The 56,638-nt window shown below is 69.2% G+C and carries 53 protein-coding genes and 1 tRNA gene; 19 read left to right on the top strand and 35 right to left on the bottom strand.

Annotated features, from left to right (window positions below; genetic code table 11):
* Positions 1–164 precede the first annotated feature (164 nt).
* Both ACFVTC_RS34495 and bldG read right to left on the bottom strand, forming a co-directional pair.
* Positions 165–602: an ATP-binding protein gene (locus ACFVTC_RS34495; protein WP_390132407.1), complete on the bottom strand. Its 438-nt coding sequence runs from the start codon at positions 600–602 to the stop codon at positions 165–167.
* 114 nt (positions 603–716) lie between these two features.
* Positions 717–1,058 (bottom strand): anti-sigma factor antagonist BldG, encoded by a 342-nt coding sequence (gene bldG, locus ACFVTC_RS34490; protein ID WP_003975386.1) that lies wholly within the window; start codon positions 1,056–1,058, stop codon positions 717–719.
* An 80-nt stretch (positions 1,059–1,138) separates the two neighbouring features.
* Here bldG and ACFVTC_RS34485 point away from each other — a divergent pair, with 80 nt between their 5' ends.
* On the top strand, positions 1,139–3,592 hold the full coding sequence (locus ACFVTC_RS34485; protein ID WP_390132405.1) for a DEAD/DEAH box helicase: 2,454 nt from the start codon (positions 1,139–1,141) through the stop codon (positions 3,590–3,592).
* On the opposite strand, the gene ACFVTC_RS34480 is transcribed toward ACFVTC_RS34485, so the two are convergent.
* The 7 genes from ACFVTC_RS34480 to ssd form a co-directional block, all read right to left on the bottom strand.
* Positions 3,558–3,959 carry an Rv3654c family TadE-like protein gene (locus tag ACFVTC_RS34480; RefSeq protein WP_390132404.1) on the bottom strand — a complete coding sequence of 134 codons (402 nt, stop codon included), beginning with the start codon at positions 3,957–3,959 and terminating at the stop codon, positions 3,558–3,560. The genes ACFVTC_RS34485 and ACFVTC_RS34480 overlap by 35 nt on opposite strands.
* Before the next feature lie 322 nt (positions 3,960–4,281).
* Entirely contained in the window at positions 4,282–4,683 is a 402-nt protein-coding gene (locus ACFVTC_RS34475; protein ID WP_390132403.1) for a TadE family type IV pilus minor pilin, read from the bottom strand.
* The gene (locus tag ACFVTC_RS34470) at positions 4,670–4,876 is read right to left on the bottom strand and encodes a DUF4244 domain-containing protein (RefSeq protein ID WP_390132402.1); all 207 of its coding nucleotides are present in this window, start codon (positions 4,874–4,876) and stop codon (positions 4,670–4,672) included. Before ACFVTC_RS34470 ends, ACFVTC_RS34475 begins: the two co-directional genes overlap by 14 nt.
* A gap of 79 nt (positions 4,877–4,955) precedes the next feature.
* Positions 4,956–5,738: a type II secretion system F family protein gene (locus ACFVTC_RS34465; protein WP_390132401.1), complete on the bottom strand. Its 783-nt coding sequence runs from the start codon at positions 5,736–5,738 to the stop codon at positions 4,956–4,958.
* A complete protein-coding gene (locus ACFVTC_RS34460) occupies positions 5,735–6,583 on the bottom strand; it encodes a type II secretion system F family protein (protein WP_390132522.1) in 849 nt (282 codons plus the stop codon). Before ACFVTC_RS34460 ends, ACFVTC_RS34465 begins: the two co-directional genes overlap by 4 nt.
* 14 nt (positions 6,584–6,597) lie before the next feature.
* The gene (locus ACFVTC_RS34455; RefSeq protein ID WP_390132400.1) at positions 6,598–7,767 is read right to left on the bottom strand and encodes a TadA family conjugal transfer-associated ATPase; all 1,170 of its coding nucleotides are present in this window, start codon (positions 7,765–7,767) and stop codon (positions 6,598–6,600) included.
* A 254-nt stretch (positions 7,768–8,021) separates the two neighbouring features.
* A complete protein-coding gene (ssd, locus tag ACFVTC_RS34450) occupies positions 8,022–9,116 on the bottom strand; it encodes a septum site-determining protein Ssd (protein ID WP_390132518.1) in 1,095 nt (364 codons plus the stop codon).
* Between the two features lie 596 nt (positions 9,117–9,712).
* Between ssd and ACFVTC_RS34445 the strand changes: the two genes are divergently transcribed.
* Entirely contained in the window at positions 9,713–10,546 is an 834-nt protein-coding gene (locus ACFVTC_RS34445; RefSeq protein WP_390132399.1) for an HAD family hydrolase, read from the top strand.
* 374 nt (positions 10,547–10,920) lie between these two features.
* Here the strand turns inward: ACFVTC_RS34445 and ACFVTC_RS34440 are convergent, their stop codons facing one another.
* Positions 10,921–11,745 (bottom strand): oxidoreductase, encoded by an 825-nt coding sequence (locus tag ACFVTC_RS34440; protein WP_390132398.1) that lies wholly within the window; start codon positions 11,743–11,745, stop codon positions 10,921–10,923.
* A gap of 101 nt (positions 11,746–11,846) precedes the next feature.
* Here ACFVTC_RS34440 and ACFVTC_RS34435 point away from each other — a divergent pair, with 101 nt between their 5' ends.
* On the top strand, positions 11,847–12,827 hold the full coding sequence (locus ACFVTC_RS34435; RefSeq protein ID WP_390132397.1) for an ATP-binding protein: 981 nt from the start codon (positions 11,847–11,849) through the stop codon (positions 12,825–12,827).
* Here ACFVTC_RS34435 and ACFVTC_RS34430 read toward each other — a convergent pair.
* Positions 12,817–14,091 (bottom strand): hypothetical protein, encoded by a 1,275-nt coding sequence (locus ACFVTC_RS34430; RefSeq protein WP_390132396.1) that lies wholly within the window; start codon positions 14,089–14,091, stop codon positions 12,817–12,819. The genes ACFVTC_RS34435 and ACFVTC_RS34430 overlap by 11 nt on opposite strands.
* Positions 14,092–14,424: 333 nt before the next feature.
* On the opposite strand from ACFVTC_RS34430, the gene ACFVTC_RS34425 reads away from it, so the two are divergent.
* From ACFVTC_RS34425 to ACFVTC_RS34400, 6 genes are all read left to right on the top strand, one after another.
* A complete protein-coding gene (locus ACFVTC_RS34425; protein WP_390132395.1) occupies positions 14,425–16,890 on the top strand; it encodes a bifunctional SulP family inorganic anion transporter/carbonic anhydrase in 2,466 nt (821 codons plus the stop codon).
* Positions 16,891–17,431: 541 nt separating this feature from the next.
* On the top strand, positions 17,432–19,396 hold the full coding sequence (gene acs / locus ACFVTC_RS34420) for an acetate--CoA ligase (RefSeq protein WP_390132394.1): 1,965 nt from the start codon (positions 17,432–17,434) through the stop codon (positions 19,394–19,396).
* Positions 19,397–19,699: 303 nt separating this feature from the next.
* Positions 19,700–21,106 carry a Na+/H+ antiporter NhaA gene (nhaA, locus tag ACFVTC_RS34415; protein WP_390132393.1) on the top strand — a complete coding sequence of 469 codons (1,407 nt, stop codon included), beginning with the start codon at positions 19,700–19,702 and terminating at the stop codon, positions 21,104–21,106.
* 67 nt (positions 21,107–21,173) lie between these two features.
* Complete coding sequence (locus ACFVTC_RS34410) at positions 21,174–21,650, top strand: phage holin family protein (protein ID WP_390132392.1); 477 nt, start codon at positions 21,174–21,176, stop codon at positions 21,648–21,650.
* Entirely contained in the window at positions 21,647–22,597 is a 951-nt protein-coding gene (locus ACFVTC_RS34405; RefSeq protein WP_390132391.1) for an alpha/beta fold hydrolase, read from the top strand. Before ACFVTC_RS34410 ends, ACFVTC_RS34405 begins: the two co-directional genes overlap by 4 nt.
* Before the next feature lie 162 nt (positions 22,598–22,759).
* Entirely contained in the window at positions 22,760–22,939 is a 180-nt protein-coding gene (locus ACFVTC_RS34400; RefSeq protein WP_356272241.1) for a hypothetical protein, read from the top strand.
* A gap of 218 nt (positions 22,940–23,157) precedes the next feature.
* On the opposite strand, the gene ACFVTC_RS34395 is transcribed toward ACFVTC_RS34400, so the two are convergent.
* The 3 genes from ACFVTC_RS34395 to nth are packed head-to-tail and all read right to left on the bottom strand — an operon-like array spanning position 23,158 to position 26,273.
* Positions 23,158–24,357, bottom strand: coding sequence for a MarP family serine protease (locus ACFVTC_RS34395; RefSeq protein WP_390132390.1), 1,200 nt, complete (start codon positions 24,355–24,357; stop codon positions 23,158–23,160).
* A gap of 13 nt (positions 24,358–24,370) precedes the next feature.
* Positions 24,371–25,156: an NUDIX hydrolase gene (locus ACFVTC_RS34390; protein ID WP_390132389.1), complete on the bottom strand. Its 786-nt coding sequence runs from the start codon at positions 25,154–25,156 to the stop codon at positions 24,371–24,373.
* Between the two features lie 49 nt (positions 25,157–25,205).
* Positions 25,206–26,273, bottom strand: coding sequence for an endonuclease III (gene nth / locus ACFVTC_RS34385; RefSeq protein ID WP_390132388.1), 1,068 nt, complete (start codon positions 26,271–26,273; stop codon positions 25,206–25,208).
* A 330-nt stretch (positions 26,274–26,603) separates the two neighbouring features.
* Between nth and ACFVTC_RS34380 the strand changes: the two genes are divergently transcribed.
* Both ACFVTC_RS34380 and ACFVTC_RS34375 read left to right on the top strand, forming a co-directional pair.
* Positions 26,604–27,278: a Crp/Fnr family transcriptional regulator gene (locus ACFVTC_RS34380; RefSeq protein WP_016642758.1), complete on the top strand. Its 675-nt coding sequence runs from the start codon at positions 26,604–26,606 to the stop codon at positions 27,276–27,278.
* Between the two features lie 102 nt (positions 27,279–27,380).
* Positions 27,381–28,187, top strand: a complete 807-nt coding sequence (locus ACFVTC_RS34375) for a nucleotidyltransferase domain-containing protein (RefSeq protein ID WP_390132387.1) — start codon at positions 27,381–27,383, stop codon at positions 28,185–28,187.
* A gap of 129 nt (positions 28,188–28,316) precedes the next feature.
* Here ACFVTC_RS34375 and ACFVTC_RS34370 read toward each other — a convergent pair whose 3' ends face one another.
* The 4 genes from ACFVTC_RS34370 to ACFVTC_RS34355 all read right to left on the bottom strand — a co-directional run bounded on the left by ACFVTC_RS34370 (position 28,317) and on the right by ACFVTC_RS34355 (position 30,980).
* Positions 28,317–29,147, bottom strand: a complete 831-nt coding sequence (locus tag ACFVTC_RS34370; RefSeq protein ID WP_390132386.1) for an MBL fold metallo-hydrolase — start codon at positions 29,145–29,147, stop codon at positions 28,317–28,319.
* Complete coding sequence (locus ACFVTC_RS34365) at positions 29,144–30,013, bottom strand: NUDIX hydrolase (protein WP_390132385.1); 870 nt, start codon at positions 30,011–30,013, stop codon at positions 29,144–29,146. Before ACFVTC_RS34365 ends, ACFVTC_RS34370 begins: the two co-directional genes overlap by 4 nt.
* 338 nt (positions 30,014–30,351) lie before the next feature.
* Positions 30,352–30,822, bottom strand: coding sequence for a RidA family protein (locus tag ACFVTC_RS34360; RefSeq protein WP_168529268.1), 471 nt, complete (start codon positions 30,820–30,822; stop codon positions 30,352–30,354).
* Positions 30,819–30,980 (bottom strand): DUF4177 domain-containing protein, encoded by a 162-nt coding sequence (locus ACFVTC_RS34355; RefSeq protein ID WP_143608830.1) that lies wholly within the window; start codon positions 30,978–30,980, stop codon positions 30,819–30,821. Before ACFVTC_RS34355 ends, ACFVTC_RS34360 begins: the two co-directional genes overlap by 4 nt.
* A 95-nt stretch (positions 30,981–31,075) precedes the next feature.
* Here ACFVTC_RS34355 and ACFVTC_RS34350 point away from each other — a divergent pair, with 95 nt between their 5' ends.
* On the top strand, positions 31,076–32,053 hold the full coding sequence (locus ACFVTC_RS34350; RefSeq protein ID WP_390132384.1) for an ArsA family ATPase: 978 nt from the start codon (positions 31,076–31,078) through the stop codon (positions 32,051–32,053).
* On the top strand, positions 32,050–33,630 hold the full coding sequence (locus ACFVTC_RS34345; RefSeq protein ID WP_390132383.1) for an ArsA family ATPase: 1,581 nt from the start codon (positions 32,050–32,052) through the stop codon (positions 33,628–33,630). The genes ACFVTC_RS34350 and ACFVTC_RS34345 overlap by 4 nt, the downstream gene beginning before the upstream one ends.
* Before the next feature lie 258 nt (positions 33,631–33,888).
* Here ACFVTC_RS34345 and wblA read toward each other — a convergent pair whose 3' ends face one another.
* On the bottom strand, positions 33,889–34,227 hold the full coding sequence (wblA, locus tag ACFVTC_RS34340) for a transcriptional regulator WblA (protein ID WP_028799159.1): 339 nt from the start codon (positions 34,225–34,227) through the stop codon (positions 33,889–33,891).
* A 407-nt stretch (positions 34,228–34,634) separates the two neighbouring features.
* Here wblA and ACFVTC_RS34335 point away from each other — a divergent pair, with 407 nt between their 5' ends.
* Positions 34,635–36,902 (top strand): transglycosylase domain-containing protein, encoded by a 2,268-nt coding sequence (locus ACFVTC_RS34335; RefSeq protein ID WP_390132382.1) that lies wholly within the window; start codon positions 34,635–34,637, stop codon positions 36,900–36,902.
* A gap of 162 nt (positions 36,903–37,064) precedes the next feature.
* On the opposite strand, the gene ACFVTC_RS34330 is transcribed toward ACFVTC_RS34335, so the two are convergent.
* Positions 37,065–37,529 carry a GatB/YqeY domain-containing protein gene (locus tag ACFVTC_RS34330; protein WP_168529264.1) on the bottom strand — a complete coding sequence of 155 codons (465 nt, stop codon included), beginning with the start codon at positions 37,527–37,529 and terminating at the stop codon, positions 37,065–37,067.
* 175 nt (positions 37,530–37,704) lie between these two features.
* Here ACFVTC_RS34330 and ACFVTC_RS34325 point away from each other — a divergent pair, with 175 nt between their 5' ends.
* From ACFVTC_RS34325 to ACFVTC_RS34315, 3 genes are all read left to right on the top strand, one after another.
* Entirely contained in the window at positions 37,705–38,628 is a 924-nt protein-coding gene (locus ACFVTC_RS34325) for a metallophosphoesterase (protein ID WP_168529263.1), read from the top strand.
* A 281-nt stretch (positions 38,629–38,909) separates the two neighbouring features.
* Complete coding sequence (locus ACFVTC_RS34320) at positions 38,910–39,710, top strand: Pr6Pr family membrane protein (protein ID WP_390132380.1); 801 nt, start codon at positions 38,910–38,912, stop codon at positions 39,708–39,710.
* Positions 39,711–39,739: 29 nt separating this feature from the next.
* Positions 39,740–39,813, top strand: a tRNA-Pro gene (locus ACFVTC_RS34315).
* A gap of 121 nt (positions 39,814–39,934) precedes the next feature.
* Here the strand turns inward: ACFVTC_RS34315 and ACFVTC_RS34310 are convergent.
* The 13 genes from ACFVTC_RS34310 to ACFVTC_RS34250 all read right to left on the bottom strand — a co-directional run bounded on the left by ACFVTC_RS34310 (position 39,935) and on the right by ACFVTC_RS34250 (position 50,670).
* Positions 39,935–41,440 (bottom strand): LacI family DNA-binding transcriptional regulator, encoded by a 1,506-nt coding sequence (locus ACFVTC_RS34310; RefSeq protein ID WP_390132379.1) that lies wholly within the window; start codon positions 41,438–41,440, stop codon positions 39,935–39,937.
* Between the two features lie 57 nt (positions 41,441–41,497).
* Positions 41,498–41,842, bottom strand: coding sequence for a DNA-binding protein (locus ACFVTC_RS34305; protein ID WP_390132378.1), 345 nt, complete (start codon positions 41,840–41,842; stop codon positions 41,498–41,500).
* A 289-nt stretch (positions 41,843–42,131) separates the two neighbouring features.
* The gene (locus ACFVTC_RS34300; RefSeq protein WP_390132377.1) at positions 42,132–43,679 is read right to left on the bottom strand and encodes a YfjI family protein; all 1,548 of its coding nucleotides are present in this window, start codon (positions 43,677–43,679) and stop codon (positions 42,132–42,134) included.
* Positions 43,676–44,038, bottom strand: coding sequence for a hypothetical protein (locus tag ACFVTC_RS34295; protein WP_390132376.1), 363 nt, complete (start codon positions 44,036–44,038; stop codon positions 43,676–43,678). The genes ACFVTC_RS34300 and ACFVTC_RS34295 overlap by 4 nt, the downstream gene beginning before the upstream one ends.
* Complete coding sequence (locus ACFVTC_RS34290) at positions 44,035–44,928, bottom strand: bifunctional DNA primase/polymerase (RefSeq protein ID WP_390132375.1); 894 nt, start codon at positions 44,926–44,928, stop codon at positions 44,035–44,037. Before ACFVTC_RS34290 ends, ACFVTC_RS34295 begins: the two co-directional genes overlap by 4 nt.
* Positions 44,925–45,605 (bottom strand): SAM-dependent methyltransferase, encoded by a 681-nt coding sequence (locus ACFVTC_RS34285; RefSeq protein ID WP_390132374.1) that lies wholly within the window; start codon positions 45,603–45,605, stop codon positions 44,925–44,927. Before ACFVTC_RS34285 ends, ACFVTC_RS34290 begins: the two co-directional genes overlap by 4 nt.
* An 88-nt stretch (positions 45,606–45,693) precedes the next feature.
* A complete protein-coding gene (locus ACFVTC_RS34280; protein ID WP_390132373.1) occupies positions 45,694–46,158 on the bottom strand; it encodes a hypothetical protein in 465 nt (154 codons plus the stop codon).
* Positions 46,159–46,362: 204 nt separating this feature from the next.
* On the bottom strand, positions 46,363–48,480 hold the full coding sequence (locus tag ACFVTC_RS34275) for an ATP-binding protein (protein ID WP_390132372.1): 2,118 nt from the start codon (positions 48,478–48,480) through the stop codon (positions 46,363–46,365).
* A 93-nt stretch (positions 48,481–48,573) separates the two neighbouring features.
* Positions 48,574–48,891 carry a hypothetical protein gene (locus ACFVTC_RS34270; protein ID WP_390132371.1) on the bottom strand — a complete coding sequence of 106 codons (318 nt, stop codon included), beginning with the start codon at positions 48,889–48,891 and terminating at the stop codon, positions 48,574–48,576.
* Positions 48,892–48,893: 2 nt separating this feature from the next.
* Positions 48,894–49,286, bottom strand: a complete 393-nt coding sequence (locus ACFVTC_RS34265; RefSeq protein WP_390132370.1) for an RRQRL motif-containing zinc-binding protein — start codon at positions 49,284–49,286, stop codon at positions 48,894–48,896.
* Positions 49,286–50,143: a protein spdB gene (locus ACFVTC_RS34260; protein WP_390132369.1), complete on the bottom strand. Its 858-nt coding sequence runs from the start codon at positions 50,141–50,143 to the stop codon at positions 49,286–49,288. The genes ACFVTC_RS34265 and ACFVTC_RS34260 overlap by 1 nt, the downstream gene beginning before the upstream one ends.
* On the bottom strand, positions 50,140–50,406 hold the full coding sequence (locus ACFVTC_RS34255) for a DUF6284 family protein (RefSeq protein ID WP_390132368.1): 267 nt from the start codon (positions 50,404–50,406) through the stop codon (positions 50,140–50,142). Before ACFVTC_RS34255 ends, ACFVTC_RS34260 begins: the two co-directional genes overlap by 4 nt.
* A gap of 84 nt (positions 50,407–50,490) precedes the next feature.
* Positions 50,491–50,670: a hypothetical protein gene (locus tag ACFVTC_RS34250; protein ID WP_390132367.1), complete on the bottom strand. Its 180-nt coding sequence runs from the start codon at positions 50,668–50,670 to the stop codon at positions 50,491–50,493.
* 371 nt (positions 50,671–51,041) lie between these two features.
* Between ACFVTC_RS34250 and ACFVTC_RS34245 the strand changes: the two genes are divergently transcribed.
* On the top strand, positions 51,042–51,839 hold the full coding sequence (locus ACFVTC_RS34245; RefSeq protein ID WP_390132366.1) for a GntR family transcriptional regulator: 798 nt from the start codon (positions 51,042–51,044) through the stop codon (positions 51,837–51,839).
* Positions 51,836–52,510 carry a YdcF family protein gene (locus tag ACFVTC_RS34240; protein WP_390132365.1) on the top strand — a complete coding sequence of 225 codons (675 nt, stop codon included), beginning with the start codon at positions 51,836–51,838 and terminating at the stop codon, positions 52,508–52,510. Before ACFVTC_RS34245 ends, ACFVTC_RS34240 begins: the two co-directional genes overlap by 4 nt.
* Before the next feature lie 40 nt (positions 52,511–52,550).
* Here ACFVTC_RS34240 and ACFVTC_RS34235 read toward each other — a convergent pair whose 3' ends face one another.
* The gene (locus ACFVTC_RS34235) at positions 52,551–56,303 is read right to left on the bottom strand and encodes an NACHT domain-containing protein (protein ID WP_390132364.1); all 3,753 of its coding nucleotides are present in this window, start codon (positions 56,301–56,303) and stop codon (positions 52,551–52,553) included.
* Positions 56,304–56,482: 179 nt separating this feature from the next.
* A partial coding sequence (locus ACFVTC_RS34230) for a transposase (protein WP_390132516.1) occupies positions 56,483–56,638 on the bottom strand: 156 nt, incomplete at its 5' end.

Raw genomic sequence — 56,638 nt, 5'->3', positions numbered from 1 at the left:
AAGCGTTGACCCTTGATCAAATAATCACCCGAATGATCGTGAACTAATTCACGAAAGGCGCGCGCAGTCATCTCACCTGCCCGGGAGCAAGAAAAAGGGCCCTGCGAGGCAGGGCCCTTCGTGTGATGAGTGTGTCTTGTACGTGTCCTGCTACGAGGGGGACATCAGGGAACGAGCGTGACCGGCGGCGTGGTCGGCCAGCTCATCCTGATCAGTCCACCGTGCTCGTCGGCGCTGACCTCCACGTCGTCGACGAGGCCGCTGATGACCGCGAGGCCCATCTCGTCCTCCTCGGCGTCCGTGTCGGCATCACCGGGAGAGGATCCGGGCGCCGTCGCTCCGGGCACCGAACGCGGTGCCTCGTCGCCGACCTCGATGGAGAACTGCTTCTCCTCCTCGATCAGCGTCACCCGCACCGGCGCCGAGATACCGCCGCTCTGGTGCAGTCCGACGGCACGGGTGCAGGCCTCGCCCACGGCGAGTCTGACCTCGTCGAGGACGGCCTCGTCCACTCCGGCCCTGCGCGCCACCGCTGCCGCCACCAGTCGGGCGGTCCTGACGTGCTCGGGCAGCGCGCTGAAGCGGAGCTCAACGGTGGCCATGCATCCCCCTCAACTACGGGCGTGCTGTCAGGGGGCCGGGCCGCCGAGGCCCGGTCCCCCTCCATTGCTTCTACCGTCTCGGACGCCACGCTCCCGTGGCGCCCCGCGACGGGGTCAGTCGGTGGCCGCTACCGCTTCCTCGACCGAGGTGTGGATGGGGAACACCTTGGTGAGACCGGTGATACGGAAGATCTTCAGAATGCGCTCCTGGTTGCAGACCAGTCGCAGCGAGCCCTCATGGGCACGCACACGCTTCAGGCCGCCCACCAAAACGCCGAGCCCGGTGGAGTCGAGGAAGTCCACGCCCTCCATGTCGACGACAAGATGGAAACTGCCGTCGTTCACCAGCTCGACCAGCTGCTCACGCAGCTTGGGCGCGGTATATACATCGATTTCGCCACCGACCTCGACGACCGTACGATCGCCGACGGTACGGGTCGACAGGGACAGGTCCACGGATCCTCCAGCACCTTGCTATCGAGCGGTCGCCCCAAGGGACACCTCGGCAGAGCCCCCGGGACGGTTCGCCAGCCGCGATGGCATTCAATCACTTACCGGCAGGCGTGCACGACGCCTTGAGCCCATTGTCCGTCACGCCAGTGACACACTCGATGCCGATGGCCAAGAATCACCGATCCGATCGAACCTCGGCGGACACCGCTTCCCGCCCCTCTCCGGGCACGGTCCTGGACCGGCTCGCCTCGGGGCCGAGCCGGGCTTCGCGCATCACTCATACGGAGCACTTGCCCCCGCGGGCGGGTCGCCATGCCGTCTGGCCCGATCGGATCCGATCGGAGGTCGTCGCCGCCGTGCAGGCCGCGGGCATCGAGCACCCCTGGGCCCACCAGGCGCTCGCCGCCGAGCACGCCCTGGACGGCGAGTCCGTGATCGTCGCCACCGGCACGGCCTCCGGCAAGTCCCTGGCGTACCTCGTGCCGGTCCTCACGGCCCTTCTGGACGGCTCCGAGGCGCCGAACGGCCGGGGGGCCACCGCGCTCTACCTGGCGCCCACGAAGGCCCTCGCAGCCGATCAGCGCCGTTCTGTGAAGGAACTTTCACAACCGCTGGGCAACGCCGTTCGACCAGCCGTGTACGACGGCGACACCCCGGTCGAGGAACGCGAGTGGGTCCGCCAGTACGCCAACTACGTCCTGACCAACCCCGACATGCTGCACCGCGGGATACTTCCCTCCCACCCTCGCTGGGCCTCCTTCCTCCGAGCCCTGAAGTACGTCGTCATCGACGAGTGCCACACCTACCGCGGCGTCTTCGGCTCCCACGTCGCCCAGGTGCTGCGCCGACTGCGCCGCCTGTGCGCGCGCTACGGCTCCTCACCCGTCTTCCTGCTGTCCTCCGCGACCGCAGCCGAACCCTCCGTCGCCGCCCGCCGCCTGACCGGCCTCCCGGTGGTCGAGGTCGCCGACGACGCCTCCCCGCGCGGCGAACTGGTCTTCGCCCTCTGGGAACCCCCCCTCACCGAACTGCACGGCGAGAAGGGCGCGCCCGTCCGGCGTACCGCCACCGCCGAGACCGCCGACCTCCTGACCGACCTGACCGTCCAGGGCGTGCGCTCGGTCGCCTTCGTACGGTCCCGGCGCGCCGCCGAACTGATCGCGGTGATCGCCCAGGAGCGGCTGGCCGAGGTCGACCGCTCGCTCGTCCGGCGCGTGGCCGCGTACCGCGGCGGCTACCTCCCCGAGGAACGCCGCGCCCTCGAACGAGCCCTGCACTCCGGAGAACTCCTCGGCCTCGCCGCCACCACCGCCCTCGAACTCGGCGTCGACGTCTCGGGACTGGACGCGGTCGTCATCGCGGGCTACCCGGGCACCCGGGCGTCCCTGTGGCAGCAGGCGGGCCGCGCCGGCCGCTCGGGACAGGGCGCGCTCGCGATCCTGGTCGCCCGCGACGACCCGCTGGACACGTTCCTCGTGCACCATCCCGAAGCGCTGTTCGACCAGCCGGTGGAGTCCACGGTCCTAGACCCCGACAACCCGTACGTCCTCGCCCCCCACTTGTGCGCCGCCGCCTCCGAGATCCCCCTCACGGACGAGGATCTGGAGCTGTTCGGCCCGGCCGCGGCGGATCTGCTGCCGCAGCTCGAGGCCGCGAAGCTGCTGCGCCGCCGGACGACGGCCTGGCACTGGACACGCCGGGAGCGGGCCGCCGACCTGACCGACATCCGCGGCGAGGGCGGCAGCCCGGTGCAGATCGTCGAGGCCGGAACGGGGCGGCTGCTCGGCACGGTGGACGCCGGCGCCGCGCACACGACGGTGCACGAGGGCGCGGTCCATCTGCACCAGGGCCGTACGTACCTGGTGAAGCACCTGGACCTGGAGGACTCCGTCGCACTGGTCGAGGAGGCCAACCCGCCGTACTCGACGGTCGCCCGCGACACGACCACCATCTCCGTCCTGGAGACGGACACCGAAATCCCCTGGGGCGAGGGCCGGTTGTGCTTCGGCTCCGTCGAAGTCACCAATCAGGTCGTCTCCTTCCTGCGCCGTCGGGTCATCACCGGGGAAGTACTGGGCGAGTCGAAGCTCGACCTCCCTCCGCGCACACTCCGCACGCGTGCCGTGTGGTGGACGGTCACCGAGGACCAGCTGGACGCCGCCCGCATCGGTCCGGAGATCCTCGGCGGCGCCCTGCACGCCGCCGAACACGCGTCGATCGGCATGCTCCCGCTGTTCGCCACCTGCGACCGCTGGGACATCGGCGGCGTGTCCGTCCCGCTGCACCCCGACACCCTGCTGCCCACGGTGTTCGTCTACGACGGTCACCCCGGCGGCGCGGGCTTCGCCGAACGCGCCTTCCACACCGCCCGTGCCTGGCTCACCGCCACCCGTGAGGCCATCTCCTCCTGCGAGTGCGAGGCGGGCTGCCCGTCCTGCATCCAGTCCCCCAAGTGCGGCAACGGCAATGAGCCGTTGCACAAACGGGGTGCCGTCCGGCTGCTCACCGAACTGCTGCGGGGAGCGCCGCGGGAGTAGCCGCCGGGTCCACCGGTGCGGCGGGGCCCGCTCTGGACCTGATCTCCACGGTGAAGGGGCCCGTACCCGACACGGCCGTGACGTCCGAGATCTCGCCCTCCACCGCGCACCGCGCCAGCCGGGCGCGCTGGGCCCTGGCCACCCGGTCCGCCTCGGCGCAGGCCGCCGGGCTCCCGTCCATCCAGTGGTCCGCGGCGGCGAGCGCCGCCAGGTCGGCCGCTCCCGCCGCGCGGTGGCGCACCACGACCGCCTGCCCCATGGCCAGGACCGCCCCGAAGACGGCACACAGCAGGGCGATCACCCCCACCGCCCACACGGTCGCCGCCCCCCTGTCCGAGAATTCCGGGGACCGGGTCCGCCGCCTCACCCACGCGGCAACCCGCGTCGCCCGGGGCGGGGCGTGTGGACAGCGAAGAAGGGCGTGCGGAGTCCGGAGGAGGGCGTAAGGAGTCCGGAGGAGGCCGCAGGGTCGGAGAAGGGCATGCGGGGGTCCGAGTGGGCCGCGCAGCCGGGGAAGGGCGCGCGGGGGCCCGGGGAGAGCGCGAGGCCGGAGAAGCCCGCGCAGGGGCCTCCAGAGGGTGCGCTGGGGACCTGAGGGGGAGCTCACGAGCCCACACCCGTCGCGCGGGAGCCGGAGGGTGCGGGACATCGTGGTGCGGGGCATCGGCCCGAGGCGGACGCGCCGCGCGCTACGGCCTCGCGTCATAGCCGGTCACCCCCACGGTCTCCTCCGCCAGGGCCACGGCCTCGTCGCTCAGTTCCACGGTGAGCGCACCGGGCCCCGGCGCGCTCGCCGTGACCGTCACCCGGACCAGATCGCCCGTCCGGCTCACCGTGACCCTGGCCCCGCGCGGTGCCGCGCGGCGGGCCGTCGCCAGGACCGTGTCGGGCGGGTCCTGACGGGCCGCCGCGCGGGCGCCCGCCCTCGCCGCGTCCACGCACTGGATCTGCGCGGACGCGGCGAGCAGCGCCCACACCAGCGCCATTCCGACGAGCACCAGCGAGGGCAGCACCACCGCGGCCTCGGCCGTCACGAATCCCCGGTCGCCGCACCGGGCCGGACCGCTCGGCTCCGGCTCATGTCGGGACATTGAGCGCCCGCCCCACGATGTCCTGCAGCTCCGCGCTGACCTGACCGCTCGTCACCACCTTGTAGAGCACGGCCGCGAAGGCCACCGCCGCGATGACACCCACCGCGTACTCGGAGGTGACCATTCCCGCGTCCCCGCGTGCCGCCAGGCCGCGCATCCATGCCCGCACCCGTACTCGTACCGTCCTGTACATCTCAACCCCCGTGGGTTCGATCCCGCTGATCACTTGACTCGTGTCGTCACTCGACGCCTGTCGCCGGCCGTCCGGCCGGTCATCCGCCACCACCTCCCAGCACCCCGTCCGCCAGCCCGATCACCACGGGCAGGACACCGATCGCGAGGAACGCGGGCAGGAAACACAGCCCCACGGGCACGGTGACCATGACGGCCGCCCTGCGTGCCCGCGCCGTCGTGCTCCGCCCCCGTTCGGCGCGGGCCTCGGTGGCGAGCCGCCCGACCGGCACGGCCGCCGGCACCCCCGACTCACCCGCCCGCTCCAGCAGCCGCGCCAGGCCACCGGCTCCCGGTATCGACGCCAACCTCCGCCACGCGTCGGCCGGTTCGCCTCCGAGTCGCACCTCCGCGGCACCCCGGGCAAGCCGCTCCCCGACGGGCCCGCCGATGGCCTCGCCCACGACCCGTGCCGCCGCCACGGGATCGGCCCCCGCCGCGATACAGGCCGCCACCAGGTCGGCGGCGAGCGGAAGCTGCCCGGCGGCCCGCGTCACGTCGTACTCCTCCACCGGTCCGGGCCCGCGCCGCCGACGCCACCGAAGGATCCCGAGCCCGGCGACCAGCCCCGTCACGACTCCGGCCGCCCCTCCGACCAGCACCCAGCCGGCGCACACGGCACCCACCGGCGGCAGCCACCTCAGCCCCGCGCCCCGGACGTCGAATCGCCGCCGGTGCGGCGCCCGCCGCGGGTCCAGCAATGCGGCCAGCCTCCTGCGCACCCGCCGCTCGTACCGCGCTCTGCCGAACGCCCGCACCAGCCACCCGAGCGCCATCGCCCCGCACCCGAGCATCCCCAGCTTGTGGACAATCTCCGTGCTCATGCCGCCTCCGCTCCCTTCACGATGCGCAGCGCCCACCACAGCCCCACGCCTTCCAGCACCCCACCGACCAGCAGGCAGCCCAGGCCCGGCCCGCTGTGCAGAAGCACGTGCAGCGGATCCGCGCCCAGCGCCGTGCCGAGCAACAGCCCCAGGACCGGCAGCCCCGCGAGCATCACCGCCGTCGACCGCGATCCCGCCAACTGGGCTCTCAGATCGGCCCGCTGATCGCGCTCCGCGCGCAGCGCCCCTTCCAGGCGGTCGAGCCCCGCCGCGAGACCCGCACCCCGGTCCACGGCCACCCGCCAGCACGCGGCGAGCCCCACCAACCCCTCGGCCCCCGGCTGCCGTGCCGCGTCGGTCAGCGCGCCTGGCACGTCCCCGCCGAACCGCGCCGCCGCCAGTACCGCTGCCCGCGCCTCGCCGAGGCCGCCCGAGTCGTGCGCGGCGTTCAACAGCGCCTCGCCCGGCTGCCGTCCGGCCCGCACCTCACCGGCGAGGGCCCCGCACAGGGCGATCACCGCATCACCCCGGCGCTCACGCTCCCGGTCCGCCTCCCCGGCCCGTCGTGCCCGCCGGAGCAACGGCACCCCGGCCGCGCCGAGGAGCAGCGGCACGACCGACGCGCCCAGCAAGGCGACCGCCGACCCGGCCACCAGCGACCACCCTTCGGGCCTCAGCCGCGCGCGCAGCCGCCGCCATCCGGCCCACGCCCTCTCCCCCGCCGGTGGTCCGGCCGCCACCACGCCGCCCGCGCACAGCAGCCGCGCTCTGCGCGCCCCCGAGTCCCGCCCGCCCATCAACCAGGCGGCCGCCCCGGCACACGCCATGGCCGCCCCCACCGACATCCCGCCCGTCCCCGTCACCACGGTCCGCTCCCCTCGCTCCCCTCGCGGAGCAGCCCCCGCAGCCGCTCCCAGCCCGGCTCGTACGAGAACGCCCGAGCGCCCCACCGCAGCGCCGGCACCGTCACCACCAGCCCCGACGGATCGCGCTCCAGGACGTGCACCTCGGCGATGCGCCGCTGCCCGGTCCGATCGCGCACGAGATGCAGGACGACCGACAGTGCCGCCGCCAACTGGCTGTGGAGGGCGGCCCTGTCGAGCCCGGCGGCGGTGCCCAGGGCCTCCAGGCGGGCCGGTACCTGCGCCGCCGCGTTCGCGTGCACCGTTCCGCAGCCGCCCTCGTGGCCCGTGTTGAGCGCCGCCAGCAGCGACACGACCTCCGGTCCGCGCACCTCACCGACGACCAGCCGGTCCGGTCGCATGCGCAGGGCCTGGCGGACCAGGTCCTGCAGCGCCACGAGCCCGGCGCCCTCCTGGTTGGCGGGCCGCCCCTCCAGCCGGACCACATGGGGATGGTCGGGCCGCAGCTCCGCCGAGTCCTCGGCCAGCACGATCCGCTCCCCCGGGCCGACCAGCCCCAGCAGCGCGCTCAGCAGCGTCGTCTTGCCCGAGCCGGTGCCTCCGCTGATCAGGAAGGACAGCCGGGCCTCCAGCAGGGCCCGCAGCACCCGGTCGCCGCCGGGTGGCACCGTCCCGGCGGCCACCAGTTCGTCGAGCGTGAACGCGCGCGGTCGTACGACACGCAGTGACAGACAGGTGGAACCGACGGCGACCGGTGGCAGTACCGCGTGCAGCCGGGTGCCGTCCGGAAGCCGGGCGTCGACCCAGGGACGCGCGTCGTCGAGCCTTCGTCCGGCCACGGCAGCGAGGCGCTGCGCGAGGCGTCGTACGGCCGCCGCGTCCGGGAAGGAGACGGCCGTCAGTGCCAGACCGCCGCCCCGGTCGACCCAGACCCGATCGGGCGCCGACACCAGGACGTCGGTGACCGACGGATCGGCGAGCAGCGGTTCCAGAGGTCCGCTGCCGACCAGCTCGGAGCGCAACTGGCGGGCCGTTCCGAGTACTTCGGTGTCACCGAGGACGCGGCCCTGCGCGCGCAGGGCCTGCGCCACCCGTGCCGGTGTGGGCTCCGACCCGCTCTCGGCGAGCCACCGCCGTACACCGTCCAACAACTCCGTACGCCCCATGTGCCCCGCGGCTCCTGACGGTCCGGCCCGCCCGCCCTGCACCAGCGGCCCCGTATGCCCACCACCACGCGTGCTTGGTGGACGTGCCGGGCCTGACGGGCCCGAGAGTTCTGGCGGCTCTGGCGGGCCGGCGGGCCCTGCCCGCCCAACCGGTGCCGTCCGTCGTACCCGCCCTGTCGGATCCACGGCCCGGCCCGGAATCGTGGATCCGTCCGGGGCCGCGACTCGGCGCGTCCTCGCAACGGTGTCCCTGTTCACGTGCTCCCGCCCTCCCTCGCCACCCGCTCCCAGAAGGCGGTGCAGAACCGGGCCAGCGGACCTCGTACCGCTCCGCCGGGTGGCACGCCGGAGTCCAGCAGGGGGGATTCGGCGGGCACTTCACCGGCCAGTGGCAGCCCGAGCAGCCGGGCCACCTCGCGGTCGTCGAGACCCGGAGCGCAGGGGCCCCGGACCGCCACCCGCAGATCGCGCAGGACCATGCCGACCGCGGACGCCACCCGACCTGCCGCCGCGATCGCGCGCAGGTCGGCGGGGACCACCAGCAGTCCGAGGTCGAGCTGGGCGAGGGCCTCCGCGACGCCGTCGTCGACACGGCGGGGCAGGTCCACGACCACCGCGCCGCCACGCCGTCTGGCCGCGGCCAAAACAGCGCGGACCGCCTGCGACGGGATGACGACGGAGTCACCGCGATCCCAGCTGAGGACACGCAGCGCGTGCAGTTCGGGCAGGGACTCCTCCAGCGCGCTGCCGCCGACCCGGCCGCGGGAGGCGGCGAACGACGGCCAGCGCAGGCCCTCCACCGCCTCTGCGCCGAGCAGTACATCGAGTCCGCCGCCGAGGGGATCGGCGTCCACTAGCAGGGTGCGGCGTCCCTCGCGCGCCGAGGTGACGGCGAGCGCGCAGGCGAGCGTGGACGCTCCCGCGCCGCCCCGGCCGCCGATCACGCCCACCGTGAGCGCCGGCCGGCCCACGCCCTCGGCCACGTCGGCGATGCGGTCGACCAGCCACTGCTCACCGTCGGGCAGCATCAGGACATGGTCGGCGCCGATCTCGACGGCCCGCCGCCAGACACCCGAGTCGTCCTGGTCCCGCCCGACCAGCACCACTCCGCGCCTGCGCACGGCCCCGCGCACACGCCGCGCGGCGTCGTCGCCGACCAGCACCAGCGGTGCAGCCTCCCAGCTGCCTCCGCGCTCCGGCACACCGTGGTGCACCTCCGGCCTCGCACCCGCCGCCGCGCACAGGCGCAGCAGGTCATCGAGGAGTTCGACGTCCTCCGTGACGATCAATGGTCCGCCCTGCCGCCCGTCGGCGGTGGGTGGCACGTCGTGTGTGATGGCTCCCGCCACGATCTCCAGCCCCCTTCGCTGCTCCTTGCGCGGAGCCCGCAGGCTTCCCTGCGGACCCGCGATTCCCGCCCGTGCGGAGAACCGGCATGCGGCCTCCATATGAACGGGCGATACGAACCGGCCAAACGCGTCCCACAAACGGAACCGGCCGTGAACTCGCCGCGAGGAACTCGCCGCGAGCGGGACGCGCTGGAATCACGGTGCAGCGATCCAGGAAATCGTGTGGATCTTGGTCGATAACTGTGGACAACTCAGTGGTTGTGAATATCGCCTTCACCCATACCGGAAGCCCGTGCGCGACTTCCGCAGAGCAGCGCAACGGCTACACACGGTGACGAATCATGGGCACGCCGAAGGAACCGCCGCAGCGGTGGCAACAGGGTTCCGGGGCCGCGCAAGAGAGGGGAAAAACCCATCCGGACATGCGACGACCCCCGCCGGGGGGGAGAGCGGGGGTCGTCCCCACGGCCGACTCGGGGGGGGAGGAGTCGGACCGGGTTAGCACGGTCGCGAACGATCCGTGACTTCCATGGTGTACCCGAGAGGCCTCTCAGGCAAACCCACGCGCCCCACAGTAGCCCGAATGGCGGGCGCCTATGCTCGGGCTCGTGGAAAACCACTCCTTGCCTCGCACGGCAGCCTTCTTTGACCTGGACAAGACGGTCATTGCGAAGTCGAGCACGCTCACCTTCAGCAAGTCGTTCTACCAAGGCGGACTGATCAACCGCCGGGCCGTCCTGCGTACCGCATACGCCCAGTTCGTGTTCATGGCGGGCGGCGCGGACCACGACCAGATGGAGCGGATGCGCGCCTACCTGTCCGCGCTCTGCCGCGGCTGGAACGTCCAGCAGGTCAAGGAGATCGTCGCCGAGACGCTGCACGACCTGATCGACCCGATCATCTACGACGAGGCCGCCTCGCTCATCGAGGAGCACCACACCGCCGGACGCGACGTCGTGATCGTGTCCACGTCCGGGGCGGAAGTGGTCGAGCCCATCGGGGAGCTGCTCGGCGCCGACCGGGTGGTGGCCACCCGGATGGTCGTGGGCGAGGACGGCTGCTTCACCGGAGAGGTGGAGTACTACGCCTACGGGCCGACTAAGGCCGAGGCGGTGAAGGAGCTGGCCGCGTCCGAGGGATACGACCTGGCGCGGTGCTACGCGTACAGCGACTCGGCCACCGACGTCCCGATGCTGGAGTCCGTCGGACACCCCCACGCGGTGAATCCGGACCGCGCGCTGCGGCGCGAGGCGGCCGCGCGCGGGTGGCCCGTTCTGGACTTCCACCGTCCGGTGCGGCTCAAGCAGCGGCTGCCCGCGCTGTCGGTGCCGCAGCGTCCGGCGCTCGTCGCGGCCGCTGCGATAGGAGCGGCCGCGGCGACGGCGGGACTCGTCTGGTACGCGAGCCGGCGGCGCGCCACCGCGCTGTGAGGGCGTCGCGCACAAGCTCCTCACGCGTGCGCGTGCGGCGCAATTCCCGCCCGATTCGCAGGCCTTTGAACCTAAAAGTAAAGAAGTGCAGCCAGGGGTTCCACTTCCTCCGGACCTGGAGTACAAAGGGTTTAACGGCCCGCGAGACCAAGGACATCCGAAAGGATCACCTTAAAACTCAACCAAGGCCCCACGGACCGAGCATGTGCACCAGGCACCCACGCGACGTCGACCCGTCGATTACGGGCCAGCCGCACCAGGTGACGGGCAGCAGTTCCCGACCTGATGGGCAACACATCGAGGACGCTTGGTAACCCGGTGAGCATGCCAGCGGCGGTACGAGACCTCGTACCGCCGCAACCCTGTTCCAGGACCTAGGCCGCCCCGCGCTGAAGCGCCTCACAGACGGCCGTCGACTCCCTGGCCCCCAGTCCGGCCGCCTTGCCACAGTGGGCGATCCAGGCCGCCATACCCTGCGGCGTGCCGGAGACGTAGCCTTCCAGGGCCGCCAGATAGGCCGCGCGGCCCAGTTCGGCGTGACCGACCTCCGCCGGGCAGACGGACTTCGGGTCCAGGCCGCTGCCGATCAGCACGATGCGCTCCGCCGCGCGCGCGACCAGGCCGTTATGGGTCCCGAAGGGCCGCAGCGCGAGCAGTTCGCCGTGCACGACGGCCGCCGTGACCAGCGCCGGCGCCGCACCACCGGCGATGATCAGCTGAGAGAGCCCCTCCAGTCGGCCCGCCACCTCCGCGGCGCCCGGCAGCGGCAGTTCGACGAGCGGCTCGTCGACCGGTTCGCCGTCCTGGCGCGGCCGGCCGACCGCGTCCTCCCCGTCCGCGGCCGCGACGAGATGCAGTCGCGCCAGCACCCGGAGGGGCGACTGCCGCCAGATGGAGAGAAGTTGGCCCGACTCGGCGGTCAGCCGGAGGGCCGCGCCGACCTTGCGGGCCTCGTCGTCCCCGCTGAAGTCGGTGCGGCGGCGCACCTCTTCGAGGGCCCAGTCGGCGCCGGACAGCGCCGCGGAGCCACGCGCGCCACGCAGCGCGGCCTCGGCGGTGATCTCGTTGCTGCGACGTCGCATGATCCGGTGCCCGTAGACCCGGTCCACCGCCTTGCGGACGGACTCCACGGATTCGGCCACCCCGGGCAGCAAGGCCAGGGTCGCGAGCGGATCGGCGGTCGCGCCTGTCGTACTCATGAGTACGACACTACGCACCCCTGCCGCCCAGCCCACAAAGGAGTGGTCTTCTTCACCCCACCCGAGCACGCTACGCCATCGATCGACTACTCTTGGTGAACATGAAAATTGCTTTCGTGGGGAAGGGCGGCAGCGGCAAAACCACGCTGTCCGCCCTGTTCATCCGGCATCTCGCCGCCTCGGGCGCGCCGGTCGTCGCGGTGGACGCGGACATCAACCAGCACCTCGGGGCGGCGCTCGGACTCGACGAGGAGGTGGCTGTCGCACTGCCCGCCATGGGCGCGCGGCTGCCCCTGATCAAGGACTATCTGCGCGGTTCCAACCAACGGATCGCCTCCGCCGCGACGATGATCAAGACGACCCCGCCCGGCGAAGGTTCACGGCTGCTGCGGGTGCGCGAGAACAATCCGGTGTACGACGCCTGCGCCAGGCCGGTGAAACTCGACAGCGGCGACGCCCGTTTGATGGTCACCGGCTCGTTCACCGAGGCCGATCTCGGAGTGTCCTGCTACCACTCCAAGACCGGCGCGGTGGAGCTCTGCCTGAACCACCTCGTCGACGGCAGGGGTGAGTACGTGGTCGTCGACATGACGGCGGGCTCCGACTCCTTCGCCTCCGGCATGTTCACCCGCTTCGACATGACGTTCCTCGTCGCCGAACCGACCCGGAAGGGAGTCTCCGTCTATCGCCAGTACAGGGACTACGCCCGCGATTTCAACGTCGCCCTGAAGGTCGTCGGCAACAAGGTGCAGGGCCAGGACGACATCGACTTCCTCCGCGCCGAGGTCGGCGACGACCTCCTGGTCACGGTCGGGCACTCGGACTGGGTGCGCGCCATGGAGAAGGGCCGCCCACCCCGGTTCGAGTACCTGGAGGACGCCAACCGCCGGTCCCTGCGCACCCTGCAGGCCGCCGCGGACGCCACGTACGAGCTGCGGGACTGGGAGCGCTACACGCGCCAGATGGTGCACTTCCACCTGAAGAACGCGAGCAGTTGGGGCAACGAGAGGACCGGGGCGGACCTGGCGGCGCAGGTCGACCCCGGTTTCGTACTCGGTGAGGGGCTCGTGGCTACGGCCTGACCGCCGGCGCCCCGGGTGCGCCCTTCGGGGCGGGTGCGGGACGGCCGGACAGGAAGGACGCCCAGCCCTGCTTGGGGGCCTCGCCGACGTTGAGGCCGCGCAGTTTGTCGAGCGTGGCCGGGTCCTGGGCGTCGAGCCAGTCGGCGAGGCGGCGGAACGAGACGCAGCGGACGCCGGGCTTGTTGCAGACGTTCGCGATGACCTGGTCGAGGGCGCGCATGTACGTGCCGCCGTTCCAGGACTCGAAGTGGTTGCCGATGATCAGCGGGGCACGGTTGCCGTAGTAGGCGCGCCGGAAGCCCTTGAGCAGGCTGTCACGTACCTGGTTGCCCCAGGTCTTCCGTTTGGCGGGGTCCCCCTGGGCCTGGGTCCCCGACTGGTTGACCCTGAAGTTGTAGTCCGTGGTGAGCTGCTCGCCGGAGTGCCCCGCGAAGGGCACGAGCTGCATGGACAGGTCCCACAGGTTGCCCTGCTTCTTGGGCCAGACCTGGTTGTCGACACCACTGGTGTCGTAGCGGAAGCCGAGCTGCCGGGCCGCCTTCACGAAGTTCTTCCGACCCTCAAGACAGGGCGTGCGGCCACCGATGAGCTCCTTGTCGTAGTCGAAGGGCAGCGACGGGGCGCTCTTCATGCCCGTATTGGTCCTCCAGGACTTCACGAACGACTTCGCCTGGGCGATCTCGCTCTTCCAGTCCTCGACCGACCACTCCCCGACGCCGCCCCCCGGCCCACAGAAGTGGCCGTTGAAATGCGTACCGATCTCGTTGCCCTCCAGCCACGCGCCGCGCAGCTGCCGCAGCGTGTTCTTGATGCCCTCGTCGTCGTTGAAGCCGATCTCCGAGGTGCCCGGCAGGTGCTCCGGCGGCCTGTACAGGTCGCGCTTGGCCTCCGGCAGCAGGTACACGCCGCTCAGGAAGTACGTCATCGTCGCCCGGTTGGCCTTCGCGACCTTCCGGAAGTGCGAGAAGAGTTTCTGGCTGTCCTCGCCGGCGCCGTCCCACGAGAACACCACGAACTGCGGCGGCTTCTGCCCGCGCTTCAGCTTCTCGGGTCCGGGCAGGTGCGGCTGCGCCCCGGTGTACGCGGTGGACCCGTCACCGATCAGATGGACGGCGCCCTGGGGTGCCGGAGGCCCCGCGGCGGCCTTCTTCGCGCCGTGCGCACCCTCCTCGGAGCCGGTGCTGCCGAGGGCACAACCGGCGAGCGCCGCCGCGCAGGCCGCGGCGAGTGCCACCCCCGCGGCGATCCTCTGGGTGGCGGCCATCTCCGCCCACCTTCTTCCTTCGATCGGGGCAACGCCGCCGAGGGCGCCTGGGGGGATCTGCAGCGAATTCCGACAGCGCCGCCAAGGTCGCACGAGGCCGAGACCAAATAAATACGACAAGCCGCCAGAAAAACCCGTTCACCCGCGAGAGTGAGTTCTTGCCCCATTTGCGACTAAAGTCCGCACAAAGCCTTTACTCTGCATTACGATCTATTTACCGAGCGTTGAAGATCCCGCCACTGCACGCCGTGACCCACGGCCGCGATCCGCCCCCGCCTCCCTGGCTTGGGGGACCACTTGTTCCGCGACCGCGCCGCCCCGGAGGAGACGGGAATGTCTGCCTGCGTCCCCACCCGCGCCGCCGACTCGACTCGGCCGAAGCGCGACCACCCGCCCAACAACCGCCCGCCGGTTCCGCCCCGCCGATTCCGTATCGCGGGCGCCGATCTGTCGGCATCGATCGCGGTCTTCCTGATCGCACTGCCCCTGTCCCTGGGTATCGCCCTCGCCACCGGCGCCCCGCTCCAGTCGGGCCTCGTCGCCGCCGCCGTGGGCGGACTCGTCGTCGGCCGGCTCGGGGGTTCACCGCTCCAGGTGAGCGGGCCCGCCGCCGGGCTCACGGTCGTCACCGCCGAGCTCATCCACCGCTACGGATGGCGCACGACCTGCGCCATCACCGTCCTCGCCGGAATCGCCCAACTGGGCCTCGGCTGTCTGCGCGTGGCCCGCACGGCGCTCGCCGTCAGCCCCGCGATCGTGCACGGCATGCTCGCCGGGATCGGCGTGACCATCGCCGTCGCCCAGGTGCACGTCGTACTGGGCGGCACCCCCCAGAGTTCCGTTCTCGAGAACTTCCGCGCCCTGCCCGCCCAGTTGGCGCGCGTGCATCCCGCGGCGGTGTCGATGAGCCTGCTGACACTGGCGCTCCTGTTCGCCTGGCCGCGGATTCCCGGCCGGGTCGGAAAGGTCCTGCGCACCGTTCCGGCCGCCCTCGTCGCCGTCGCCGGGGCCACCGCGACCGCCTCGCTCGCAGGGCTGGTCCTGCCCAAGGTCGACCTGCCGTCCTGGAGCAGCCACGCCCTGGCCGGGCTGCCCGACGGGCCGGTGCTCGGAATCGCCGCCGCCGTCCTCACCACCACGCTGGTGTGCAGTGTGCAGTCGCTGCTCGGCGCCGTGGCCGTGGACAAACTGGTGTCCGGACGGCCCGACCTGCAGGCCCGGGTGGGCCGCTCCCGCCTGGACCGCGAACTGCTCGGCCAGGGCGCCGCGAACGCCGTCTCCGGCGCGCTCGGCGGACTGCCGGTCGCCGGAGTCGCCGTCCGTAGTTCGGCCAACGTGCAAGCAGGTGCCGTGAGCCGGAACTCCACGATGCTGCACGGCGTTTTCGTAGTGATCGCCGCGCTGCTGATGGTCCCGATCCTGGAGCTCATCCCGCTCGCGTCGCTCGCCGCCCTGGTGATGGCCGTCGGCATCCAGATGGTCTCCCTGCACCACATCCGCACCGTCACCCGCCACCGCGAGGTGCTGGTGTACGCGGTCACCACGCTCGGCGTCGTGCTCCTCGGAGTCCTGGAGGGCGTGGCACTGGGGGTCGCCGTGGCCGTCGTCGTCGCCATGCACCGCCTCGCGCGCACCCGCATCACGCACGAAGAGAGAGGGGGAGTCCATCACATCCACGTATGCGGCCAGTTGACCTTCCTCGCGGTGCCCAGGCTCAGCCGCACTCTGCATCTGGTGCCCCGAGGCGCCTCCGCCGTCGTCGAGTTGGACGGTTCCTTCATGGACCACGCGGCGTACGAGTCGCTGCATGACTGGCAGCAGGCGCACTTCGCGCAGGGCGGCACGGTCGAGCTGACCGGACGGACCGGCGGTCGGATCGCCGAGCCCCCGGACTCGTCGCACTGCCGCTGCCGGCCCTGGACACCTTGGCGCAACCACCACTGCGAGCCCTCCACCAACCCGCAGTCCGTGTCCCCCGGCGGCCGGTCGGGTGAGTCGGGTGAACCGGACGAGCCCCACGGGCCGGGCGATTCAGGTGGCTCCGGCGCGTCGGGCGAGACGGCGGGCCCCTCCGAGCGGAGCCTGCCCGGCGGTCACCGTGGACGCGGTGACCACCAACTCGCCCGTGGCATCAGCGCGTTCCAGCGCAACACCGCGCCGCTGGTGCGGGACGAGCTGGCACGGCTCGCACGCGAGGGGCAGCAACCGTCGCAGCTGTTCCTGACCTGCGCCGACTCACGGCTCGTCACCTCGATGATCACCTCGAGCGGCCCCGGCGACCTCTTCGTCGTACGCAACGTGGGCAACCTCGTACCGAAACCCGGGGAGGAGAGCGGCGACGATTCGGTGGCCGCGGCGATCGAGTACGCGGTGGACGTGCTGCACGTGCGGTCCATCACGGTGTGCGGGCACTCGGGGTGCGGGGCGATGCAGGCCCTGCTGAACTCGGAGCCCGGCGGAGCGCAGACGCCCCTCAAGCGGTGGCTGCGGCACGGGCAGCCGAGCCTTGAGCTGATGGCCGCCAAGGAGCGGCCGTGGGCCAAGCTCGCCGGACGGGCACCGGCCGACGCTGTGGAACAGCTGTGCCTGACCAACGTGGTGCAGCAGTTGGAGCATCTCCGGGCCCACGACTCCGTGACAAGGGCCCTGCGGGAGGGCACGCTCGAACTGCACGGAATGTACTTCCACGTCGGCGAGGCACAGGCGTATCTGCTGGTCGACCGTGACGGTGACGAGCTGTTCGATCACGTCGGAGCGGCGGAGTCGGAGGAGTCGGAGGATCTGCGCCGTCCCGTTTGACCCCGCCGTGGTGCGCGGCCCCGGTCGGCGGGGCCGCGCACCATGCGGCCGGCCCGGCGGAGCGGGGTAGCGCTGGCCGTTCCATCCAGTCGCGCCCCGCATGGGACGGCCCCCGGGACGCCGGCATCGGGGGCCGTCTTGCGTCCGTCGAAAGATGCCGAAGCGTGGCCCGCAGGTCGACACCGGTAAGAGGACGGTATGAGTCCGGCTGCTCCCGCCGCGGCGTTGAGGTTCGCCGCAGGCGGGCAGGGGCTCGCGGCCGGCCGTTCCGTCCAGACGTGAGCCCGTTGACGACGACCCCCGGCTCCCCACAGGCGCCGGGGGTCACTTTGTGCTCACGTGGCGCATGAACCCTGCGCGCTCACCCCCCGTGCATCCGAGGGGGAGGTCGACACGCGACACCCCCTGTGCCCGCAACGGTTGTAGATGCCAGGATCGGACAGGGGTTGACCAGAATGCGGGCTCGGCCGATAGATTCAGACGGCCCGGAAATTGGTCTACACCATGCGACGTCGTTGTCCGCGTGTTGGGAGTCTTGGGAATGAGTAACGAGCGTCCGTCCATCGCCAACATGCTGAAGGAAGAGCGCAGGTTCGCGCCGCCCGCCGACCTGGCAGCGAACGCCAATGTCACCGCGGAGGCGTATGAGCAGGCCGAGGCTGACAGGCTCGGCTTCTGGGCCGAGCAGGCCCGCCGCCTGACCTGGGCCACCGAGCCGACCGAGACACTGGACTGGTCGAACCCGCCGTTCGCCAAGTGGTTCGCCGACGGAAAGCTGAACGTCGCGTACAACTGCGTGGACCGGCACGTGGAGGCGGGGAACGGTGACCGCGTCGCCCTCCACTTCGAGGGCGAGCCGGGCGACAGCCGCGCTATCACCTACGCCGAGCTGAAGGACGAGGTGTCCAAGGCCGCCCACGCCCTGACCGAGCTGGGCGTGGGCAAGGGCGACCGGGTCGCCGTCTATCTGCCGATGATCCCCGAGGCCGTCGTCGCGATGCTGGCCTGCGCCCGGATCGGAGCCGCGCACTCGGTCGTCTTCGGCGGGTTCTCCGCGGAGGCGATCGCCACCCGCATCCAGGACGCCGACGCCAAACTGGTCATCACCTCCGACGGCGGTTACCGCCGCGGCAAGCCGTCCGCGCTCAAGCCCGCCGTGGACGAGGCGGTGAGCCGGGTCGACGGGGTCGACAAGGTGCTGGTGGTACGCCGTACCGGTCAAGAGGTCGACTGGACCGAGGGACGCGACGTCTGGTGGCACGAGATCGTCGACCGGCAGTCCACCGAGCACACGCCAGAGGCGTTCGACGCCGAGCAGCCGCTGTTCATCCTGTACACGTCCGGGACGACGGGAAAGCCGAAGGGCATCCTGCACACCTCGGGCGGCTACCTCACGCAGGCCTCGTACACCCACCACGCCGTCTTCGACCTCAAGCCGGAGACCGACGTGTACTGGTGCACAGCCGACATCGGCTGGGTCACCGGGCACTCGTACATCACGTACGGACCGCTCTCGAACGGTGCGACGCAGGTGATGTACGAGGGGACGCCGGACACCCCGCACCAGGGGCGGTTCTGGGAGATCGTGCAGAAGTACGGGGTGACGATCCTCTACACCGCGCCCACCGCGATCCGTACGTTCATGAAGTGGGGCGACGACATCCCCGCGAAGTTCGACCTGTCCTCGCTGCGGGTCCTCGGGTCCGTCGGTGAACCGATCAACCCCGAGGCCTGGATCTGGTACCGCAAGCACATCGGGGCGGACCGGACGCCGATCGTGGACACGTGGTGGCAGACCGAGACCGGCGCCATGATGATCTCGCCGCTGCCGGGGGTCACCGAGACCAAGCCGGGGTCGGCACAGCGGGCGCTGCCGGGCATCTCCGCGACGGTCGTCGACGACGAGGCCCGGGAGGTCCCCGACGGGGGCGGCGGGTACCTCGTGCTGACCGAGCCGTGGCCGTCGATGCTGCGGACGATCTGGCGTGACGACCAGCGGTTCCTCGACACGTACTGGTCGCGTTTCGAGGGCAAGTACTTCGCCGGTGACGGCGCCAAGAAGGACGAGGACGGCGACATCTGGCTGCTGGGCCGCGTCGACGACGTGATGCTCGTGTCCGGCCACAACATCTCGACGACCGAGGTCGAATCCGCCCTCGTGTCGCACCCGTCGGTCGCCGAGGCGGCCGTCGTGGGCGCGGCGGACGAGACGACCGGACAGGCCATCGTCGCCTTCGTCATCCTGCGCGGCACGGCGTCCGCCGACGACGAAGGGCTCGTCGCCGACCTTCGCAACCACGTCGGCGCGACCCTCGGCCCGATCGCCAAGCCCAAGCGGGTCCTCCCGGTCGCCGAACTGCCCAAGACCCGGTCCGGCAAGATCATGCGCCGCCTGCTGCGCGACGTCGCCGAGAACCGCGAACTGGGTGACGTCACGACCCTCACGGACTCCACGGTGATGGAACTGATCCAGGAGAAGCTGCCGGCGGCATCCAGCGAGGACTGAGGACCCCCTCCGTCCCGCCCGGCTTTCGGTGTGGGGGCACCGCGCACCGCGCGGTGCCCCCACATCCGTACGTCCACATCCGTACGTCCACATCCGTACGTCCACACCCGTACGTCCACACCCGTACGCCCGCGCTCTCCCCCGCGGACACCTCCGCCCCATATGTCCGCATAGCGCATTATCGGGCTGTAATGACAAGGTAAACTGAGGCCTCAGGGTGTGCCGGGAAGTCTGGTCGGCAACGTCGTCGGCGATCCCGCCTGACGGTCGTCAGCGAGTCGTACCGACCCGGAGGTCCCCGCCGTGGCCGCGCCCCGTCCCAGCAGCACCACCAACCGCAGGTTCTTCGGACGGCTGTCCCTGCCCGAGCGGAACTTCGTGGCGGAGGCGCTGCGAACCGAGACCGTCGGCGGCGTGCTCCTGCTCGTCGCCGCGATCGCCGCGCTGGTCTGGGCCAACACCTCCCTGCGGGACAGCTACGCCACCGTCGGTGATTTCCACTTCGGACCCGCGACCCTCGGACTGAACCTGTCCGTGCGGCACTGGGCCGCCGACGGACTGCTCGCGGTGTTCTTCTTCGTCGCCGGTATCGAACTCAAGCGCGAACTGGTGGCGGGGGACCTGCGCGACCCGAAGGCCGCGCTGCTGCCCGTCGCCGCGGCGGTCTGCGGGATGGCCGTACCCGCGCTCGTCTACGTCCTGACCAACGCCGCGGGCGAAGGATCCCTGGCCGGCTGGGCCGTGCCGACCGCCACCGACATCGCCTTCGCGCTCGCCGTGCTCGCGGTCATCGGCACGTCCCTGCCGTCCGCCCTGCGCGCCTTCCTGCTCACCCTCGCCGTCGTGGACGACCTGCTCGCGATCCTGATCATCGCGGTCTTCTTCACCGACACCCTCGACTTCGCGGCGCTCGGCGGCGCCGTCGCCGGGCTCGGCGTGTTCTGGGTGCTGCTGCGCAAGGGCGTACGAGGCTGGTACGTGTACGTGCCACTCGCTCTCGCCATCTGGGGGCTGATGTACAACAGCGGCGTCCACGCCACCATCGCCGGTGTCGCCATGGGCCTGATGCTGCGCTGTCACCGGCAGGAGGGCGAGGAGCACTCGCCCGGCGAGCACGTGGAGCATCTCGTGCGCCCCCTTTCCGCCGGACTCGCCGTGCCGCTGTTCGCGCTGTTCAGCGCGGGTGTCGTGGTCTCCGGCGGGGCGCTGGGGGACGTGTTCACACGACCCGAGACGCTGGGTGTCGTCCTCGGGCTCGTGGTCGGCAAGTCCGTCGGCGTCTTCGGCGGCACCTGGCTCACGGCCCGGTTCACCAGGGCCTCACTCAGCGACGAGCTCGCGTGGCCCGACGTCTTCGCCGTCGCGAGCCTCGCCGGAATCGGCTTCACCGTCTCCCTGCTCATCGGCGAACTGGCCTTCGGCAAGGACCCGGTGCTCACCGACGAGGTCAAGGCCGCCGTCCTGGTGGGCTCGCTCGTCGCCGCCGTACTAGCCACGGCCCTGCTGAAGATACGCAACGCCAAGTACCGTGCGCTGTGCGAGGCGGAGGAGCGCGACGAGGACAGCGACGGCATCCCCGACATCTACGAGCAGGACAACCCGGCGTACCACCTGCGGATGGCCGAGATCCACGAACGGAAGGCCGCCGAGCACCGAAGGCTTGCCGAAGTAACGGGCGGGGCAAGCGAGGAGAACGACCGTCCGGCATGATCTGACCAGACGACACAAACACCCGCAGAAGCCAGACGGTACACATATGCAGAAGAGGGAGTCCGCGATGAGCGCACCCGACGGCAGCCCGGTCGGCGCCGAACGCAGCGTCGGTCAGCTGTTCGCCTCGGCGACGACCGAGATGTCCGCACTGGTGCACGACGAGATCGCGCTGGCGAAGGCGCAGCTCAAGCGGGACGTCAAGCGCGGTGCGGTCAGCGGTGGCGCGTTCACGGTGGCCGGGGCGGTGCTGGTCTTCTCCCTCCCCATGCTGAGCTTCGCGCTGGCGTACGGCATCCGGACCTGGACCGACTGGAACCTCGCGATCTGCTTCGTCCTCTCGTTCGCGGCGAATGTGCTGGTCGCCGCCGTCCTCGCGCTGATCGGTCTGGTCTTCGCGAAGAAGGCCAAGAAGGGCAAGGGACCGCAGAAGGTCGCCGCTTCGGTGAAGGAGACGGCGGGCGTCCTGCAGAACGCCAAGCCGCACCCCCGGCCGGCACCGGTCGAGGACGGCCTGGAAGCTGTGGCACGCTCATCCTCATGACGGACCCCGCCACACCTTCGGCGCAACCCACCTCGGTCGTACGCCTCGACATCCCCGGCACTCACGAGGTGACCCACCGGGACGTCGCCGCCAACGGCGCGCGGTTCCACATCGCCGAGATGGGCGACGGGCCCCTGGTCCTGCTGCTGCACGGGTTCCCCCAGTTCTGGTGGACCTGGCGCCGGCAGCTGGTGGCGCTCGCCGACGCCGGGTTCCGGGCCGTGGCCATGGATCTGCGGGGTGTCGGCGGGAGCGACCGCACACCGCGCGGTTACGACCCCGCCAACCTCGCGCTCGACATCACCGGGGTCGTACGGTCCCTCGGTGAGCCCGACGCCGCGCTGGTCGGGCACGATCTGGGCGGGTATCTGGCGTGGACGGCGGCCGTGATGCGCCCCAAGCTGGTGCGTCGGCTCGTCGTCTCGTCGATGCCGCACCCCCGGCGCTGGCGTTCGGCGATGCTCTCCGACGTCCGGCAGACCTCAGCGAGTTCGTACATCTGGGGGTTCCAGCGGCCCTGGATCCCCGAACGCCAACTCGTCGCGGACGACGGTGCCCTGGTGGGCCGTCTGCTGCGGGACTGGTCCGGGCCGCGGCTGCCGGACGACGAGGCCGTGGACACGTACCGCCGTGCCATGTGCATCCCCTCGACGGCGCACTGCTCCGTCGAGCCGTACCGGTGGATGGTGCGGTCCATGGCGCGCCCGGACGGGATCCAGTTCAACCGGCGTATGAAACGACCCGTTCGGGTGCCGACGCTGCATCTGCACGGCTCGCTCGACCCGGTCATGCGGACGCGGAGTGCCGCGGGCTCCGGCGAGTATGTCGAAGCGCCCTACCGCTGGCGGCTGTTCGACGGTCTCGGGCACTTCCCCCACGAGGAGGACCCGGTGGCGTTCTCGACCGAACTCGTCAACTGGCTGAAGGACCCCGAGCCCGACCGGTAGGTCGTTTTCAGCCAGCCGCCGACCCCCTTCGGTGACCGTCCGATCGCGCCCGGTACGCGAAGGGGAACGTCTGTCCTACGAACAGCCAAATGCCTCGCGCATAGGCCAATTGGGGCCCCGAGGCGCGGTTATCGACCTTGGGGCAGGGGCACACGTCGGGGTATGGGCTGGACGCACGACTACAGTGACGCACCACGCAACCGCCGCTCGGCGACGGGCCTGAGCTCCCATCAGAGGGGCACCCCGCAGCTGCCGGGCACGGGCCTTCCGGTGGGAATCCCGCGCATTCTGCGCCGTCGGGCCCGCTGGGTCTCGGTGCGATTGCGCCATCCACGCGGCTGAACCGCCGCCATACCCGGCGACCCGCTCACTCCGATCACCCCTTCACTCCGATCACCCGCTCACTCCGGTCACCGGCTCACTCCGGTCACCCGAACGCGTCGGTCGGTCTGGTCGGTCGGTCCGTCCGTCCGTCCGTCCGTCCGTCCGTCCGAGGAACGTGCCGAACGCCGTAGCGGTGTGGCGGACGCGGCGGCCGCCGGAGGGACCGGCGGTCGCCGTCAGAGCGCGCAGCTGTCGCTGTCGACCTGCTGGTTGGCCGCACGCCCCTGGGTGACGTCCGGCTGGACCTCGTCGGCGGTGAGGGCGTATCCGGTGTTGGCGTCGTCGAGCGACTTCGCGAAGACCACTCCGTACACCTTGCCGTCCGGCGTCAGCAGCGGGCCGCCCGAGTTTCCCTGACGGACGGTCGCGTAGAGCGAGTAGACGTCGCGGCGCACGGTCTTGCGGTGGTAGATGTCGGGGCCGTTGGCCGTGATCCGGCCGCGCACGCGCGCGGGTTGGACGTTGTACGCGCCGTTCTGCGGGAAGCCGGCGACGATCGCGTTGTCGCCGCTGCCCGCGTCCTGGGTGGTGAACCGCAGGGCCGGCGCGTTCAGGTTCGGTACGTCGAGCACGGCGATGTCGCGCTGCCAGTCGTACAGGACGACCTTGGCGTCGTACTTCCTGCCCTCGCCGCCGATCTGGACGGTGGGCTCGTCGACGCCGCCGACCACGTGCGCGTTGGTCATCACGCGGCGGTTGCCGAAGACGAAGCCGGTGCCCTCCAGGACCTTGCCGCAACCCTGCGCGGTCCCCATCACCTTGACGATGGAATTCCGGGCGCGGACGGCGACCGGGCTGTTCGCGAGCGCCGGGTCGGGCGGCTGGACATCGGTGATCGGTTCGTTCGCGAAGGGGCTGAAGACCTGGGGGAAACCGTTCTGCGCGAGGACCGAGGAGAAGTCCGCGAACCAGGTGTCGGCCCGGGAGGGCAGCGCGCGCGAGACGCCGAGCAGCACCTTGGAACCGCGGACCTCCTTGCCGAGTGTCGGCAGCGTCGTGCCCGCGAGGGCCGAGCCGATCAGCCAGGCCACCAGCAGCATCGCGACGACGTTGACGAGGGCGCCGCCCGTCGCGTCCAGGGCGCGGGCCGGGGACCAGGTGATGTACCGGCGCAGCTTGTTGCCCAGGTGTGTGGTGAGGGCCTGGCCGACGGAGGCGCAGACGATCACGACGACCACCGCGACGACGGCGGCGGTCGTACTGACCGTGGCGTCGTCGGTGAGGGCGTCCCAGATGACGGGGAGCAGGTAGACGGCGACGAGACCGCCGCCCAGGAAACCGATCACCGACAGGATGCCGACGACGAAGCCCTGGCGGTAGCCCACGATCGCGAACCACACGGCGGCGACCAGCAGCAGGATGTCCAGCACGTTCACGAACGACACCCTGTCACGCGCGCCAGTCGAGCGGGACCTGCTTCTCGCGGTCCCAGGGCAGCTCCCAGCCCGCGAAGTGCAGCAGACGGTCGATGATGCCCGCGGTGAACCCCCACACCAGGGCCGATTCGACCAGGAATGCCGGACCTCGGTGGCCGCTGGGGTGCACGGTCGTGGCGCGGTGCGCGGGGTCCGTGAGATCCGCCACGGGGACCGTGAAGACCCGGGCCGTCTCGGCCGGATCGACCACGCCGACCGGGGTCGGCTCGCGCCACCAGCCCAGGACGGGCGTGACCACGAAACCGCTCACCGGGATGTACAGCCTGGGCAGGACGCCGAAGAGCTGGACACCGCCGGGGTCGAGACCGGTCTCCTCCTCGGCCTCGCGCAGCGCGGCCCGCAGCGGCCCGTCGGCCTTCGGGTCGCCGTCCTCGGGGTCCAGGGCGCCGCCGGGGAAGGAGGGTTGTCCGGCGTGCGAGCGCAGCGAGCTGGCGCGCTCCATCAGGAGCAGTTCGGGGCCGCGGGCACCCTCGCCGAAGAGGACGAGGACGGCGGACTGCCGTCCCGCGCCGTCGGCCGGCGGCAGGAAGCGGCTCAGTTGGAGCGGCTCCACGGTCTCGACGGCGTGCACCACCGGGTCCAGCCAGGCGGGCAGGCCGTCCTTGGTCACCAGCGCGGGAGCGCCGGGCGTCGCGTGTGCGCCGGGCTCGCCGTGCGTTCCGTCGGTGCCGGGCTCGTCGTACCTGTCGATGTCGTGCGTCTCCATGTGCCTGCTGTGCGTATCGCTCGCGTGCGTCATAGCCACCCCCGTACCGCTCTCCCCGCACCGGCCGGTGTCGTGCTCGCCGTCATCCGGCGCCCAGCGGGGGTGCCGGAATGCCGCCCGCGTCGAGGTACGCCTGCGGCGGGTTGAGGCGCTGACCGGGATAGCCGCCCTTCTCGTACTTCAGAAGCTTGCGCGCCTTCTCCGGGTCCGTCTCGCCCTCCCCGTACGCCGGGCAGAGCGGGGCGATGGGGCACGCTCCGCACGCCGGTTTGCGGGCGTGACAGATACGGCGCCCGTGGAAGATCACATGGTGGGAGAGCATCGTCCACTCGCTCTTCGGGAAGAGCGCGCCGACCGCGGCCTCGATCTTGTCGGGTTCCGTCTCGTCGGTCCACTGCCAGCGGCGTACGAGCCGCTGGAAATGGGTGTCCACGGTGATGCCGGGGCGTCCGAAGGCGTTCCCGAGCACCACGAAGGCCGTTTTGCGACCCACGCCCGGGAGCTTGACGAGGTCTTCGAGACGGCCGGGGACCTCCCCGCCGAACTCCTCCGCCAACGCCTTGGAGAGCCCTATCACCGATTTGGTCTTGGCCCGGAAGAAGCCCGTCGGCCGCAGGATCTCCTCGACCTCCTCGGGGTCCGCGGCGGCGAGGTCCTCGGGGGTGGGGTACTTGGCGAAGAGCGCCGGGGTCGTCTGGTTCACCCGCAGGTCCGTCGTCTGCGCCGACAGGACCGTGGCGACGACCAACTGGAAGGGGTTCTCGAAATCCAGTTCCGGGTGGGCGTACGGGTACACCTCGGCGAGTTCGCGGTTGATCCGACGGGCCTGGCGGACGAGGGCGGTGGACGGCTCGGCGACGAGAGGCTTCTTGGCGACGGCTCTGGCGGCAGCCGTCTTCTTGGCCGCGGACTTGGCGGGAGCCGCCTTCTTGGCCGCGGACTTGGCCGGAGTCGCCTTCTTGGCGACGGGCTTCACGGCAGCCGCCTTCTTCACGACAGCCGTCTCCTTCGCCGCGGTCTTCTTGGCCGGGACCTTCGAGGATGTGGCCTTCTTGGTCGTCGCCGTCACCTTCTTGGCCGTTGCCGTCGCCTTCTTCGTCGTGGCTGTCGCCTTTTTGGCCGCCTTCTTCGCCGTCGGTTTCACCGGCATCGATTCTGTCGCCTTTGTCGTTTTCGTGCTTCCATCGGGGCCCTGTTCGCCCACAGCGGAATCGCGACGTACAACCACCCGCCCAGCCCCCTTGGCCTGTGCTCTCACCGGCGATTTGGACACCCGGCCAGGGTAGAGCCCAGCACCGACATCCGCCCCGGACCCAGAAGATCAGCCTCCAATTGGCCCCCTGCCGCACTGCCCGCGACGCCCGTACGGCAGACTTGTGACTGATCACACTGTTTGGACCGTCCAGCAAGATGGGGAACACGCTCCCCTGGTACCACGGGGGAGCAAGATCCCCTGAGCAGGTCGACAAGGAGAGAACTCGTGGACGACGTTCTGCGGCGCGCCCCGCTCTTCGCGGCGCTCGATGATGAGCAGGCCGCGGAGCTCCGCGCCTCCATGAGTGAGGTGACGCTCGCACGCGGCGACGCTCTCTTCCACGAGGGCGACCCCGGAGACCGCCTCTACGTGGTCACCGAGGGCAAGGTGAAGCTCCATCGCACCTCCCCCGACGGCCGGGAGAACATGCTGGCCGTCCTCGGCCCCGGTGAGCTGATCGGCGAGCTCTCGCTGTTCGACCCGGGCCCGCGCACCGCGACCGCCAGCGCGCTGACCGAGGTCAAGCTGCTGGGCCTCGGCCACGGCGACCTCCAGCCCTGGCTGAACGCGCGGCCCGAAGTGGCCGCCGCCCTGCTGCGCGCCGTCGCCCGGCGCCTGCGCAAGACCAACGACCAGATGTCCGACCTGGTCTTCTCGGACGTGCCCGGCCGGGTGGCCCGCGCGCTCCTGGACCTCTCCCGCCGCTTCGGCGTGCAGTCGGAGGAGGGCATCCACGTCGTGCACGACCTGACGCAGGAGGAACTGGCCCAACTGGTCGGCGCGTCCCGCGAGACGGTCAACAAGGCGCTCGCCGACTTCGCGGGCCGCGGCTGGCTGCGCCTGGAGGCCCGCGCGGTGATCCTGCTGGACGTGGAGCGGCTCGCGAAGCGTTCCCGCTGACCGCCTCACCGGTTCGCACATGACTGAACACAGGGGGCCCCGCCGAACGGCGGGGCCCCCTGTGCGTCGCCCCGCGGACGACCGCCGCCGCACGGTGGGCCCGTGAACGGCAGGGGACTGGACGACCGCGGCCGCATCGCGCGCGAGGGCTCCCTGGGACTCGTCCAGGAGGCGTTCCGGCCCGTGGTGGCCGCGGTCCGGGACCGGCTGCCGGACGTCTTCGGGACGCGGATGACGAGCGCGTACCTCTACGGGTCGATTCCGCGCGGCACCGCGCGCGTGGGCCGCTCCGACCTCGACCTGTTCCTCGTCCTGCGCGAGGAGCCCACCGAGGCGGACCGGACGGACGCCAGGGCGCTCACCGAAGCGCTCGACAAGGAGTTCCCGCAGATCGACGGCGTCGGGACGCTGCTGGTGAGCCGTACGCGCCTGCTGAGCGACCTGGAGAGGTACGACCTGGGCTGGTTCGTCGCCTGCCTCTGTACGCCCCTCCTGGGCGAGGACCAGGCCGCTCACCTGCCGCGCTACCGCCCCGACTCCCTCCTGGCCCGCGAGACCAACGGCGACCTCGCCCTGCTCCTGCCACGCTGGCGCGAGCGGATCGCGGGTGCCGGCACCGAGGAGGCCGGACGGCGGCTCGTGCGCTTCATGTCGCGCCATCTCGTACGCACCGGCTTCACCCTCGTCATGCCGCGCTGGAACGGCTGGACCAGCGACCTGGGGGAGATGGCCGAGGCGTTCGGCGCGTACTACCCACGGCGGGCCGCCGTAATGCGGGAGGCGGCCGTCCTCGGCCACGAGCCGACGGGCGACATCGCCGTACTGCGCTCGTACGTCGACGATCTCGGCCCCTGGCTGGCCGAGGAGTACGCGCGCGTGCACGGCGTCAAAGCCCCCCGGCCGGACTGAGGAGAAGGGCTTCCGGGCCGGACTGAGGAGAACCGGGCCGTGGGCGGCCGGTCCCGAAGGGTCGTGGCCGGCCGACGGGCGCTGGATCAGGACGGCCCGGGACAAGGAAGGCACTGGACAAGGACGGCCCTAGATCAGGCCGTGCTCCCGCAGGTAGTCCAGCTGCGCCCGGACGGAGAGTTCGGCGGCGGGCCACAGCGAACGGTCCACGTCCGCGTAGACGTGCGCGACGATCTGGTGCGGCGATCCGTAACCGTTCTCGACCGCCGTCTCGACCTGGGCGAGGCGATGGGCCCGATGGGCCAGGTAGAACTCGACGGCGCCCTGGGCGTCCTCGAGCACGGGCCCGTGACCGGGCAGGACCGTGTGCACGCCGTCGTCGACCGCGAGCGAGCGCAGCCGCCGCAGCGAGTCGAGGTAGTCGCCCAGGCGGCCGTCAGGGTGGGCCACGACGGTCGTACCGCGGCCCAGGATGGTGTCACCCGTCAGGACGGCCCGATCGGCCGGGAGATGGAAGCACAGCGAGTCGGCGGTGTGTCCGGGGGTCGGGACCACCCGCAGTTCGAGACCGCCCACACCGACGACGTCGCCGGGCGCCAGTCCCTCGTCCCCGAGCCGCAGCGCCGGGTCCAGCGCCCGCACCTTCGTCCCCGTCAGCTCGGCGAACGACGCGGCTCCCTCGGCGTGATCGGGGTGGCCGTGCGTCAGCAGGGTCAGCGCGATCCGCTTCCCGGACTTCTCGGCCGTGTCGACGACGGCGCGCAGGTGCGCGTCGTCCAGCGGTCCGGGGTCGATCACCACCGCGAGCTCGGAGTCCGGCTCCGAGACGATCCAGGTGTTGGTGCCGTCCAGGGTCATCGCGGACGCGTTGGGGGCGAGCACGTTCACGGCGCGCGGGGTGGCGGGGCCGGAGAGGGTCCCGCCTCGCGGCTGGCCGGGGAGGGCGGCGGCGTCGGTCATGCCGTGGCTCCCCCGGTGGGGACGTGCTTGGTGAACTCGTCGTGACCGGGCCAGACGAGGACCACTTCGCCGTTCTCCAGGCGGGCCCTGGCCAGGACGGGCGTCAGATCGCGGGTGGGCGCGGCGGCGAGGACGTCGGCCGCGCTGTCGTACGGGATGAGCTGGCGCAGGGTCGCGACGGTGGGCGGCATCATCAGGAGTTCGCCCTTGTCGTATCCGTCCGCGGCGTCGGCGGGGCGGATCCACACGGTGCGGTCGGCCTCCGTGGAGGCGTTGCGGGTGCGCTGCCCGTCCGGGAGGGCGGCCACGAAGAACCAGGTGTCGTAGCGGCGGGTCTCGAACTCCGGGGTGATCCAGCGTGTCCAGACGCCCAGGAGGTCGGATCTGAGGACCAGGCCCCTGCGGGCGAGGAACTCGGCGAAGGAGAGGTCGCGGGCGACCAGGGCGGCCCGGTCCGCCTCCCACTCGTCGCCGGTGGTGTCGCCGACCACCGTGTCCGGGGTGGGGCCCGCCAGGAGGACACCGGCCTCCTCGTACGTCTCGCGGACCGCGGCGCAGACGACGGCCTGGGCGGACGTCTCGTCGACCCCGAGCCTGTCGGCCCACCACGCGCGCGTGGGGCCTGCCCAGCGGATCTGGTGATCGTCGTCGCGGGGGTCCACGCCGCCACCCGGATACGCGTACGCGCCTCCGGCGAAGGCCATGGTGGTGCGTCTGCGCAGCATGTGCACCACCGGCGTGGCGTCGGTGTCCTTGAGCAGCATGACGGTGGCGGCCCGCCTGGGGGTCACCGGTGTCAGCGTGCCCTCCGCGAGCGCGCGGATCCGTTCGGGCCATTCCGGTGGATACCACTGCCCATTCGCCATGGCCGGAGGCTATCCCGAGCCGGGCGAATGTTCGAGGGGCCCGAGTCGATCAAGGGACCACCACCGGGCCGACGGGGAGTTTCTCCGCCCCCAGAGCCCTGGATCGGCCCGAACGCCGAACGGGCTGATGGCGCCGGCCTGGGCATGTATTCCAGCCCGTCCGGCGTTCGAGGACGAGCCCTTCGGGCGAAGCGGGGGTCCAGGGGGCGGCAGCCCTTGGCGGGGTCCGGAGCGGAGCCCGGGGACGGAGCAGAGCCCGGGGACGGGACGAAGCCCGGGGACGGGACGGACAGGGGCGAAGGGCCCAGGGCACAACCCACCCCGTCCGCCCCGAGGGCCTACGCCTCCGTCAGCTCCACCTGGATCTCGACCTCGACCGGCGCGTCCAGCGGCAGCACCGCCACCCCGACGGCACTGCGAGCGTGCACACCCTTGTCGCCGAGAACCGCGCCGAGCAGCTCACTGGCACCGTTCACCACACCGGGCTGCCCGATGAAGTCGGAGGCCGAGGCCACGAAGCCGACGACCTTCACGACCCGCGCGACACGGTCCAGGTCGCCCGCGACCGACTTGACCGCGGCCAGCGCGTTCAGCGCACAGATGCGGGCCAGGTCCTTGGCCTCCTCGGCCGTGACCTCCGCGCCCACCTTGCCGGTCACCGGAAGCTTGCCGTCCACCATCGGAAGCTGGCCCGACGTGTAGACGTACACACCGGACCGCACGGCCGGCTGGTACGCGGCCAGCGGCGGGACGACGTCCGGCAGGGTCAGCCCGAGCTCCGCGAGCTTCGACTCGACGGCGCCGCTCATGCCGACCTCTCACGCTTCAGGTAGGCCACCAGCTGCTCGGGGTTGTTCGGTCCGGGCACGACCTGGACAAGCTCCCAGCCGTCCTCGCCCCAGGTGTCCAGAATCTGCTTCGTGGCATGGACGAGCAGCGGCACGGTTGCGTATTCCCACTTGGTCATGTGGGCGACTGTAGCCGTTGCCGCGGAGGGCCTCGCGCGCACGTTGTCCACAGCCTCCTGCGTACTCCGGCGGCGGACTGGTTAGGCTCGAAGACGTGAGCAGGCTCCAGGTCGTCAGCGGCAAGGGCGGTACCGGCAAGACCACGGTAGCCGCGGCCCTCGCGCTCGCCCTCGCTACAGAGGGCAAGCGCACTCTCCTCGTCGAGGTCGAGGGCAGACAGGGCATCGCGCAGCTCTTCGAGACAGAAGCGCTGCCCTACGAGGAGCGGAAGATCGCCGTCGCTCCGGGGGGCGGGGAGGTGTACGCCCTCGCCATAGACCCCGAACTGGCCCTTCTGGACTACCTCCAGATGTTCTACAAACTGGGGAGCGCCGGACGGGCCCTGAAGAAGCTCGGCGCCATCGACTTCGCGACCACCATCGCGCCCGGTGTCCGAGACGTCCTCCTCACCGGGAAGGCGTGCGAAGCCGTACGCAGGAAGGACAAGAGCGGGCGGTTCGCCTACGACTACGTCGTCATGGACGCGCCGCCCACCGGGCGGATCACGCGGTTCCTGAACGTCAACAACGAGGTCGCGGGGCTCGCCAAGATCGGCCCGATACACAATCAGGCACAGGCCGTGATGCGCGTCCTCAAGTCTCCGGAGACGGCGGTGCACTTGGTGACGCTGCTCGAGGAGATGCCCGTCCAGGAGACCGCGGACGGTATCGCCGAGCTGCGGACGGCGAAGCTGCCGGTCGGGCGGATCATCGTGAACATGGTGCGGCCCGCCCTTCTCGACGACGCCGACCTGGAGCTCACGGGCGAGGTGGCGCGCAGTGCCGTGGCCAAGTCGCTCTCCGCCGCCGGGCTCGGCGGCGCCCGCCGCGGCGGGAACGCCGAGCGGCTCGTCGGCCCCCTCCTGGAGCAGGCCGAGGAGTACGCCGAACGGCACACCCTGGAGCGCGAGCAGCGGGCCGTCCTCACGGAGCAGGGCCTGCCGCTGCACGAGCTCCCGTTGCTCGCCGAGGGAATGGACCTGGCGGGCCTGTACCAACTGGCCAAGGAACTGCGTCAGCAAGGGATCTCATGAGTCCGGACCAGGCCCGCGCCCACGACTCCGCCCGCACCGGCGACTCCTCCGGTACCGGCGACTCCTCCGGTACCGGCGACTCCGCCCACACGCCCGACCCGGCCCGGACCCACGACGAGGGCCGGACCCACGATCAGGGCCGGAAACACGATCCGGTCCGTGGAATCGGCTCGGCCCGCGTCCTGGACGTCGATCCGCTGCTCGACGACCCCAGGACCCGCATCGTGGTGTGCTGCGGGTCGGGCGGCGTCGGCAAGACGACCACGGCGGCTGCTCTGGGGCTGCGCGCGGCCGAGCGGGGCCGCAAGGTGGTCGTTCTCACGATCGATCCGGCACGCCGGCTCGCCCAGTCGATGGGCATCGACTCGCTCGACAACATCCCCCGCCGGGTGAAGGGCATCGACGACTCCGCGGGCGGCGAGCTGCACGCCATGATGCTCGACATGAAGCGCACCTTCGACGAGATCGTCGAGGCGCACGCGGACGGCGAGCGGGCCGCCGCGATCCTGAGCAACCCCTTCTACCAATCGCTCTCCGCGGGCTTCGCGGGCACGCAGGAGTACATGGCGATGGAGAAGCTCGGGCAGCTGAGGGCCCGGGACGAGTGGGACCTGATCGTCGTCGACACACCGCCGTCCCGCTCCGCGCTGGACTTCCTGGACGCCCCGAAACGGCTCGGTTCCTTCCTGGACGGCAGGCTCATCCGGCTTCTCACCGCCCCGGCGAAGCTGGGCGGCCGCGCGGGGATGAAGTTCCTGAACGTCGGGATGTCGATGATGACCGGCACCCTGGGCAAGCTGCTGGGGGGACAACTCCTCAAGGACATGCAGACGTTCGTGGCGGCGATGGACACCACGTTCGGCGGCTTCCGTACGCGCGCGGACGCCACGTACAAGCTGCTCCAGGCGCCCGGCACGGCGTTCCTGGTGGTGGCGGCCCCGGAGCGGGACGCGCTGCGGGAAGCCGCGTACTTCGTCGAACGGCTGGCCGCCGAGGACATGCCGTTCGCCGGCCTGGTGCTCAACCGGGTGCACGGCAGCGGCGCCGCCCAGCTGTCCGCCGAACGGGCACTCGCGGCCGCGGAGAACCTCGACGGCGCGGCGGCCGACGAGCTTGATCCCGACACCGCGGAAGATCTTGGCTCCGGAGTTGCAGAAAATCTTGACGCGGCCCGCATTGTGGATCAGGAGGGCGGGAAAGCTGGACTTCGTAACTCTCCCGAGACGTACGGCAGTTCAGAATCCTCCGCTTCCGCGTCATCAGGTCCCGAGGCTCCCGATGGTTCCGTCGAAGGCTCCCCCGCCGCCACGGACACCGACCGCACCGTCACCGGTCGGACCGCCACCGACCGGACCGTCGAACGGTTCACCGCAGATCTGCTGAGGCTGCATGCCGAGCGCATGCAGCTACTCTCCCGCGAGCAGCGCACCCGTGACCGCTTCGCCGCGCGTCACCCCGAGGTGGCCGTGGCCGAAGTGGCCGCACTGCCCGGCGACGTGCACGACCTCGCGGGGTTGCGGAACATCGGGGAACGGCTCGCGGCCAATCGGCCGGAGCTGCCCGGGTCCGGCGCCTGAGCCCGCGCCGCGACCACCCGTACGGGTCCGCACCCGTTGCCGGTCCGCCGTGGTGGTGGATCCATGGGGCCGCCTCCCGGCGGCCCGTGTGACCTTTTGATGTCGCCTGATGTCGTGTGCGGTCCTTGCCGGTCCATGCCGGCCCATGAGCTGCCGTGCGGCTCACGGGTCAGCTGCACCCCGTGGACGCCGTACGGGCCCTGGGCGCCACGCAGGGGCGCCCCGAGTGGCCGCGAGCCGTGGTCCGAGGGAAACCCCTCAGCCCACCGCCGCGTAACGCTCGTACACCTCTTCCTCGTCGAGGGGCAGCAGACCCGCGCCGCGCTCGTACTCCGTACGCGCGGTCTCCAGCAGGCGACGCCACGAGGTGACGGTGGGCCGCCTGCGCAGCAGTGCGCGACGCTCCCGCTCCGTCATGCCACCCCACACGCCGAATTCGACGCGGTTGTCGAGCGCATCGGCGAGGCACTCCGTGCGTACCGGACATCCGGTGCACACTGCCTTCGCCCTGTTCTGCGCTGCTCCTTGAACGAACAGTTCATCTGGATCGGTAGTGCGGCAGGCCGCCTGCGCACTCCAGTCGGTTACCCAGCCCATACCGGCGCCGTCCTCTCCCGAATCGAGGCTCCCCCACGGCGGCAGCGGCATATTCACCGCCGCCAGTTGAGGACGTTACGGAAGGTGGGCACAGCGCAACACCCCCTTCGGGCCCAATCTTGAATGGCCCGAACGGACTATGCGTAAGCGGCAGATCACCCGGGGGAGTGACCTGGGGACATACGTGAGTATCCCGACGAAGCGGGACAGTTCAGTTGAGTCACAACGGACGCCTGGTGACGCATGAGGCTGATTCGGACACGACCTCCCCAAAAAATTGGGGAACCTCCGGAACGATTCGGGTTCGCCGGACGTATTGATACGTGGCCGCACTGCTGTGACAGTTGAGAGCAGCTTAGGCCAAGGCATATACGCGTGTCCGGCGAATGAGAACGTAGGCTGCCCTCATGCCAAAGAAGCTCTCGGGCGGTGGGCTGTCGCCCACGCAGCAGGCCGCCAAGTTCCTCGGTGTCAGCGTGCTCGCCGGAGCAGTCATGGCCGGAATCGCGTTGCCCGCCGCGGGCGCGCTGGGCCTCGCGGCCAAGGGTTCCGTCCAGGGCTTCGACGAGATTCCCGACAACTTGAAGAGCCCTGCGCTGAGTCAGCGCACCACGATCCTGGACAACCAGGGCGGTCAGATCGCCACGGTCTACTCGCGCGACCGCACGGTGGTCGACCTCAAGAGCATCTCGCCGTACATGCAGAAGGCGATCGTCGCGATCGAGGACTCCCGCTTCTACCAGCACGGAGCGGTAGACCTGAAGGGCATCCTGCGCGCCGTGAACCAGAACGCGCAGAACGGCGGAGTGGCCCAGGGCGCCTCCACGCTCACCCAGCAGCTGGTGAAGAACTACTTCGTGGAAGAGGCCGGCGACGACCCGACGAAGGTCGCCCAGGCCACCCAGCAGACCCTCGGCCGCAAGATCCGCGAGCTCAAGTACGCGATCCAGCTCGAGGAGAAGCTCGGCAAGAAGAAGATCCTCGAGAACTACCTGAACATCACGTTCTTCGGCGAGCAGGCATACGGCGTCGAGGCCGCCGCCCAGCGCTACTTCTCCAAGCCCGCCAAGGACCTGAACCTCCAGCAGTCGGCGCTGCTCGCGGGCATCGTCCAGTCGCCGAGCCGGTACGACCCGGTCAACGACGAGGCCGAGGCCATCAAGCGGCGCAACACCGTCCTGCAGCGCATGGCCGAGGTGCACGACATCTCCCCGCAGGAGGCCGACGCGGCCCAGAACGCCAAGCTGGACCTGAAGGTCAGCCAGCCGAAGAACGGCTGCATCACGGCGGTCAAGGGCGCGAGCTTCTTCTGCCGGTACGTGGAGAACGTGTTCCTCACCGACCCGGTCTTCGGCAAGACCAAGGAGGAGCGGGCCAAGCTCTGGAACCAGGGCGGCCTGACCATCCGTACGACGCTCGATCCGCAGTCCCAGAAGGCGGTACAGGACTCGATCAAGTCCCACGTCAACAAGTCGGACTCGGTCGCCACGGCGGCCACGCTGGTCCAGCCCGGGACCGGCAAGATCGTCGGCATGGGCCAGTCGAGGCCGTACGGCTACGGGAAGAACGAGACCGAGTACAACTACTCGGTCGACCGTGACATGGGCGGATCGAACTTCGGCTTCCCGACCGGTTCGACCTTCAAGCCGTTCGTGGCCGCGGCCGCGCTGGAGGAGGGCCGGCCGGCGACGCAGGAGTACGACTCGCCGTACAAGATGTCCTACCCCAGCCCCGTCCAGACGTGCGGCAGCAAGCCCTGGACCAACCAGCGGAACGAGACGCTCACGAACGAGAGCACCTCGGAGGAGGGCCCGTACCCGCTGAAGACCGCGATGGCCAAGTCGGTCAACACCTACTTCGTGCAGATGATCTCGGACATCGGCATCTGCCCCGTGGTGAAGCTGACCGACAAGCTGCACGTCGTGCAGGGCAACGGCGACAAGCTGCCCGAGGTCCCCGCGATCACCCTCGGTTCCAAGGGGATCTCCCCGCTGACCATGGCGAGCGCGTACGCCACCTTCGCCTCCCGGGGCATGTACTGCTCGCCGATCGCCATCGAGTCGATCACCCAGCAGGTGGACGGCAAGCAGAAGTCGCTGGAAGTACCGAAGTCGACCTGCACGCGGGCCATGTCCGAGACGACCGCGGACACCGTCAACACCCTGCTCAGCGGTGTGATCGACTCCGGTACGGGTCAGCAGGCCGGTCTGTCCGACCGCGCCAACGCCGGTAAGACGGGTACGACGGACGAGCGCCGCAACGCCTGGTTCGTCGGTTACACCCCGAACCTGGCGGGCGCGGTGTGGGTCGGCAGCCCCAAGCAGAACGTCAAGATGTCGGGCATCAGCATCGGCGGTGTCTACCACGCGCTCGTCTACGGCGGCGAGGTGCCGGGCCCGATCTGGAAGGACGCCATGACCGGCGCCCTCGCGGGCAAGGACTCCCCCTCCTTCAACCTGATCGACATCCCCGATCCGGAGCCGGACCACGGCGGTGACGGCGGTGACGGTGGCGACGACGGCGGTGACGGCCGTGACGGCGGCGACCAGGGCAACACCGTCGACGGGAACAACGGCAGCAACGGGAACGGCGGCAAGTTGCCGACGCCTTCCTTCTCCATCCCCGAGGGCTTCATCCAGGGGCAGAACGGCACCGGAGGGCACCACCACCGGTAGTCCCCCGCCGGTCCCCCCGGGGCCTGGCGAAGGAATCCCCGGAAGAGGACGCGCTGAAAGAGGGACGCCACCACGGTGGCGTCCCTCTCGGCATCCCTCTTGGGCGTCGCTCTGGGCGTCGCTCTCGACGTCCCTTTCGACGTCGCTCTCGGCGCGGAGACCTCAGCCGGCGAGCAGCTTCTTGACCACGGCGGCGACCCGGCCGCCCTCGGCCAGGCCCGCGACCTTGGGGTTGACGATCTTCATGACCTGACCCATGGCGCGCGGCCCCTCGGCGCCCGCCGCCCTGGCCTCCTCGACGGCCTGCCCGACGATCTGCTGGAGCTCCTCGTCGGAGAGCTGCTTGGGCAGGTACGTGGCGAGGATCTCGCCCTCCGCCTTCTCCCGCTCGGCCGACTCGGGCCGGCCACCCTGCGCGAAGGCGTCCGCGGCCTCACGGCGCTTCTTCGCCTCGCGGGTGATCACCTTCTGTACCTCGTCGTCGGAGAGCTCGCGCTTCGTCTTGCCGGCGACCTCCTCCTTGGTGATCGCGGAGAGGGTCAGCCGGAGCGTGGCGGAGCGGAGCTCGTCGCGCTCCTTGATGGCGGCGTTGAGGTCTTCCTGCAGCTTCGACTTGAGCGTGGTCATGCCGACGATTGTCGCAGGTGTGGTGGCGCGGTCGCCCGCTGATTTCGGCGCCGGTCCCGGACGGCGTTCCGGGGCGGCCCTCCGACGCCGGGCGGACTGTCGGCCTCCGGTTGTCGGCGCCGAGGTTGTCCACAGGCGGGGACGCGAAGCCGCCGGGGTCTGACACGATGGACGTATGCGCGCACGATACGGAGTACCCCTGGGAATCACGGCGGTGGGCGCCGCCGGACTGTTGTACGCGGCAGGATTCGAGGCCCGCTCGTTCCGCCTCCGGCGGGTCACGGTCCCGGTCCTGCCACCCGGCATGCGACCACTGCGCCTCCTCCAGGTCTCCGACATCCACATGGTGAGCGGGCAGCGCAAGAAGCAGCGCTGGCTGCGCTCCCTGGCCGGGCTGCGCCCCGACTTCGTCATCAACACCGGGGACAACCTCTCCGACCCTGAGGGCGTCCCCGAAGTCCTGGACGCCCTCGGCCCCTTGATGGAATTCCCCGGCGCGTACGTCTTCGGCTCGAACGACTACTACGGCCCCAAACTCCGCAACCCGGCCCGGTACTTGTTCGAGAAGACCCAGGGCCGCCACGGCCTGAACGGCAACAAGCCTGCCGTTCACGCCATCCACAACCCGTGGGAGGACCTGCGCGACGGCTTCGACACGGCGGGCTGGCTGAACCTGACGAACACCCGGGGGACCCTGAAGATAGAGGGCTCCGAGATCGAGCTGACCGGTCTCGACGACCCGCACATCAAGCGGGACCGCTACGCACGCGTGGCCGGCGGCCCGTCGGAGTCGGCCGACTTCTCCCTGGGCGTGGTCCACGCTCCGTACCTGCGCACGCTCGACGCGTTCACGGCCGACGGCTACCCCCTGGTCCTGGCCGGCCACACCCACGGCGGCCAGCTCTGTCTCCCCTTCTACGGCGCCTTCGTCACCAACTGCGACCTGGACACGGACCGCGTTAAGGGCCTGTCCACGCATACGGCGGAGGGACGGACGTCGTACATGCACGTCTCGGCGGGCTGCGGCACGAACCGCTACACGCCAGTACGTTTCGCGTGCCCGCCCGAGGCGTCACTCCTGACCCTGGTGAGCCGCTAGCGGGCCTCCGCCGACCAGGGCGGACCTCTGATCCCCTGATCACGGCTCACGAGCCGTGGATCACGAGCCGTGGATCACGAGCCGTGGATCACGAGCCGTGGGTCACGAGCCGTGGGTCATGAGGCGTGGGTCATGACCCTTGAGCCCCTGACCATGCACCGCTGACCGCGACGCATCGCGCGTCGCTGGTGGCACTCGAGGCCGACGCGGCAACACCGGGCCCGTAACTCGACCGGATGCCCCAAATGGCCCGATTCATCCACCCCACTTAACGTGGGCGCATGATCGCCCCGATCCCCAAGGACATACCCGACCTCCCCCCGATCCCGGGTATCGCCGCACTGACCCCGTACAGCGTCCCGTCGGCGGCGGTGGTGTCCCCCGTGCACCGCCCGCTCGCAGCGGCCTTCCGCCTCCTGGTCTCCATGACGGCAGCGGCCGGCATCGCCATCGACCTGTACCTGGGTAGCCCGGCACATGTGCTGAGCTACTTCGCCGCCCAGAGCAACCTGCTGGTGGCGGTGGTCCTCGCCGCCTCGGCCCGGCGGGCATGGATGGCCCGCCGCCCCCTGCCCGCGGCCCTCACCGGCGGCACGCTGCTGTATATCCTGATCACGGGCCTGGTCTACCACCTGCACCTGGCGAACCGTCCCGGCGGCTTCTCGATGACCGGCGAGACCGCCTCGCTCCACGGCTGGCAGGCCCTCGCGAACCTGATCCTGTACACGGTGACACCGGTCGCCGTGGTGATCGACTGGCTTCTGCTGACCCGCCCGGCCCCACTGGCGATGCGATACGCGGCCGGCTGGCTCGTCTACCCCCTCGTCTACCTGGCCTTCTCCCTCACCCGCGGCGCGATGCTGCCGCCGGGCACCACGGAGCGCTACCTCTACCCCTTCGTGGACGTCGACCGGCACGGATACGTCGGCATCCTCGGAAACACCGCGATCCTCGGCGTCGCCTTCTACGCCCTCGCCCTCCTCGTCGTCGCCCTGGACCACCTCCGCCCCGACCCACTGCGCCACGGCGGCCGACGCCCCGAAAACCGGATTTCGTCTCCGGCCACCGGTGGGCTAAAGTAAACGACGTCGCCGCGAGAAGCAGTGACAATCGGGGTGTAGCGCAGCTTGGCAGCGCGCTTCGTTCGGGACGAAGAGGTCGTGGGTTCAAATCCCGCCACCCCGACAGCTAAATCGCAGGTCAGGCCCGGTGCTGATTACTCAGCACCGGGCCTGCCTCGTTCTCCAGGGGCTCTCTGGAGAAATCCTGGAGAAGATCTTGGAATCTACCTCCGGATCGGCGCCCGCTAGCGAGTCTTCAGCAACGCGTCCAGGGCAGCAACGGGCGAGCCGAGACTCATCGTCCGGCGCGCGTCCAACGCTTCCTCCCACATCCCGGTGAGGGCGGTCATCAGCGTCTGCCGCATCCCCGGCGTGATGTGGTCGTAGCGCGACTGGACGGAGCCGTCCTCATGGCCCATGCGTTCGTCCATGAGCTTTGGCGGGGTCCCGACTTCCCTCATCAGGGTCTTGTGCGTGTGGCGCAACCCGTGCGGGGTGAGCCCCGGGGCGATCGGCACCCAGCACGCCTCAGCCCGCTTGGCGGCTCCTCGCCCGCGGGCCGGGATGCCGGGCCAAGGCTCGGCAACGACGGGCACCGGCCGCTCTTCCTGACTGCCCCGCCCCGGGTACCGTCCTGTCGCGGCCGGCCGGAAGAGCCACGTGGCGAAACCGGAGCGCCGCCAGTGGGCAGCCAACTCCCCCGATGCCGCGTTGCGGACGTATCCGAGAGCGCTGACAGCTTCCAGCACCTTCAGGCGAGTCGACTCCGCCACGGCATCCGGACGGTTGAGGACGTTGGAGACGGTGCCGGTCGATACTCCAGAGCGGCGCGCCACGTCGACTAGCTTCGCCCCAGGGCGACTTACGGACCCGTTGGCGGTTCCATGCCCGCGGAAGACGTATGCCAGTCCGTGACACTCACAAGGCTTCGATCTCGTCCGGGCGATGTGCCCGGCAAGCAACGAGGCGAGGAAATCCGGAGTGTCGATGTCGCGGTAGGAGTCGTCCTTGGGCGGGCAGCGGTGCAGTTCGCCAGTGTCGAGTTCGTAGAGCTGCCACTCCACGCGGATGCTCTTCGGCCGGATGAACTCGGGCTCAAGGCCAACGATTTCGCCCCAGCGCATGCCGGTGTAGCCCTTGAGAATTCCAGCAGCGAACTCGTCGTCGCGGCCCGACAGAAGAGCCATTCTCTCGGCGAGCAAGAGGATGCCGACTGCGGTCGTGACTGCCTTCTCCGGTCCACGGTTGCGTGAGCGGCCGGCGCGCTTTCCTCGTCCGCGGCGCTTGGTTGCCGGATTGGAGTCGCGCAGTCCCTCATCGACAGCGTCGGCAAGGATCAGGTGCAGTGTCGCCCGCCATGTCTTGACGCTGGATGCCGCATAGGGCACGGCGCGTTCGTACTTCTCCCAAGCGGCAACGTCGGTGCTCAGGATCTCGGCAACGGCGGCGTCCTCGAACGAGGGGAGTAAATGCTCTTCGATGTGCCGCCGGTAGTTCTGCATGGTGGATGCTGCCAAGTCCTGTGCGGCATACCAGCGGTTCACGTACTCACCGAAGGTGATCCGTTCACGAGGTGCCTTCTTCGTTCCGGCCAACAGCTTCGCCTCTTCGGCGTCGGCCGCCTTCTTTGCCGCAGCCTTGGTCCGGAAGCGGATGGCATCGCCATCGGCGTCGCGGACAGTGGCGTACTTGCCCGGCGCGAGCTTGTACCGGCCGCGCCAGTAGCTGCCGAGACTCTCGGCATAACCCACCTTGTTCTCCTATGAACGGGCGTGCCGCCCGGTCGGAAGACCGAGCGGCACACGGAATCAGGCTGCGCTTGACTGCGGTTGGACGCCTCGCGCCCTGCGCGGCGTCCTGGCCTTCAGGGACGTGACGGATGCCGCGGATGCGGCCGCCCTGCGCCGTGGGGCTCGTTGTACTGGGGCAGGAGCGTCGTGGCTCTCGGCCGGGCGGCTCTCGAAGATGCGCATGATCTCGGCGAAGTGCTCGGCCGTGAACCGGTAGCTCCCCGCGGGCTTGGTGAAGGGGATGCGTCCCCGACGAGCCTGCTCCTTCACCCACCACTCGGAGCAGTGGAGGGCCTTGGCGATGTCGCTCGGAAGGTAGACAGGGGGAAGTGCCGGGGGTTCGAGTCGCGGAGCGGTGCTCATGTAGCGGTGACTCCTCACGAGGAAGCGGGATCCGCTGACAGAACTGACAGAACCTCCTCGGCAACCCGTTGACCTGCGATTTTATCGATTTCTGGATCTCTGACAGAACTGAGTTAAAACCTGACAGAACCTCGTCGGGGGAGGTTCTGTCACAGGACGCCCGGCGGACCGCCGGGAGTTCTGTCAGGTTTTAACTCAGTTCTGTCAGAACCGCGATCATGGCCGTTTGTGCAGGTCACAGGTTTACTCGGGGGGTTGTGTCAGTTCTGTCAGCGGTCTGGGGGTTCTGTCAGGCTCCGCGTGCGATGCGCGGGTGGGTCTCGTACCGGGGCGATGGCGGTCGGCCGCCCTTGCTGGAACGAGGCGGGGGCGGGAGCTGGCGGATCCAGCCGTGTTCTTCGAGCAGTGTCAGCGCGGGATCCACGTCGCCGATCTCGGGGAAATCGGCCGGGCGCAGCGACCGATACAGCTCCCGCTTGGTGAACTGCGCGGGGTTGCTGGAGACGAGCTGGGCGAGGACAGTCACGGCGGGTTCGTGGGCGGGGCCGGCGCTCATGACTGTGAATACGTCCAGGGCGTGCGCGGTGAAGTAGTCCCCCAGTTCAGTAGCGGCGGCCATGGTGGACGCCTCGATGGGCTTGTGCCATCCGTCCTCGGGGTGGGCGGCGAGGTGTAGGAGCCCGGCGATGCGGGCCACGGCCCCGTCTCGCTTGGACGCCCATTTCACGATCGGCGCGAAACTCCCGTCCGGACCGAGACGCGACTCAGTGACCTTCTGGAAGGCCAGCAGGACCGCGTCGGCCTCGGGGGTGAGCTGGATGAGGGCGGGATCGGTCCAGTCCGCCAGGGCGAGCGTCAGACCCGCCAGATGCTTGGCGTAGGTGGTGGCGACCTGCTCGTCCAACAGGGCGGGGGTCAGGCTGCGGAAGCCAACCAGCGAAAGGGGCTTGGAGTAGAGGAACCGGGCGAGGAGCCCGCGGCCGTCTGCTCCGTCGATGCGGCTGAGCGCGTCCAGAACTTCGGGCTGCACGGCCAGGCCGATCGTGACCGCCGGGGAGTCAACGTGCTGAGCACTGCGGCCCTGCCGGTTGACCCGGAGCATGTCGCCCGCGTGGCCCTTGAGGAACATGCCCATGTTGGGCTTGCCCGTGTAGCGGCCGGCGATGATATCGAACAGCTCCCCCTCGGCGCTCAGGCAGGAAATGCGGCCGCCCTGCTCGTCCAGGAGCGTCCCGACGTTCTCCGGGGTGACGTCGTCCGCGACGAGCTGCGGTTCAGCAGGAATCCGCATGTTGTCAGCGTTCTGCGCCAGTTGGACGGCTTCGGCGGTCAGGGTGTCGCGGTGTTCGGGCTCCGCACTCGCAGCCTTGCCGGCGGCCTTCTCAGCTGCGGACTTGGCCAGCCTCGCCAGGGTCTCGGCTTCCGCCCGCACGGGTCCGGACAGTTCGATCAGGGCCTTCTCCGCATCGAGAAGCGGCTTGACCATGAGGTCGAAGACGGCGGACTTGCGGTTGCCGGGAGGCAGGGCGATGGCGGTGTAGATGTTCACGGGCTCACGCCAGTGACCGCGCACGCACACCTTGACCCGTCCGCCAGCGGCGGTGGCAAGGACCGCTAGGGCCAGGCATCCGGCTAGGTCCGACGGGGTCTGGGTCTCCTCAGCGACACCGCGCACCATGCCTTCCAACCAGGCAGGAAGGACGTCCACGGGGAAGTCCGGAAGCGGCCGGCGTGCCCGGAGGGGTACGGGTTCGTCCCAAACGGGACCGGTGATCTGCTCGGGTTCGATGTGCTCGAACCCTTCCCACAGATCCGGGCCTGCGTCGTTGGTCGTCATGCAGCGGCCCTGCCTTCCGAAACAGGGTTCAACAGCGGACATGTGGCGCGGTGCTCGCCATGAGCGGCGATCAGTTGCAGGACGTCGGCACGGCCGATGGCCTGACGCTCGTAGCCGCAGGCGCACCCGGATCGGGCGGACGGGGTGACACCCCAGGACGGCGGCGCGACGATGTGCAGCCACGCCGCAGGGCGGCGCCCGTCGTCCGCGTGCGCGTCAGGACGAACAGCAATGGGGACGCCTTCGGCGACGCCCTTCGGGTCGCCCGCGGCCGGACCCTCCACAGGCTGTGGAGCGGCGTGCGGGCCGTCCGGGGTGGTGGTGATGCTCTTCAGAGGGGGATGCCGGCGGGTGCTCATGCCGTCCGCCGGCTGCGCTGGTTGTGGGCGATGGACCAGTCCAGGGCGCTGCGGAGGGTGGAGCGGCACTCGGACGCGGACAGTCCCGTCGCCTCGCCCGCTCCCTGAAGAGCCTGCTCCACCACGTGCCGGGGGAGGTCGCCCCACGCGACGAACCGCCCCAACGCGCGTGCGGCCCGGAACAACCGGGCCTCGCGGGAGCCGTGTTGGGCCCCGACGACGTTCCGCGTCTCGTTGGCAAGCGCTACATCCGCGTATCGACAGGATTGCCCCGCTACGGCCCCCGAGGGCGACTGTACGGCCCTGGGGGCCGGTTTGAGTATGCTCAGCAGCCAGACGGGCACCGGGGCCACCACAGGGCCGCTGACGGCTTCGTAGGGTCCGGTGGGGGTGATGCTGCCCGCGGCGACGACGTAGCCGCCCCACGCCCGGGTGTCGACTAACGAGGCGATGGTTCCTGCCGTGTTGGCCAGCCGCACCCCCGCAGGCGCGGTGAAGTACAGGTGGCTTCCGCCGCTCGCGGTCCGCGTCCGGTAGGTGTCGGGGACGGCATGGCCGGTGCGCTCGCAGAGCGCCCCGAAGGTCGCCGCGCCGCCAGGCGCGCCCTTGTTGCTGTCGTCCTTGGGCACGTCCAGGTCGACCACCAGCAGCCCGGAGGGCCCGGTGGCGATACCGACGTTGAACGGCCCGCGGGACCAGGTGGCGCGGATGCGGTCGGGGTCGGTGGTGGCGCGCTGCTCCCACTTCCGATGCCCGGCCGCGCACAGGCCGGTGTTCGGGCAGGAAGCCTCCCCGTGCAGGGCGGGCCGCTTCGTGCCCGGACGAAGGGGGAAGACGCGCCAGCCACGCTCAGCCGCAGTCAGTGCCGCGTTCAGCAGATGCTCATTCACGCGGCCACCCCCAGGGTGGGGGTGAGCAGGCGCAGGGCGGCGCGGCCGATGTGTTCGGCGTAGGCGGGCGGGATGCACTCGCGGGTCATCCAGGGGACGTTCATGACGCGGCGGGCGAGGGGGACGCCTGAGAAGTTGCCGACGAACTGTCCGTGGTGGCCGGGCGGGACGGGGCGGCCCATCTTCGCCTGAGGCACTGTGTGTTCGTAGTGGCCGGGCTGGGTGAGGGTGAAGCCTCCCCCGGTCTCGAAGTACCGGTGCCGGTAGGTCTCCAGGCCGAACATCGCCCCGCAGAGCATCACGGGCTGCCGGAGCTTGGGCAGGGCGCCGCGTACGTTCTCGATTACCCACGGGCGTCCGGTCGCTTCCAGGGCGGCGCGGGTCGGGTCGATGAGGTCCGGGTGGGTGTTGCCGTGCAGCCGCTGGCAGTCGCTGTCCAGTTGGCAGGGCGGGGAGGCGTGGATGAAGTCGAACTCGGCTCCGTGCTCGCGGATGAAGCCGACCGCATCCGCCTGTACGAACGGGTGGGGGTAGAGCGGCTGCGGGTCGATGTCGACGCCGGTGACGTCGAATCCGACGTCGCCGTAGCCCTTGCCTGCTCCGCCCTGGCGGCAGAACGTGTCCAGCAGGCGCGGCCGTAAGGCGCGCTCTCGCCGGATGTCGGTGGGTTGCGTCATGCTGGGTGACCTCCACAGGTCTGTTGAGGACTGGAGACAAGGGCGGCCCCGCGACTTTGGCGGGACGAGGGGGCCGCCCTTGGCGCAGCTAGCTGTAGAAGCGGTTCCGCTTGATCACGGCCTTGCGGATGTTGACCGTGGTCCCGCCCTTCGAGCCGGACGCGGAGAAGATCTGTACGGCGATCCATCCGCCGAAGATCACAGCGGCCAGGATGATGAGCTGGGTGATGAGGGCGGTGAGTGCGGCGATGAACGTCGTCAGGAGCAGCAGCCCGCCGCACACCGCGAGGAACCCGACGCCCCCGAGCGCGACGTTCACGGCGGCGCGGGACACGGCCGACTTGGCGGCTACCGGTTCCGGCTGCATGGGGTTGATGGCGTAGCCGGTGACGACGCGGCCGTCCGGCAGGACGACACTCGCCACGCTCGGAACGGCCCCCGGCTGCACGGGAATGAGAGGCGCCGGAATCGCGGCGGCGGGGGCGAGCGGGGTGGGCCGGTGGACGTCCACGGCGGTCTCGTACCGGCCGTGGGGGGCGTGTTTGGGGTACATGCGGAATCCCTTCGCGATGCGGTGCAGGGAGGCGGGACCACCCCCTTGCGGGGTGGCTGTGGAGGAGTGTTTCGGGGGTCTGACCTGCGAGCCTCCCTGACTCCCTGAGCGATCATTTGTGCAGCTCAGGGGCAGGGAGGCGGGTCAGGGAGGGGTTCAGGGAGTTCTCCCTGTCTCCCTGCCCGGGGCGGGCCCGGCTCCCTGTCATCCTTCGGCGGAAGCGGAACCGCCGGTGTCGCGGTTGGCGAGCGAGCGCAGGACGCGGTCACGGCTGACGACCATGACCCCGTCGGACTTGTGCGGCTCCGCGCCGGCATCGTCCAGGACGCGCTTGAGGTCGATGAACGACCAGCCGCCGTACGCGTCCGCGCTCAACGCGGCGAGGCGGGCCAGCACGTCCTTGGTCCGGACCCGCGGTGCGTCCCCGAGGACGCTGGCGATGTCGGCGAGCGGGTCGCGCTTCTCGCTGCGGTTGGTGGTGGTGAGGGTGGTGACTCCGTCGCGCAGGGCCTTGGCGCGGTCGGTGATGGCCTTGGCCGCGTCGTCGTCGACGTAGTGCGTGCGCACGGTCAGCGAGGACTGGCCCTTGGGGATGTCGATGCCGGACGACGCCACGACCAGCGTTCCCTGATCCAGCCCGGGACGGAGCAGGTTCGGCGCGGCCCCGCCGTCGACGGCCTTGTCCCCGAGCGCCATCCGGGCCTGGGACTCGGTGCCCAGGGCGAGGGAGGCGCGGGTGTGGGCGCCCTCGCGGACCAGCTTGGGAAGGTTCTGGTCGGTCGGGTCCTGGGTGCCCTGCCACATCAGGACGTTGACGGCCCGCCCCTGGTTGTGGATCTTGCGGACGGCCATGAAGTACCGGGACGTGGCCTTGGACCCGCCGTAGAAGCGACCGTCTTCGTCCTTGAGCGGGCACATGAACGCGACCTGTGCCTCATCGACAAGCACGATCAGGGCGGGGAACTGGGCTCCGGGCGGGGCCATCAGGCGCCGGTTCATCTCGGACACGGCGCCTTCGACCATCTCGGTCACCTCGATCACGTGCTCATCGGTCGGCCCCTGGATCAGGGTGAGGGCGAGGCCGTCGAACATAGCCCAGTCGCCGATGCCCTTGAGGTCGCCCATGAGGAACTGCACAGACTTGTCGAGCGAGAGCCACAACGCGAGGGAGCGCAGGGCCACGGTCTTGCCCTGATTCGACAGACCCGTGATCAACAGGTGGCGCTGATACAGGGAGAGCGCGGCAGCATCCCCGCGCAGGTCCTGACCCCACGGGGCGCGGCCCTTGGCGTAGTCGGCAGTCATCGTCTCGTCGGTGACCAGCGGGGACGGGCCGATCGGCTCATCCAGGGCCCCGGAGTCGGCCACCCACAGCCGGACCGTGCGGGCCGCCTGCGGGATGACGATGAACACCTCGTGCTCGTGCCGGGACAGGTTCTCAGCGAGCTTCCGGCGCCGGTTCTGCACCTCGATCGTGGACACCCCCGACGGCAGCGTGACGTCCACCTCGACACCGCATCCGGCGATCCGGATCGGCCCGAGCATCGACGCGCCGGCGTCACCCATCTCCTTGATGGCGTTCCGCAGCGCGGGCACCCCGAGGTCGCGCAGGGCCTTGACGACGATGGACGGGGTGATCGGCTCGCCCTCTCCGTTGCGGACGTTCGCGGGCAGGGCCCACGCGGGGGCCGCTTGCTGCTTGCTGCCGACCGCCCACAGGGCGAGCAGGGCGAGGAACGGGCCGATCGTGATCGCGGGTCCCCACACGACCTGAACGATGGTGATCATCAGGTTGATGAACTCCATGACGGCCATCAAAGGGGTGACGACGTGCGTGACGTCCTTCGTAGCGATCGCCATCACGATCCCGAGCGCGACCAGACCGCCGATGCCCACACCGGTCCCGACCGCTATGCCCTTGGCCGCGTCCACGGGCGAGTGCAGGAGGTCCATGCGGCGGCCGTGGCGGGCCGCTCGGAACTGCTGCCCGCGCTCCTCCCACTCCGCGGCCACCTCGTAGTTCCCCGCGGCTTCCGCCGCACGGAACATCCGCTCGTAGCGGGACGCGGTACGGCCGTCCCACGTCCGCTTCGCCGCGATCTTCGCCCCGCCCGCGACGTACAGCGTGTGCCGGGCGATCGCGCGGGCGGTCGTCTTCGTCGTCTCGTGCGTGACCGCGGTCTTCACGGCGCGTCCGGAGCGCACCCACAGCGGAACGGGCGCGGCGGGGGCCGGTTCGGGGACCACGGTCAGCGTGGTCACGGTCGCCGGCTCGGGAGCCGGCGGGGTGTTCTTGTGCAGGGGAACGACGTTCTCACTCATCGGGAAAGCACTCCTGACTGCCCCATGCCGGGGTGAAGTTGAAGGGGGAGAAATCAGTGCGGAGTGGTGCGGCAGCGGGATGGTGCGGGCGCGTCACCACCAGCCGGAGGACTTCTTGGCGGCCTTGGCGCGGGCGGCCTCGGTGATGAGCCGCTGGCGTTCGCCGTGCAGGGCGGTCAGTTCGGCGTTCAGCCGCGTCTCCGCAGCGGTGGAGACGAACTCCAGCCGCCGTTCGGCGCGGGCGGGGCTCTTGCCGCGGGCGATGCGGTAGGTGCCGCCGGCGAGGGCGCTGAGCACGACGCGGCGCTCGGAGCTGGTGAGCGGCCAGGTCTCGCCGCGTCGGACCGCTTCGAGCTTTCGGGTTGCTTTCTGGATCTCGCGGTCAAGGCGGCGGGTGTCGGCGTTGCCCATGATCAGGCACTCCTTACGGCGGCGGACGTTTCGGGGAAGGCGCACAGGACGCACATGCCGAGCGATGTCGGCAGGCAGTAGCTGTAGGTGATCCGGCAGTTGGGGCAGGTGCGGCGGGCGAGCATCGCCAGGGCGAGCGCGCCCCACTTCCGTGACGTCATCGGCCGGACCGGCTTGGCCAGGTCGAGGCGGTAGAGGTAGGAGACGCGCACGCCGCCCTGCCGGCGGTTGACGCGCATGACCTGCGCGGCGATCTCCTGCCCGCCGGGCCGCAGACCGCGGGCCCGTAACTGCCGGCGGGTGGCGAGCCCGTCCGGGGCCAGGCGCCACGGGTAGGTGGGTATCCCGTAGCGGGCCCCGGACGGGTCGAAGCACTTGCCCCACGCGGCGGACATCAGGCGACCCGCTTCCATGCGGCCCGGAGGCGGACCTCGGATGCGGAGTGGCCGGCCGCGCGGAACCGTACGGCCATCTCCCGGTAGGACAGGGCGGGCGTCTCGCTGTGGCGGATCTCGTCAACGAGCGTGTCGAGGGCCGCGTCACTGAGCGCGGGCGCGGTCTCCAGCGCAGGCACCAGCGGCTCGATGGGACCCCAGACGGGCAGTTCCCATCGGGGTGTGACGTTGGGTGTGACGCGGTGCGTCACGCTGGTGAGCGCCCTGCCGGTGTCCTCACCGTTGCGCGCCGACTCCAGCGTCGACCACGCGCGGGAGAGGGTCTGTGCGGTTTTGGCCTGGACGCGTGCGACGCGGGCGCCGGCTTCCGTCACGGCCGTCAGCCGGGTCTCCTCGGTGCCCGCTTCCGCCCGCAGCCGGGCACGGGCCACGGCCGCTTCGTCCCGGGCTTCCTGCTGAACGCCACAGATCATGTCGAGGGCGCGCGGGGTGAGGGCGGTGCGCTCCCACATGCCGTGCACCAGCCACAGGGCCTTCGCCGCGATGGGCAGCCAGGCCACGGCCAGCCACGCGCCGGTGTCCGCTTCCGCGGTGAGCGCGTGAGCGACCAGGACACCGGTGGCGACCAGGCCGAACGACCAGCCGACCGCGGTCACCGCGCGGCTGTGGTCGCCCTGCGCGGCGAGGCGGCGTTCGTAGGCGAGGGTGGCCAGCCATCCCCCGTCGATACCCAGACCGACGACCAGAGCGACGGGCCACGGCATCGCCCTACCGAGCCACATCATGACCACGCCGAGGGTGAGGACCATGGACACGGCCGTCATCGCGACGGCGGGAAGGGCTGTCTTGGCCCTCACGCCGCACCGCCGGCGGCTTCCTCGGTGGTGCGGTTGGCGAGGACGCGGTACTCCGTGAGGACCCGGGCGAGTGCACGCCGCACGCGGCGGGTGTCGACGTCGTTCGGGGTGTGGTCCATGGCGATGATCTGCGCGTCGATCAGGTCGACGTCCGCCAGGATCAGCGGCATCTCCCGCTCGATCGCATCCAAATCCGCATCCGTCGGCTCGTTCCAGTCGGCGAACGCGGTAACAGCTTCCTGAACAGTGACGATGTTGTTCATTGGGTCGTGGTCTCCCTAGAAGATGTACGGCCCGACAGCGCCCCCGGAGTTCCAGCTCCGGGGGCGCGCCGTTGCGGGTGGGTGTCAGTCGGTGATGGTGATCTGAGCGCCGGGGCGCTTCTGCCAGCTCAGCTCGTTGCCGATCGCGGTCCGGGCGTCGGCCCGACTGACCACGTGATCGAAGTGCGCAGTGTCACTGACCTGCTCCCGCTCACCGGTCTTCAGGTCCGTGACAGTGGCGGTGAAGCGGTAGGTGCGCTTCATGCGAGGGCTCCTGACGTGTTGATGGGAGCGGGCCTGGCCGGACGGCTCCGGCCTCGGCCCCTGGCGCCTCGCTTGCACAACCGCGGTGGCCGGGCAGGCGAGGGAGGTAGCGGCCGTCACCCGGGCCGCCGCGGGGACGGGGGTTCCCCGTCGATTCGTCGCGCTGTTGAGTTCTCAAGGAACGACCAGCAAGGGGCCCACGCTGAGGCGAGCAATCCCGAACCGGCACGGCCCGTTGGCAGCTCAAAGAAGAGCCGCCAACTCGCTGTCCTAGGACTGCGAGCGGCTTGAGATGACAGTGACACGTAGTCCTAGGACTGTCAACAGTCCTAGGACTGTGGTTCACTGGTCCGCGTCGAGAGGAGTTCTGCGTGGCACCGAAGTGGCGCGACCTGGCGGACAGGCTCGCGGAGCAGATCAAGAACGGTGAGTACGCACCGGGCGCCCAGCTGCCCCAGATCAGGGAGTTGGTCGACGCAGGCGAAGGCTCGAAGGCCACCGTTCACCAGGCCTATAGGGCTCTGGAGGCCGAGGGCCTGGTGACGTCTACACGCGGCCACGGCACCGTGGTGCGTCCGCGAACGCCCCTTAAGCGGCTTGGTATCGCCCGCTACGACAAGGCGAAGTGGCGTGACGGGGACGAGGTGGCGTTCATCGCTGACCGAGTTGCTTCGGGACGGGCCTATAAGCGCGACGAGCAAACGCAGACCGTAAGCCGTGTAGCGGCGAACAGTCTTGTGGCGGAAGGGCTAGGCGTCTCAGTCGGCTCTGAGGTGTACGCGCGCGCCCGCCTCGTGAAGGAGGGAACGCAGCCGACTCACACCCTGACTAGCTACTACAGGCCAGAGCACGTTGAGGGCACACGCATCGTTGACCCCACCCCTGGCCCTGCCGGCCGTGGCGGCGGGTACCGGGTTCTCTATGACGCCGGGTACGAGATCGACCACATGAGAGAAGCCTTGTTTGCCCGAGTCCCTACCGCGGACGAGGTGCAGCTCCTGCAACTCCCCGCCGGTGAGTCTGTAGTCGAGCTTCACCGGACCGCGTACACCGCAGATGGCACGGCGGTCGAGTTCGCAGTGGGCGTCCATTCGGCGTCTCGCTTCGCCTGGGAGTACGACTTCAAGGTTCCGGACTCGGCGGCAAAAGACAGGAAGGGCCAGGAATGATCTCGGCGCAGACATGGGCGGATGCACGGCTTCTGTGGGACTACCACCGCATGCACCACGATCCGCGGCCCTGTTCGGTGGCTGTCGGTCTGGGCAGTCACGATCTAGGGGTGGCTGACGTAACCGCGGGCCTGTTTCGCCAAGGCATGGCGCCGGTCATCGTGTTCACCGGGGCCACCAGCCCCACGACCCGGTCACGTATGCCGCGTGGAGAGGCAGTCCACTATCGGGAGCGGGCACTGCAGCTCGGGGTCCCTGATTCCGCCGTATTCGTGGAGCCACGCGCGACGAACACCGGCGAGAACATTGAGTTCACGAAATCACTGCTGGCAGAGGCCGGTGTCGAGGTCTCGGCAGTCCTGCTCGTGAGCAAGCCGTATGAAGAGCGGCGCTCGTACGCCATGATGCGGAAGCTCTGGGCCGAGGTCGAGGTGGTGTGCGCGTCCACGCCGATGAGTTTGGAGGAGTACGCCGACTCCATCGGGGATGCTCGCATGGTGATCGACATGATCGTGGGCGCCCTGCAACGCGTGCTCGTGTTTCCTGGCTGGGGTCTGGCCATCGAACAGGATGTCTCAGACACAATCGTGGCTGCCTATGAGCGGTTGTGCGCCGAAGGATTCATTGGACGGCTGCTGCCCGCTGATGTTGTCGCTCGTCCTGGCGGCTGACGCCGACACAGGTCGCACTGTATAGACCAGTGCAACTTCACTATTGCTCGGAAAACCACTCGCCATCAGCTGCAACCCTGGAAAGCGGAATAGCCTTTTTCGCGTTATCACGCTTGACCACCGATTCTGCCACAATGACAAGGAAGCGCGGATATTCCTCCTGCCGCGAGGTAACGGTCCGAGCGATATCAATCGGCATTTCGGAGAAGATGTGGTAGACGCCAGGATGGTACGTTAGATCGAAACCGGCAGAACCATAGATTTTCTTCAATGAACTCAAAACTTCCGCCCATTCAATCATCGCGCCGTGAATTCTATGCAATACGGCGAAGTAGAGTGCGTTCAGTACCGGCGACTCATTCCCCTGGTAATCTGCCAGATATTTATTTGACAGGATAACATGGTCACTATTGGTCGCGACCGAAGCAATCAACGCTGCGAGCCTTGGACTAAGAGACTCCCCCAAATCGTCAAACCGAATCTTTCGAGGATCTGCGCCCCAGCGCAACACAGTTCCGACGATCTCATAGATACGCTCGAAAGTGGGATAATCGACCGAGGTCAACGCTGCGTCGATGTCCGCAGAGAGCCGGGAAACGGTCGCAGGGCCGCAAAGTGAAATCGCAGCGCACACCCAGATCGGCTTCTGCGATTCAGTAATATCGCTCAACTGGGCTCTCCACCAGTTGACATTTCCAGCCTGCTTGCGAGCGAAGAGTAGACGCTGAATAAGTCCCGCTTCACCCGCGAAGAGATTCTCTGGTTCAGCGTTGATTACAGACTCGCGACCACATGCCCTCACAAAGCAAAGCGCCATGCACCAGACGGCCTCCGCTGGCTGAATCTCATCCGTCAAATCATCGATGAAGCTTTCAAATGCCCCATTGCGTTGGAACGCCTTATTGAGCGGTTGGGAAAGCAGGCGCATAAAAGATTCCACGACAGGGTTCACACGCAGATCACCGGCAATTTGGGTCGGCTCATCAGTAGCGAACCTGGCGCCGTACTGCTTTAGGCCGTCAGCAACGGTCATTCGATCATTGTGCGCACCCCCGCGGAAATGTGAGACCGAATACGCCGCAGTGAAAAACTCTAGATCGGTCGTGATCTTACGTGGCAGGGTATACCCCGTCCGAGATTCCTGCACGGCGTCGATATAACTTGCCAAGCGGTCAGGTCGCTGCGCGTAGTAGTTAATATGTCCCGCCATGATCATAAATTTGATAATCACGGGCTCAAACGGATCAGGCCCCTGAGAATTAAAAATTTCGGAGATGTCACCTTCCGAAGAGCTCGCCAAAACTCCGAGGTAATATCCCGTCAAAAACCAGGACATTTTCTCTTCTTCGTTTCGCAAATCCGCGAAATTATCTCTCCACAGGGTTGTCAACTCGGCGAGGGTGCTATTCTTCTGGGCCAGACGTGCAAGCGCGGTTTGCACGTCATGCTTCGGACTTTCTTTCAGCAAATCGATGCAGCGAAGAACCAACTCATGGCGACCGCATCCCTCCGGGAGCGTGAGAAGAGACTCGGAATCGAAAGAGTACATGTCGTCGCCGAGCAAGGCCCGGTAGCCGTTTTTGTCAAGAATCATTCCGACTGTCTTTTGAAGACTGCGGGGGTTCTGACTGAATACCCAGTCTGCAACCAAAGTTGCGGCGAGCGTACGCGGGTGAGAAGTAAGCCCTAGGTCTGGATCCGCACACAGTACTTCGAGCCTGTCCACTAGAGATGGAAGCTCACCCTTGCTGAAACAACCAGCGTAGAAGCGAGTCACGTTCAGCCAGTGCGTATTCCTCGCCAACGCATCGAAGCGCTCATCCTTAGTCCCTTTCCTGGGACTACCGACAGGACTGTAGGGAGCTGTTTCGTAGAGGTACCGTCCAGCGAAATACTCCCTAAGAGGTTGCACTTCAAACTGAAACAATCCTTCAACTGCGCCAACAAGAAATACAACACGCTGAGAAAGGCCAGTGAAAAGCTCATCCACTAGGTCAGGGTTACGTTGTTCTGCAACAAGGTAGTCACGCAGAACCGACTTTAGCCTGCTGGATTCAATCTTGCCCAGTGTGCTGCCTGTTTCAGCTTCGCTGTGGAGGACCCAGGCAAGGTATCGATGGACATCAATCAGAAGTTCTTGCCTAAGCTTCACGGTTTCACTCTTCTCGGCCTCGCGGGCAAGAAAGAGCTCAACGTAAATGTCGTAGAGGGCTGTCCGCTTGTCCGGCAGGCTGCTCCCCCGCGTATGGATGACCGTAAGCAGAATTGCCAATTGCATGGGGTTGCGAGCGAGATCTCGCATGTGCGGCTGATCCAGCTTGTCGTTCAGCACTCGGCGCAAGTTGGCAAGTTCCTTGGGCTTCAACCTTCGTGATCTTGCCCACCTGCTGGCATACTCCTCAATCAGCGGACGTCCCAAACGTGAAAGACTCCACCGGTGGAAAAGTTTCGGGGGAAATTCGTTTACTTCAGCCAGGGCTGATGGGCGGGTCGTAACCAGTATCTGCAGCGCTGCTGCGGAGTCTCCGAGCCGGCGGGCGGCAGATGTAACCTCGCGTACGACCTCATTCCTCAGAGAGACTTCCGCGACCTCATCGAGGCCATCAAGGACAAGGAGGAGCGCGCTCGAACTTGCGGTCAAAGCTAGATCGTCTGGAGTGAAGCTACGCCCGCCGGAACGCTCGTTTACTAGGTAGCTAATGAAGGATTCTAGCGATTTATTGAGATGTTGGGGCCGACGCTCATCGCGTGCCTGACCGAAGGGATTTCTACCGGCAAGCCAGGTTGCGTATTCTCTGAGATCAACCCGGATTGGGAACCGTACAGAACTCGGCTTGTGCACGTCCGGGAGTCCCTCAAATTCAGGCATTCCCAGCATCTTCATACGGTGAACCTGGCAAATATACTGGCCCAGCGTGGATTTACCTTGGCCGGGTCCACCTTCTAGAACGACGAGACTTGCCAATCGGGATAGCTCATCGTCGAGTAGAAGCGTGGCTGCCCCGACTTCTACCTGATGCCTTTGAGTAGGGTGGACCGTATGACCAACAGGTTGGACGAGTTGTGACAGTCGATGAACGGCTGAGCGAATCTGATGCGAGTTACTGTGGCCACGACGCTTCGGCTGATCGCTCCACTCAGGAACCGTTGCAGGTACGTCGACGAAAAGATTCAGAATTTCGTTGCTCAGGTCAACTTGCTGGAATCTTACTTCGTTATCATCCTCGTATTGCGCAACAGCAAAAGTACGTAGCGCGTCGAGACGTACGCCGTGAAGGGCGGAGGCGTCCGCTTCCGCCAAAGCCTGCAAGACATCCGTACCGCGAAGCATGTCGGGGTATGCCCAACGAATATCGGCCGAATTTTCGCATCGACGATCCAGATCGTCCCGCCACCACACCCTGATGGGAACTTCAAGTTCTGTTTCTAGCAGGGCATTAAGGGTATCGATTGACCCGAACTCGGGAAAGGCAGTCCCAGGCACGTTCGTGATCAGAAGATACTCTACGATTTCCGACTCGGCCGTAAGCATGGATTGCAGCTTAGGAAGTTCGCCCCTCATCGTATCGACGACCCATTTATGAGCGTCAGTAATACTGAAGGGATTTCGCACGTACTTAACTTGGAAAACTCTACTGCGTGTGGGGTCGCCTGAAAGCACCTGAAGTGCGTCGCGGCCTCCGTCACGCTGCCCCACAGGGAAGCATTGGGTTCCAGGGAATTCCCGCACAATCAATGCTTGGCACAAATGTTGAAAACGCTCTGGGTCGAGTTGCTCGTAGTAGAAGGTCACTTTTCCCCCACAGCGTGCTTGTGCCGCGCCGACGCACCCGCCTATACCGACTAGCGGGCAGTAACTCTACTACCAATGGCTGTGGTTGAGGAGCAGTGGACTCGATTTGATGTCCCTCTCAGGCCGACGGGCGACGCGCGCACCGGGAGATGCCACGAGAGCTCGTCTTAGAAGTCATCTCATTTGGTGAGTCTGCGGTAGCAGATGAGGGTGCAGGCGATGCTGGTGAAGGCGAGAAAGTGCTCGGCTTTGCGCTCGTAGCGGCGGTGCAGTCGCCGGCATCCGGCAAGCCAGGACATCGTGCGTTCCACGGTCCACCGGTGACGACCCAGACG

Origin of the sequence: Streptomyces sp. NPDC057950 (genome assembly GCF_042887295.1) — a bacterium.
Classification (GTDB): domain Bacteria; phylum Actinomycetota; class Actinomycetes; order Streptomycetales; family Streptomycetaceae; genus Streptomyces; species Streptomyces kaempferi.
This window is presented reverse-complemented; position numbering and strand designations above follow the sequence as displayed.

Coding starts and splice junctions, on each gene's coding strand:
- ACFVTC_RS34410 (WP_390132392.1), top strand. CDS start 21,174: ATGAGCGCACCCGACGGCAGCCCGGTCGGCGCCGAACGCAGCGTCGGT.
- ACFVTC_RS34250 (WP_390132367.1), bottom strand. CDS start 50,670: ATGAAGCGCACCTACCGCTTCACCGCCACTGTCACGGACCTGAAGACC.
- ACFVTC_RS34455 (WP_390132400.1), bottom strand. CDS start 7,767: ATGGGGCGTACGGAGTTGTTGGACGGTGTACGGCGGTGGCTCGCCGAG.
- ACFVTC_RS34475 (WP_390132403.1), bottom strand. CDS start 4,683: ATGTCCCGACATGAGCCGGAGCCGAGCGGTCCGGCCCGGTGCGGCGAC.
- ACFVTC_RS34300 (WP_390132377.1), bottom strand. CDS start 43,679: ATGACGACCAACGACGCAGGCCCGGATCTGTGGGAAGGGTTCGAGCAC.
- ACFVTC_RS34360 (WP_168529268.1), bottom strand. CDS start 30,822: ATGAGCGGCGCCGTCGAGTCGAAGCTCGCGGAGCTCGGGCTGACCCTG.
- ACFVTC_RS34330 (WP_168529264.1), bottom strand. CDS start 37,529: ATGACCACGCTCAAGTCGAAGCTGCAGGAAGACCTCAACGCCGCCATC.
- ACFVTC_RS34335 (WP_390132382.1), top strand. CDS start 34,635: ATGCCAAAGAAGCTCTCGGGCGGTGGGCTGTCGCCCACGCAGCAGGCC.
- ACFVTC_RS34265 (WP_390132370.1), bottom strand. CDS start 49,286: ATGTCCGCCGCGTGGGGCAAGTGCTTCGACCCGTCCGGGGCCCGCTAC.
- ACFVTC_RS34485 (WP_390132405.1), top strand. CDS start 1,139: ATGGCATTCAATCACTTACCGGCAGGCGTGCACGACGCCTTGAGCCCA.
- ACFVTC_RS34370 (WP_390132386.1), bottom strand. CDS start 29,147: ATGACCGACGCCGCCGCCCTCCCCGGCCAGCCGCGAGGCGGGACCCTC.
- ACFVTC_RS34240 (WP_390132365.1), top strand. CDS start 51,836: ATGATCTCGGCGCAGACATGGGCGGATGCACGGCTTCTGTGGGACTAC.
- ACFVTC_RS34255 (WP_390132368.1), bottom strand. CDS start 50,406: ATGAACAACATCGTCACTGTTCAGGAAGCTGTTACCGCGTTCGCCGAC.
- ACFVTC_RS34320 (WP_390132380.1), top strand. CDS start 38,910: ATGATCGCCCCGATCCCCAAGGACATACCCGACCTCCCCCCGATCCCG.
- ACFVTC_RS34445 (WP_390132399.1), top strand. CDS start 9,713: ATGCTCGGGCTCGTGGAAAACCACTCCTTGCCTCGCACGGCAGCCTTC.
- ACFVTC_RS34430 (WP_390132396.1), bottom strand. CDS start 14,091: ATGGCCGCCACCCAGAGGATCGCCGCGGGGGTGGCACTCGCCGCGGCC.
- ACFVTC_RS34325 (WP_168529263.1), top strand. CDS start 37,705: ATGCGCGCACGATACGGAGTACCCCTGGGAATCACGGCGGTGGGCGCC.
- ACFVTC_RS34470 (WP_390132402.1), bottom strand. CDS start 4,876: ATGTACAGGACGGTACGAGTACGGGTGCGGGCATGGATGCGCGGCCTG.
- ACFVTC_RS34400 (WP_356272241.1), top strand. CDS start 22,760: ATGGGCTGGACGCACGACTACAGTGACGCACCACGCAACCGCCGCTCG.
- ACFVTC_RS34305 (WP_390132378.1), bottom strand. CDS start 41,842: ATGAGCACCGCTCCGCGACTCGAACCCCCGGCACTTCCCCCTGTCTAC.
- ACFVTC_RS34280 (WP_390132373.1), bottom strand. CDS start 46,158: ATGTACCCCAAACACGCCCCCCACGGCCGGTACGAGACCGCCGTGGAC.
- wblA (WP_028799159.1), bottom strand. CDS start 34,227: ATGGGCTGGGTAACCGACTGGAGTGCGCAGGCGGCCTGCCGCACTACC.
- ACFVTC_RS34460 (WP_390132522.1), bottom strand. CDS start 6,583: ATGTCGGTGGGGGCGGCCATGGCGTGTGCCGGGGCGGCCGCCTGGTTG.
- ACFVTC_RS34365 (WP_390132385.1), bottom strand. CDS start 30,013: ATGGCGAATGGGCAGTGGTATCCACCGGAATGGCCCGAACGGATCCGC.
- ACFVTC_RS34345 (WP_390132383.1), top strand. CDS start 32,050: ATGAGTCCGGACCAGGCCCGCGCCCACGACTCCGCCCGCACCGGCGAC.
- ACFVTC_RS34270 (WP_390132371.1), bottom strand. CDS start 48,891: ATGGGCAACGCCGACACCCGCCGCCTTGACCGCGAGATCCAGAAAGCA.
- ACFVTC_RS34440 (WP_390132398.1), bottom strand. CDS start 11,745: ATGAGTACGACAGGCGCGACCGCCGATCCGCTCGCGACCCTGGCCTTG.
- ACFVTC_RS34285 (WP_390132374.1), bottom strand. CDS start 45,605: ATGACGCAACCCACCGACATCCGGCGAGAGCGCGCCTTACGGCCGCGC.
- ACFVTC_RS34295 (WP_390132376.1), bottom strand. CDS start 44,038: ATGAGCACCCGCCGGCATCCCCCTCTGAAGAGCATCACCACCACCCCG.
- acs (WP_390132394.1), top strand. CDS start 17,432: ATGAGTAACGAGCGTCCGTCCATCGCCAACATGCTGAAGGAAGAGCGC.
- nth (WP_390132388.1), bottom strand. CDS start 26,273: ATGCCGGTGAAACCGACGGCGAAGAAGGCGGCCAAAAAGGCGACAGCC.
- ACFVTC_RS34465 (WP_390132401.1), bottom strand. CDS start 5,738: ATGAGCACGGAGATTGTCCACAAGCTGGGGATGCTCGGGTGCGGGGCG.
- ACFVTC_RS34355 (WP_143608830.1), bottom strand. CDS start 30,980: ATGACCAAGTGGGAATACGCAACCGTGCCGCTGCTCGTCCATGCCACG.
- ACFVTC_RS34390 (WP_390132389.1), bottom strand. CDS start 25,156: ATGACGCACGCGAGCGATACGCACAGCAGGCACATGGAGACGCACGAC.
- ACFVTC_RS34275 (WP_390132372.1), bottom strand. CDS start 48,480: ATGAGTGAGAACGTCGTTCCCCTGCACAAGAACACCCCGCCGGCTCCC.
- ACFVTC_RS34425 (WP_390132395.1), top strand. CDS start 14,425: ATGTCTGCCTGCGTCCCCACCCGCGCCGCCGACTCGACTCGGCCGAAG.
- ACFVTC_RS34435 (WP_390132397.1), top strand. CDS start 11,847: ATGAAAATTGCTTTCGTGGGGAAGGGCGGCAGCGGCAAAACCACGCTG.
- ACFVTC_RS34495 (WP_390132407.1), bottom strand. CDS start 602: ATGGCCACCGTTGAGCTCCGCTTCAGCGCGCTGCCCGAGCACGTCAGG.
- ACFVTC_RS34405 (WP_390132391.1), top strand. CDS start 21,647: ATGACGGACCCCGCCACACCTTCGGCGCAACCCACCTCGGTCGTACGC.